We start from the raw sequence: 57671 nt of genomic DNA, 5'->3' as shown, positions 1-57671 counted from the left end.
GATTTTAATGGATATTATCATGAATGATATGAATGGTTATGAGCTTTGTCAAAAGCTGAAAGCTAATGAAAGCACTCATGATATCCCCATTATTTTTATTAGTGCATTAGATGAGTCTTTTGATAAAGTAAAAGCATTTAATGTTGGTGGTGCTGATTATATTACTAAACCATTTCAAGCGGAGGAAGTAATTGCCAGAATCGAAAATCAACTGAGATTTCGACGCTTACAACATAGGTTAGTTGAGCAGAACCAAGAATTACTACAAAAAACTCAAGCTTTAGCAAATTTCAGTTCCAGTCTTAAGCAATTACATCGCATCAATATCGCTGACTTTAATAATGTTGAAGAACTATTTACCGACTATTTAGATACAGGTTGTCAAGTCCTAGAATTTTCAGCAGGAGCAGTTGGTCAAATTAATAATCAAATTTATTCATTTCTGGCTGTTAAATCTGACTTTGATTCCTTAGTTACTGGGTTACAAATCAATCTATCAGATGCTTATTGTGGAAAAGTAGTTGATCAACAAAAAACAGTTGCATTTCATCATGTACAACAAATAGAAGAAATGCGTTGTCATTCACTCTACCAAAGCCTAAAAATAGAATCTTATATTGGTACGCCCATTTGGGTAAATGGAAAAATTTATGGTACACTTTGTTTTTTTTCTACTCATGCCAGACCTGAAAAATTTGAAAGTCATGAACAACAAATTATTGAATTAATGGCTCAAAGTATTGGTAAATTTATCAGTGCCTACCAAACAGAGATTAAACGTCAACAGGCAGAAGAAGAATTAAGAAAAAGTGAAAAAGAAATTAGAGAAACTCAGGTATTTCTAGATTCTATTATTGAAAATATTCCTGATATGATATTTGTTAAAAATGCAGATGATTTAAAATTTATTCGTCTTAACAAAGCAGGTGCAGAGCTACTAGGCTATTCCCAAGAAGAATTAATCGGTAAGACAGATAATGAATTTTTTCCATCAGAGCAAGCAGATTTTTTTAATGATAAAGATCGGGAAGTATTAGCCAAGAAAAACATTGTAGATATTCCCGAAGAAGTGATTCATACCAGATATCAAGGAATCAGAACTCTACATACTAAGAAATTACCAATTTTTGACGAAGCTGGAAATCTTAAATACCTACTAGGTATAGCTGAAGATATCACTGATCGCAAACGTCAACAAACTGCTTTACAAGAAAGTTTACAACAGCAACGAGCAACCCTGCGAGTGGTGGAAAGAATGCGGCAGACGTTGGATATTGAACAAATATTCCGGGCTACGACAGAAGAAGTTAGAGAATTATTAAAATGTGATCGCGTTGCTATTTACTACTTCCATTCTGACTGGAGTGGTGAATTTGTCTCTGAAGCAGTTGGTTCTGATTGGAAATCCTTATTATGCCATGATGTTGTTGTGCAACAAAATATTTATAATGATGATTGGAATAAGTTAAAAAATAACTGGTTTACGGATGCTCATCTCCAACAAACTCAGGTAAGTGAAATATCTTATCAATCTAAATTTGTCGTTGAAAATATTTACAAATCTGGTTTTCCTAATTGCTATATAGATATATTCGAGAAATTTGCAGCTCAGGCATATATTGTTGTGCCAATTTTTAAGGCTGACAAATTGTGGGGACTGTTGGCAGTTTATCAAAACTCTGCTCCTCGTTCTTGGAAACAAAATGAAATTAATCTTGTTGCACAAATTAGTAACCAATTGGGAATAGCACTTCATCAAGCAAAGTTATTTAATCAAATTCAACAACAATCAATAGAATTACAAAAAGCCAAAGATGCTGCGGAATCAGCTAACCAAGCTAAGAGTGAGTTTCTGGCTAATATGAGCCACGAACTGCGGACTCCACTCAATGCCATTATGGGCTTTACTCAATTAATGAGTCGTGATTCACTCTTAAATCCAAAAAATCAGGCCCATCTGGAAATCATCAACCAGAGTGGACAACACCTATTAAAACTTATTAATGACGTATTGGAAATGTCAAAGATTGAAATAGGTAAAATTAAACTCAATCCGGCAAGTTTTGATTTATGTTATTTACTGAAAAACTTGGAAGATTTATTAAGTTTAAAAGCTGCATCAAAACAATTAAACCTCATTTTTGATTATGATCTAAATCTTCCCAAATATATCATCGCAGATGAAGTCAAACTTCGCCAAATTTTACTAAATTTGCTAGGAAATGCCATTAAATTTACTGAACAAGGACAAGTAACACTCCGTGTCAGAACAGCAGGAAATCAAGATCAAAAAGATATGCTTTCTACTTCCTTATCATTTGAAGTAGAAGATACAGGTCCTGGTATTTTCCCAGAAGATATTCCACAATTATTTAATGCTTTTGTGCAAACTAAAATAGCTCAGTCCCACCAAGGAACGGGACTAGGATTAACTATTAGTCAAAAATTTGTCAAGTTGATGGGCGGTGAGATCACAATTGAGAGTATTATTGATCAAGGAAGTATATTTCGATTTAATATCAAGGTGGATTGTACTGAAAAAGTAAATATTCCTGCCCAATTGCCTCAGAATCGTATTATTAGCCTAGCACCTGAACAACCAAATTACCGATTATTAATTGTAGAAAATCATGGTGATAGTAGACAACTTTTAGTGGAGTTACTTGTACCATTAGGATTTGATGTTGATCACGCTGAAAATGGACAAGAAGGAATTGCTTTATGGATGAGTTACCAACCCCATCTAATTTTGATGGATATGCAGATGCCTGTTATGGATGGTTACGAAGCAACGAAGCAAATTCGCACTTTAGAAAAGCAAAATATTTCATCTTCACAGTTACCAACTAAAATAATTGCTTTGACTGCTAGTGCCTTTGAGGAACAGCGAAATGAGATATTATCTATAGGCTGCGACGATTTTATTCATAAGCCTTTTCAAGAAGAATTTTTATTAAATAAACTGGCTGAACATTTGAACCTTAGTTATATTTACGAAGAAAAGACAAAAGATATGAAGAAAAAAGAAGAACAATCTTTATCTTTAGAGATGATGTCTAATGAATGGATTCTCCAATTATATAAGTCTGCTAATAGATGTAGCAAAAGTCAAACTATGGAATTAATATCTCAAATTCCTGAACTACAAAAAAACCAGGCCAAGGCTTTAACAGATTTAGTTCATAATTTTCACTTTGATAAAATTGTCCAGTTATGTGTTGAGTATTCCCTAATACCATTAGAATAGTCACATATCCTAGTTAGGGTTTGCGGAACAAATTTTTTAGTCAAAAGTAAGAGTGAGGAAAAGACCTGACTAGGAAATCAGAATTATTTGTTATTTAAAAATGCTTGAATTTGCTTTACGAATTCAACTAATTCTGTTAATAACTCAGATGCACCTTGACAATTCTGTTCTTGACTAAGTTTTTCTAGTTTTTCTGCTACTTGCTGCATAGTTGTAGCACCAATATTAGCACTAGCACCTTTGATATAATGGGTTTCCCAAGCAATTTTTTGGAAGTCATTAGTAGCAATCGCGGCTTTAATTGCTTCTAGATGAGATTGGCTAGTATCTGCAAACATTTCTAATAGCTCAAATTCAAATTCTGTATTGTTGTCTGAGATATTATGTAGGTAATTCCAGTCAATGGGGAGATTAAAGTTACTGCTATCTGTGATCAAATCTGTTTCTTCAGCCATAATTATTTCCTGTGATTTCAATATGATCTGACTCCAGCGTTCTAATATAGCAGCTAATTTATCTTTAGCTACTGGTTTACTTAAATAATCGTCCATACCTGCATCTAAACAAATTTTTTGGTCTTCTTTCATGGCATTAGCAGTAATAGCAATTACTACAGGTTGCTGATGTTTAGCAAATGAATTTAGAGGCAGACGACGAATTTCTCTTGTAGTTTCCAATCCATCGAGAATTGGCATTTGGCAATCCATAAAAATTAAGTCGTAGGGAATTTTATCTAATAATTCTAATACTTCTTGACCATTGGCTACGGCATCAGCTTGATATCCTAAATTTTGCAGTTGTTTAAGGAAGACTTTTTGATTAACTAGATTATCTTCTGCCAATAGTAATTTTAATTTAGATTTATTTTGATTGTTTATTAGTGGTTGTGATTCATTTAGAGGAATCTGAGAATTATTAATTTTTGATTGATTACCTAGGATACTCATGATAGTGTCAAGCAGTCGAGAAGGCTTAACAGGTTTGACTAAATAACTGATAAATCCTATATCTAATGACCTTTTTATTTCATCTCTTTGATTGGTAGAAGTTAGCATAATTAAAGGGACATTAGCAATAGCTGGATTTTCCTTAATTTGTATTCCTAAAGTCAATCCATCTACATCGGGCATTTGCATATCAATCACGGCAATGTCATAGGGAATTTGCTGTTGGGCGGCTGTTTGTAAAGCTGCCAGTCCTGCCATTGCGGAATCAACCTCATCTACTTCCATTCCCCAACGGGTAGCTTGGTGGTGGAGAATTTTCCGATTGGTAGCATTGTCATCTACTACTAACAAGCGGCGTTGATGGAGAATATGATAATCTTGATTTTCGGAAATAGCTTTAGACTGTTTAGTAAAAGGTAGCTCAAACCAAAATTTAGATCCTTTGCCGATCTCACTTGTGATGCCAATTTCTCCACCCATCAAATTTACTAATTCTTGACAAATTGCTAATCCTAAACCTGTGCCACCATATTTGCGAGTAATAGAAGCATCAACTTGGGTAAAGGGTTGAAAAAGTTTATTTTGATCTTCACGAGTAATCCCAATTCCTGTATCTGTAACGGCAAATTGGATTGTCGCTGTATCATGGGTTTCTGAGATTAATTTGACGCGGACAACTACTTCTCCTGTGCTGGTGAACTTGATAGCGTTGCTCATCAAATTCATGATAATTTGGCGAAGACGACTAGCATCTCCTTGAATGTGAATGGGGATATTCCGAGGAATAAAAGCAGCTATTTCTAATCCCTTATTATGGGCTTGGGGTGCTAACAATTCTAAAATTTCTTCAATGCAAGTAGATAGGTCAAAATCTAGGGTTTCTAGCATCATTTCCCCGGCTTCTAGCTTGGATAAATCCAAAATCTCGTTAATCAGGGACAAAAGAGCATCACCACTAATCCGTACTGTTTCCAGAAAATCTTGTTGTTCTGGATTAAGGGGAGTTTCTAATAGTAAGCCAGTCATGCCCAAAACAGCATTCATTGGGGTACGGATTTCATGACTCATATTTGCTAAAAAACTACTTTTAGCTTGAGATGCTAATTCAGCTTGGTGTCGAGCTATTTCTAGTTCTTGACGTTGAATAATTTCTGCTTCTAGTAGTTTAGCTTGGGCTAAGGCAATACCTATTTGATCAGCAAGAGATCGCAATAATTCTCTTTCCCAGCTATTCCAATTACGGCTTTGAGTGCATTGATGAGCAACCAACAATCCCCAAAATTCATCTTTGAGAAAAATAGGAATCACAAGGTTAGCTTTGATTTGAAATCTTTCTAATAATTCTCGGTAACAAGGTTCGATGTTGGCTTTTTCAATATCATTAATACTAGTTATCCATCCTTGCCGATATTTTTGAGCATGATCTTCTGCAAAACAAGTATCAACAATATTTTCTCCCATGACAACAGGGATACCGGGAACCAATGCTTCTTTTAATGCAGTTAAAGAGCCATTAGCTTCAAACTCTAAGATGAGGACACGATCAGATTTTAGCAGCCTTTGAACTTCGGTAACGCTAGTTTGGAGAATATCGTCAATTTGTAAAGAGTCGCGGATTTTGAGGGTGATATCGGATAATAATTGCGATTGTAAGTTTTGCAGGTTTAGTTCTTCTTCTGCCTGCTTCCGCTTAATGAATTGGCCTATTTGGTTGCCAATAGACATCATTCCCGTCAGCAAATCTACATTTTCTTTCTGAATATTTTTGCTAAAGAAAACCATGACACCAATGTTTGTATTACCACCACGAATAGGAAAACCAAAAGCTGTTTGTAATCCTATTTGAGTAGCAATTTCCCTTCGCAGAAAATTCTCCTCATTACAAATATTGGTAATCCACACTGGCTTAAATTTAGATAAAATATTTCCAGGTAGTCCAATCCCTGGGGTAAAAGTGGTTTGTCTGGTGATATCTTCAAACTGGTTAAATTCTGAAGATGATTCATACCAGATATCTAGACATCGCAGAATATTTTCTGACTTGTCTATAACCCAAATTTCCCCCCAATCCCAATCCAAAGTTTGACAAATTGCTTTTAAGGTGCGATGACTGGCATTCTGAATATTTTTAGATCCTGCTAAAGCACTAGTCACAGCATATTGAAAACTGAGATATTGTTCAGCTTGTTTGCGTTCGCTAATATCACGACAGACACAAATCATGCCCCCAGATTTGAGCCGTGTTAAAGAAATTTCTTGGGTAAATATACTGCCATCTTTTCTTTTAGCTGTTGTTTCACCATGCCAATAACCATTTTCTATTAGTAGGGGAAGTACATGAGTATCAAACCATGTAATCTGTGCTTGATTTTTCCAATGTTCCCATATTTTCCCCATAAGTTCGGAGTTATGACTATATCCAAATATCTTTAGATAAGAGCTATTTAAATAAATATATTTACCATCATTATCAATGATACTGATACCATCGCTTGCTGCTTCTATGGCTGTTAGTTGTTGTTGTAGAGAATCTTCAGCCTGCCTGCTCTCAGTAATATCTATCCCTGTACTCACAATGTATTCTATTTGCTTTTCATTATCAAGGAGAATGGTATTTGACCAAACAATTAGTCTCGGTTTTCCATCTCTTGTAATCCAGCAAGTTTCATATTCTTTTGGTCTTTTATCTAATTTTATCTGCTCAAAAATAGCTTGAATTGATGGCTTATCTTGATCGGTTAAAAATAGATTCCAAAAACATCGTCCTAGAACTTCATCTAGGGTGTAACCAGTAGTTTGTTCACAGGCTCGATTAAAGCGGACAATTTGCCCTTGGGAATCAAGAACCATAACTAAAACATTGGCTGTATCGAGAACACTAGAAATAAAGTTCCGCTCTTTTTTCAGAGATGCTTCTATAAATTTGCGAGTAGTGATTTCACGATATATTAGGTAGTAAATTATGATGAGAATCATCACACACAAACTGATAGCTATCGCTAATGCAAGGATCATGTTGTGTGTATGAGTAGTTAATTCTATAGACTGTTGTTGAAGTAGTTTTTTGTCATTTTTATTAAGATCATTGATTTGATTATATATATAATTAGTGCTATTTTTTTTCTGATTAGTAAGGAAAATTTGCAAGGCTATTTCTGGAGTATTCTTCTGGCGTAAATCAATATTTTCCTTGATTTTATAGATTTTTATTGCTATCTGTGATTCTATGATGGCAATTTGTTTTTTTGCTTTTGGTTCGGTTACTTTTAACTTTTTCAGATTTTCAATTTCTTGATTAATTTTAATAACTGCTTGGTTATAAGTCTGTAAATGAACTTGTTCTCCACTCAGCATATAATTCTTTTGTTCATTTTCAGCTTGCTTAATATAGAATGATAAATCTGATTGAGTATTAATTCGTTCTAATGTTTGTTTTTGCTGATTGCTAATATTAATAAATCCTTTAATATTTTGATAAGAAAATATACCAATCATTGCTAAAATTGATGATGCCAAACCAAAGCAGCAGGTAATTTTAATAAAAAATTGTTTATGGGATTTTTGTTGTTGTTGACGTTCCTTGTTTGCCAGGAGTAAGCTGTTTAAATTGCGTCGCAGTTCTAGCTGCTTAATGACTTGGCGACCTAATATCTTTAAAGCTTCCAGTTGTTCAGCCGTGAGTTCCCTGGGGGCATCATCAATTACACACAATGTTCCTAATCCATAACCCTCAGCATCAATTAAAGGTACACCTGCATAAAACCGGATATTAGGCGCGGATGTCACCAAAGGGTTAGTTGCAAATCTTTCGTCAATACTAGCATCGGGAACAATAAAAACATCTTTTTGGCAAATAGCGTGGGTACAAAAGGCAATATCACGAGGTGTTTCTAGTGCCTCTAAACCGACTTTAGATTTAAACCATTGGCGGTTTGTATCAATTAAACTTACTAAGGCTATAGGAGTTCCACAAATATAGGCAGCTAAACGAGTTAAATCATCAAAGGCGGCTTCTGGTGCAGTATCAAGAATTTTGTACTGTAAAAGTGCTTCTATTCTTGCAGCTTCATCATTATGCAATGGTTCTTTCATGTTGCAATTTTGTTACTTAATTAATCAAGACGGTTTTCTAGCTTTAATCAGCTTTTTGAAAAAAATTAAAAATATGGAAATGTATTATTTTTTTTCTTCTTTCAGGTAAAGGTAAGTAGGGATTGGGTAGTTAATAACCGAGCAATTCCTAATCACCAATACTCTATCTAATCTTGAATGTACTCTTTACCTGAGACTAAAGCCATTTCAGCGCGAACAAATTCTCTACCTAAGTAGGCTGCATGATCTAAGAAAGTTACAGGACAATCTGGAGTTTCTTCAAAAATCTTAATACACAGTTCTTTGGCTGTACGGCCACTAAATACTGTTGTGTAGGTTCTTTCTACCTTACCACGGACAGGAATCACCTGACCTGTTTCAGGATCTACTGCTAAACCACGTTCATTAATGACATTAGTGAAGTGCTTTGCATAAATTAATCTTTCATTGTGGTCTATGTAAATGATGAAATAGCCTTTGGGGTCAAGATCAATATGACGGTGAGAAAGTTTATCATCAATTGCTGTCAAATCTTCAAGCAGTAAATCCATACGCGTTGTCAAAAGTAAATTTATGGAGACGGTATTTTTAAATTACATCTCTAGTGTAATTGTTGTATCGCATTTTTCTCAAATATTGCTTGCCTAATATTTTTAGTCAGACGATATTCTTTCTTTTTGGTGGCAGGAGATTATTTATAATATCTAGATTCCCGACTTCTTGAAGAAGCCGGGGATCTATTTCCTCACTACTTAAAAGGTAACTCTGCATTAATGGTATTTATTTCTTGTTGTTCCATTTGATTTACTTCCCGAATCCAAGGCAGAATAATTTGTCCTAAACGGTTGTTGTAAAAGCGGTGGAGGCTGTGATTAGGGGTCGCAGGAAAACCCCGGCGTTTTTTATGTCTACCACCAGCACCAGGATCAAAATTTTGGATACCGTGAGCGATCGCCCATTCAATTGGTGCATAATAACAAGCATCAAAATGCAAGCAATCTATTTCTTGAAAACTCCCCCAATAACGGCCATATAGTTGATCTTCTTTAAATAAACAAAAGGACATTCCCACAGGTTGACGTTGATCTTGTTCGTTGTAAGCGGCAAAAAACACGACCCGATGACGATAATTATGGTGTAACTGTTCAAAAAAATTCTTTGTTAAATACTTACTACCCCACCAACCAAACTTATCGCAGGTATCAGCATAGAAATCATACATTAATGGAAACATAGAGTTAGGAATTTCCTCCCCTGTTAATGCTTGTATTTTTAAACCTGCTTTTTCTACAGCTTTGCGTTCCCGTTTAATATTGCGTCTTTGATTGGCATTAAATCCAGTTAAGTAATTATCAAAAGTTTGAAAATTAGCGTTTTCCCAAATATAACTATGATGTAACCAAGTTGTAAAACCCTGTCGTTCTAAAATCGGTCGCCATTGCGGATCAGTATAGAGAAAATGACAGCCAGAAATGCGATTTTTCACACAAAAACTATCAATTTCATGGAGCATCAAGGCTGTAATTTCTTCTTCATCTTCTCCGGGAGCAATTAAAAACCGATAGCCCTCCACAGGGGTAAATGGTGTCATTCCTAAGAGTTTTGGATAATACTCTATTCCTAAGCGAGATGCTAATTCTGCCCACTGCTGATCAAAGACAAATTCTCCCTGGCTATGTCCTTTTAAATATAATGGAGCGGCGGCAATTAAAGTTTTATCTCGCCACATAATCAAGTGATTTGGCAACCAACCTGCATTGGCGGTAACACTGTGAGATATTTCCAAATTGTGCAACCAATCCCATTCTAAAAAAGGGGTTTTTAATGGCATCGCTAAAGCATCCCAAGCTGATTGGGGAATATCGGCGATTGTGTGTGTCCAAACAAGAGAATAGTGAGGTTTGTGTTCTTTTATCATTGTGTGGTTGTCAATATCTAAAAATGAGCAAAAGCTTTAACTAGGTTAATCTATCTCAGCATCTTTTTGCAGGCGATAGTGCAAAAAAACTTCTTGCTCTACCATAGATACTTCTAATAATTGTAACTTAGGCGCAAGATTAGATAAAAATCCTGTCCCGGCTACAGGTGAGGGAGCGGTATTACCTCCTAAAATTAGTGGACAAATAGTTAGCCAGATTTCATCAATTAAATCAGATTCTAGGAAAGATGCCACTAATTGTCCTCCTCCCAAAATAGCTAGACGGTGAATTTGTAAACTTGTTAAATATTTTAAAGCTGCCAGAATGTCAATTTCTCCTGTAGGAGTTTCAAATACTAAAACTTGCTCAAACTCTGATCTTTTTTGCCAAAAATCAGATCCTAAAGAGGTTGTCAAGAGCCAACGTCTCACTGGTTGTTGAAAAAATTTAATGTCCGGATTCAGGTTGGCAGAATGGGAAATCACTATATGAACTGGCTGGGGATGCTTATTTACTATTGTTCTTTGTTGCAAGAGTATTGGCTTTGATATGGTCATTGTTGTACCGTAAGCACGAAGAGTACCAGCACCAAATAAAACGGCATCAGAGGCAGCAATTTGTTTCTCCAGGTGGGCTTTATCAGCCACTGAGCCAAACCGAGCCGGTGATCGGCTGACATCTGCTATTTTGCCATCAGCACTCATGGCTAAAACTACTGTGGTATGAGGACGATGTTCCATGATTGGGTTGTTTTGTTAGTGTGTGAATTTACCAAGAATCTCTAGCTGCAAGACAATGTTGATAAATTTTACACCATCAATATTGATATGCAACAACAGTCATTATTTAATCTACATTTTATGAATTTTGGTATATCATGTTTATTCTTACGAAAGACTAATAACTCCATGAACTGATAATTGGTAGAAACTTTTTTAAAATTTTTAATTCTTACCTGTTTCCTCGTTTCTTCCTTAGCAAATTACTTTAATAGTAAATTTATCATCAGAGTTATAAAATGTCTCCTTTGGCTAGTGTAATTGCATATCTTGGTTATTGTGGTTTGAAGATGCGAAGTGAGACAAACAATGGCTAAATCTCGTCAATCGTCATTTAGAAGAATTTTAGTAACAAGAATACTGCTAGTATTTGTCCCAGTTTTATTGACAGGGGAAATAGTCGCCCTGAATAAAGCCCGTTCTAGTTTGTTAAATACGGCTCGACAAAATTTAACAGAAAGTGCGGTTAATAAAGGAGAAAAAATTAGTGATGATATTGCAGCTTTACGTTCTAATTTAATTACAGCCAGTCAGACAAAAGTAATTCAGTCTGGTTCATCTATTCAAATTCAACAATTTCTTAACCAACTAAAAAAACAACTACCAACTCAAATTGATTGTCTACAAGTTACCCGGATTAAAAAAGGTGACATAATTGCTAGTAGTTGTGGTGATCAAGAAATTACCCCATCAGGATTATCTCCTACCAATGACAACGTTGATATTCAATTTATATTACCATCCCAACCTGGAAAAACTGGCAAAAAAGACAAACAAAGTCAACTCCAGTTGTTTTTATCAATTCCGGTTTCTAATCAACGTGGTAATTTAGCTTACCGATTAAGTATTAAAACTACATTGTATCAACAAAATCCCAATCATCCAGGATCACTGACTGGTTTTTTGGTAGTCATTGCTGAAGATGGTAGAGTTTTAGCTCACCCATCACCAGAAAGAATCGGGACTAATATCAAAAACTATTCCGATGTAGAAAGACTACAAGCCATAGTTAAAAGTGCTATGGAGGGACATAATAATTCTAGTGATTTGTCCTTTTCAAAAGGTCAAGAACTGGTTGCAGGTTATACAGCTACTGTTAAACCTATAACTACAAAACCATCACAAAGATGGATTGTACTAGCAGTTACAACTGTAGAAAATGCCCTATTTGGTTTAGAAGAAATTAAACTAATTCTCATTGTCTTAACAGTTGGTTTAATTGGTGCAAGTTTATTAGCATCATTGTATTTAGTTCCTTATTTAGCAGGTCCTGTGGAAGAACTCCGCGACTATGCTATTAATCTTCATAGTCACCACGCAGCCCAACCCATTCCGCGCAACTTCAAAATTCGGGAATTTAACCAACTAGCACAAGCATTAGATCAAATGGTAGAAAGACTGAAAGATTGGGCTGAAGAATTAGAAATGGCCTGGAAAGAAGCTAAATCAGCTAATCAAGTAAAAAGTCAATTTTTAGCCACAACTTCTCATGAATTAAGAAACCCACTAAATATCATTATTAACTGTGTGCGCTTGGTGCGGGATGGTTTATGTGATGACAGAGAAGAAGAATTAGAATTTCTGAAAAAAGCCGATGATACAGCAATTCATTTATTAGGTATTATTAATGATTTACTGGATATTTCTAAAATAGAAGCTGGTAAACTTTCTGTAATTACAGTCCCTTTAGATTTACGGCAATTATTGTTAGAAGTAATTAACTTACAATCAGTTAATGTTCAACATCAAGGACTGCAATTAATTTGTGACATAGGTGATAAACCTATTCCCATTAAAGCTGATACTGGAAAACTAAAGCAAGTGCTAATTAATATTATTGGTAACGCCACTAAATTCACCGATGAAGGTAGTATTCAAGTCACCACAAGTATTAATCAAAATGATTACCAACCTCATGTTTTAGTGTCTATTAAAGATACAGGAATTGGTATTGATCCTGGAGAACAGGGTAAACTATTTCGTCCCTTTGTCATGGTTGATGGCACAACTACCCGCAAGTTTGAAGGAACTGGATTGGGTTTAGCAATTTCTCGAAATTTAATTGAACTCATGGGTGGTAAAATTACCTTAGAGAGTTTGGGTTTAAATCAAGGAACAACAGTAATTATCAAATTACCTTTAATTGATATTGCTTTATTACCTAATACAGAAAAAAAAGATGTTGTCACTAATGGAGTTAGAAGTCAATTACTCCGGTAAATTACAAGTTGAAAATTACAATCTGCGGAAATTTCATCTTGATTTCATTTTTGTATGTAAAGCTGGTTAAGATTTCATTCTCAGAAGAAAGCTACAACCCCTCCATTTCTTTATGGGTGGGAAGAAGAAGTTCTTTATCGAACCGCAGAGACGCAGAGGACGCAGAGAAGAGGTTGGAGGGTGTGAGGTGATAAATTTTAAGTGTTTTAATTAAGTGGGCGATTTCTCGGCGTTGGTTGGTTATGATGGGGGCAATGGTTGTAACTATTGGGATTTTTCAATCTATAGGACTAATATTTGATTTTTGAAATATACGTAGGGTGGGCAATGCCCACCGTAGGGGGTTTTGGTGGGCATTGCCCACCCTACACTACTTAAAATTTTTCAAATATCATTTATGATTCCTATATTATCTAAATGCTTGGTGAAAAGATAAACGGTATATTTTCATTTAAACGCTAGATTTTTATTAGAGGATAAGATAAATGAAAAGGATTTTGACAGGAATTTTTGTAGCCACAACATTATTAGTTGCTCCTGGTTGTTCATCAACTACTAAATCTACTGAAACACAGGTTTCACCTAGTATGATGAATCATGATGGAGATTCTATGAATGGACATGAGGGACATTCAATGGGAAATATGAATCATGGAAATAATTCACAAATAACTACTAAAGTTAAATTAACTGCTCCTAAGGACTTAGCTCCAAATCAACCGATTAACTTAGTAATAGATATTCAAGACTCTACTGGAAAACCTGTGAATAAATTTGACATTTTCCAGGAAAAAATCATGCACTTAATTGTTGTTAGTGATGATTTGCGATCTTTCGAGCATATTCACCCAGAATACAAAGAAAATGGCCGCTTTCAAGTAACTGCAAATTTTCCAGAATCAGGAGGATATACACTTTTTAGCGATTATAAACCTGCGGGAAATCAGGAAAATATTTCATTAATGAATATCACAATTCCCGGTTCAGTTCCCCTACCCAAAAATTTAGAAAAGTTCACCAAAACTAAAACCATCTCAGATACTCAAGTAAATCTCAATATATCTGAACCAAAAATCAAAGCCGGTCAAGATATTAACTTATCTTTTGATGTCAAAAATAATCAAAATCAACCAATTAAAGATTTACAACCATATTTAGGAGAAAAAGGTCATTTAGTAATTATTAAAAGTTCATCTCCGCTGACAACAGCCGACTATATCCACGCACACGCAATGAAAAATACTCCTGATGGAAAAATAGAATTTCATACCAAATTCCCCAAATCAGGAACATATAAAATGTGGATGCAATTTAACCGCAATGGTAAAATAAAAACCGCAGATTTTTGGGTAAATGTAGAATAAAAACCTCAAACTCCTTCCCTCCTTCTAATTCTTCCTCCTGACTCCTAGCCCTAACAAAAAGATTTTTACAGTGTTTTTACCAGCTAAAATCTAATAGCTATTGCTAATTTTTATAGGTTTTCCACCTTGATTCAAAGATGCTGTTAAAGCAGCGAGAATTTCTACTAATTCTCTACCTACCCAACCGGAGGAAATCAAAGAAGGGGTATTAGTTAAAATGCAGTTTATAAAGCCATCACATACTTGTTTTAATGGTTCTGCTTTTTCAATTTCTAATACTTCCTGTTTTTGATTAATAGGAATAAATAAATTACCCTGTTTTTCAAATTCACCATGTATTAAAGTTAAAGGTGATGATGAAGACATTTCATCAAAAATTAAAGTCCCTTTACTACCCACTACTCCCAATCTTCTTTGTTTATCAGGATTTAGCCAACACAGATGAATATAGGCTTGAAAATTATCTGGATATGTCAATGTTATCCAAACTAAATCAGCCAAACCAGGAGATGAAGGTATTAATTCTTTCTCTCCTCCCTGTAACCACACCGTACCTGTGGCTTGAACTTGTACGGGTAATTTACCTAACCAGTTATTAAAAATGGCAATGTCGTGAATTGCTAAATCCCAAAGAGCATCAACATCTTGACGCACAGGACCTAAGTGAGTACGGGTAGCATAACCATAACGTAAATCACCTAATTTACTTGATTGCACTACAGATTCACCTCGGACTACTGCGGGGTGAAATAAGTAAGTTTGGTCAACCATGAGTATTAAATTCTCATGTTCTGCTAAGTGACAAAGTTCCCGACATTCTTCTGATTCAAGAGTTAAGGGTTTTTCTGCTAAGACGTGATAACCCTGTTGGAGAGCATCTTTAATCAAGCTATAATGAGTTATGGCAGGTGTAGCAATTACTACTGCTGTTACTTCTGGAATTTGCTTAACAGCTTGCCAATCAGTTGTTAATAATACATTTTCGTCTAAGTTAAATTGCTGTTTAACTGCTGCCAATCTTTCTAAATGATGATCTAATACCGCAATTACAGTTACATCAGGATGTGCTAAAAAATTGCGTAGCAAATGCACTCCCCAACGTCCCACACCAATAATTACAATTTTAATATTTGTCATTTGTTTAGTTGTCAGTGGAGGTAGAATTTTTTTAGATTTTGTAGACGTATATTTTGAATTAATTACCCATCTGTTACTTGGGCGTTAATTGCTGAATAAGCAACTTTTGCAGCAGCTTGTTCAGCGGCTTTAATTGAGCGTCCTTTTCCTTGTCCTAACATTTTTTCATGTAGCCAAACTTCAGCAAAAAAGCGTTCATGAGTGCGGTGGGGTTGACTCACTTCCAAAACTCGATATTCTGGTAGAACTTTGAATTGTGCTTGAGTCCACTCTTGCAAAGCCGCTTTATAATTGAGTCTGGCAGGATCAAGGCGAATTTCTGTGGTTAGCTGTTGAAAATGAGGATCTAACCAAGGACGAATGAGGTTGAGGTTGTTGGTGCTAAGGTAAAGCGCCCCTAGAACTGCTTCAAAAGAATCTGCTAATCGTGATTCTTGGCCAACATGATCAGCCGTGGCACTACCAGCCACCAATAAGTATAATTCTAAACCATATTCTCTTGCTAGTTGGGCGAGAATGCGATCGCTCACCAAGACTGAACGAATAGCCGCAAAATCACCGACTGAGCAATCAGCGTAATGTTCCCATAATACCACAGCCGCCACGAGACGTACCACCGCATCGCCCACAAACTCTAGTTGTTCATAATTGGCGGTATCAGAGACGGTAGGATGAGTTAGAGCCAAGTCCAATAATTGCCACTTTATCGGTGAATCTAGTGACAAGCCAAACTTTTGGACTAAACTTTCAAGCTGCCGTTGACGACGAGGATAAACGCTGGACATTAGGTAAGTGTGGAAAAAAGGGCTAATAACTCTTAACTTAGCATTAAATTATCAAGTATAAATGCAAGTTGTTTTTTGTTCAAAAACTTACTGTGTGAGTATTTTCACAACTTCAACTATGCAAAATTGGATCAAACAGATGTTAGCTTCAATCCCTAACCAAGAGCCTTAAATTCAAAAAACGAACTATGGAAAATAAAATATCCATAATTCGTTTTAGAAGAGAGTCGGTAGTAAGCCGGGTTCTGTTCTCTTGCGAGGGCAGTTATCTATCTGGGATGCTTGTTACCAAACACCTCTAGCGGCTCTTTTTCAGCGGAACTGGTAAAAGACCAACCGTAGTTCCTTGTGGCCTTGCTCCCAACCGGGGTTTACCGAGCCAACGCCTCTCGACGCTGCTGGTGCGCTCTTACCGCACCTTTGCACCCTTACCAACCAATAAATTGACTGGCGGTATCTTTCTGTGGCACTATCCTCACGATCACTCGCACTGGACGTTATCCAGCAAGTCTGGTCTTTCGGGGGCCCGGACTTTCCTCAAACCAGTCTTAATGACTAATCTGCAACTGCCTACGCCTACTCTCTTCTTGTCCTATTTTACCTTTGATTGCATTCTCTGTAATGATTTTGCAAATTACTTTTTTTTGTTCCACGGTAAAGCATAAGTCCAAGGGAGCTTTTTAATAGTAAAAGGACAATTAATAATTGATACTGGAGGAACATTTATTCCTGGAGCAATCCCGACTCTCATTTCGGAAATTCGCAGTACCAGTTGTAATGAAAATTCTAAGTCTTTTTTGCCATCTATAAAGTCTTTGTATAACTTCTTTTTCTTATCATCCTTTTTGATGGCAGCAATATTAATTAAAGGTGAAGCTGGTTGATAAATGCCTGAATCTTTATCTCTTTGAAAAACATCTTCTGCGGTGACATTTTCAGAAATTGTCTTTTTAGGAGCAATAATTGTGGGAACTTGGGGTATGGCTAAATCGCGGGTCAAATCTGGAGATTTGCGAATCACTCTCCGGGATTGTTGGGTATGTTCAACGACGAAAGAACTATTATCCCAGTCAACATATATGGCAATACTATCTGATTTATTTTCAACACTCATTGATAATTCTTTCAGATCAGTTTCCACTTTATCTAAGCCATAAGTACCTGTTTTGAAAGAAATACCCACGGTGTCTTGGAGATTTTGTTCTTTCAATTGATCATCAACAGCACCTTTTTGGAAATCAACTTTTACTATATCGTCTATAGATTCAATCATGCGATTGATTGTCCAATAGACGGTAAGTATATAAATCATTAAAATAATCAGATTTTGGTCACCATTTTGCATTTTTATAACCCTGATTTTCTACCAATCCTAAAATTGTAGCATAGTCTAAACTATGATTTTTTTGATTTATGTGATTTATGTGATGAAGTTGTATGATGTAATTGAATGTGATTTTTATAGGTGTGACTCTAAATCATAAGAATCATCCAAATCAGAAGAATCATAGTTCAGACGTTTTATATTTCTTATTAGTAAGTCTTTTAAAGTTCAAACTGGTTTCACCGAAATTGATTAGCAACCCAATCTCAAGGTTATATGCTTCTAAATAGTTAATGGCTTGTGCAAAATGAACGTCTTCTAATTTAGTTACTGCTTTTATTTCCACTGAAATAACACCTTCAACTAAAAAATCTACTCGTCGTGTTCCTATTTGTTCTTTTCTGTAAAAAATCGGCATTTCAAATTCTCTAGCAAAAGAAATACCTGCTAATTGCATTTCAATTACCAATGCTCTTTGATAAATAACTTCTTGAAAACCATTACCCAATGTTTTATGCACAGTCATAGAACATCCAATGATTTTGGATGTCAGTTCTGAGTATTTGTACTTTTCATTGATCATCTTTATCTTTGCCCTATTCTACCCTACCTTATTGGATTATCGTCTGAACCGTGATTATTTCGATGATTTTTATTCAATGATTACTATATTAAATCATCATAATCGCAAAAATCAGTGTAAATCATAGTTCAGACAGTTGATAGGGAAAGCATCTCATAAATTAACTAGCGTGTTCCCAGTCGCTGAGTGATTCAGACTGTTTATTTTTAGCTTGGGTTTTACGAACTGGTACTTTAGGAGTCCCAATATCAACAGGAGGAAACGACTGTTTCTTTTTAGTAGACTTGCGTTCTTGTGTATTCTTCATGACTATTTTCACTTCCTTAAAACTTTCAATCCTATTTACATTATCAATCTTTATTTATTAAATCCCGGACAAAAGATTGAGGTTATTATTAAAAATTTATCAATCTATAAAATTCTATAATTTAGTGGGATTTGCTACAGAAAAACCTTGTTTTCTAGGTTGGATATTTCCTAACTTTACTTGGAAGTTAATTTGGTCGTGTAGCTTACCAGTTCTGGCTTCTAGCTGCCAATTACCAGGGCGTAAATGCCAAAATATCCCATTAGTTGATTGTGTAGATAAATGCTGACCATTTAGCCACCAGTCTACAGACTGATTTAATGTTTTACTAGCTTTAAATTCTAATTTTTGCTGTCCGTCTTTAGATGGATACAGGAGAAATAAATCCCCATTACGAGGAGATATAATTCGGAAATTATCAGGATTAGAATGCAATTGTGGCTGTTTTGCTAACCATTCATCATACACAGGTGATAAATGGAAATCCGTAGATTTTTCATAGGCAATTTTATCTCGTAAAGAGAAGTATTCCTGGACTACGGAAGTACAGCCAGGTGTAGGTTTTAACCCTGTAGTGGCACAGATGGGTAGTTTTACCATGCCCTCTGGAGGTGGAAAATCAGCCGGTGTTTGATGTTCATGCAGATGTAACATAATTCTGTTCCACAAGGGTGCAGCCCCTGTGACACCGGAAACCTGACGCATGGGTTCACCGTTGAAATTACCTACCCACGTAGCCACAGTATAATCACGGCTAAAGCCTACTGTCCAGGTATCACGATAATTGGAAGAAGTACCAGTTTTGACAGCGATGGGAAAGGGCAAATTTAACACCGAGTCTACACCAAAAGCGGTTGATCTGGCATAGCGATCGCTTAACATATCAATAATTAATCGCCAATTTGTGGGATTGGGGACTGGGTATTGGGGACTGGGTATTGGGGAATTATTTAATATTGTCACTAATGGGGTGATTTTACCCATGTTAGCCATAGTTAAATAAGCCTTAGCCAGTTCCCATAAGTTCACTTCACCACTACCCAAAGTCAAACCTAAACCGTAATATTCTGCATCTTGATTTAGATGTGCAAATCCCAATTTATGCAAGCGATTTAAAAAAGTTTCTACACCCACTTTTTCTAATACTTTTACCGCAGGTATATTTAAAGAATTTGCCAAAGCAATTCTTACCCGCACTGGACCAAGAAAGCTGTTGGTGTAGTCTGTAGGACTATATAATTTTGCTCCCGGAATTGCATAATGAGTTGGTACATCTGGCAAAATAGTATGGGGACTAATTACTCCTTTTTCTAAAGCTAATTCATAGACAAACGGTTTTAAAGTAGAACCTGGTTGACGCAAAGCTTGAACTCCATCATTTCGCCCGAATTGCACATCATTAAAATAATCAGGCGAACCGACATAACTTAAAACCTCCCCAGAGTAGTTGTCAATTATCACCGCTGCTGCATCATGAACATTATTAGCCTTTAAAGAAGAAATTACTTGTTGGACTTGTGCTTCCACGAATTGCTGTAAAGGGCGATTTATCGTCGTGCGAATAGGTGATGATTCTGGGTTAGATGGATTGTTTTTCGTTGCTAACCAAAATAAAAAATGTGGTGCAGCAATAATTCCCTGTTGACGGGGGTTAAATATTATTTTCTCTTTATATATAAGTTGCGCTTCTACTTCAGAAATATATTTTTCCTGCACCATTCTGTTTAAAACATATTTCTGTCGTTGCTGTAATCTTTCTCGATGTTGATAAGGATTAAAATAAGTAGGATTATTAGGAATTGCTGCTAAAATAGAAGCTTGGGCTAAATTTAAATCACTTGCAGGAATAGAAAAGTAAATTCGCGCCGCAGCTTCTACACCATAAATATTTCCCCCCATAGGTAGACGATTAATATAAGCAGCGAGAATTTCATCTTTGGTCATTCCCGCAGCTAATCGCCACGATAACCAAACCTCTTTTAATTTTGCAGTCATTGTTCGCGGTGAATTATCCAACATTCTCGCCAATTGCATGGTAATTGTGGAAGCACCGGAAACAATTTTTTTATTTTCAATGGCTATTTTTATGGCGCGAAAAATTGCTTTTAAGTCTAACGCCCCATGTTGATAAAAACTCCCATCTTCGGCGGCTAATATTGCTTTGATAAATTGGGGTGAAACTTGATTTAATTTGATAACTGATGTATTTTCTTGATCACTGGTTAATACAGTTCCTAATGGTAAATTATTACGATCTGTAAACTCTATTGCTAATTGATGTTGGGCAATATCTATACTATGAATAGGGACAAAGTAAGGGCATAATCTGATTAATAAACAGATTAATATGCAGGAGAAAATGATTTTCTTCAGTTTGTGGTTGCGGTTTATCTGCAATTTATATGATTTTATCTCACGCAGAGTCGCAGAGTCGCGGAGAGTAAGAGTTTTGAGGAAGTGAGTTAGTAAATTCATAACAATGTTAAGAATTGTATGGTTTATTGGGAATTGTCAGGCTAGATTAGTTATCTATATATCAATCCTAGTGTAATGATATTTTTTTTAATCGAACCGCAGAGGCGCAGAGAACGCAGAGGAAGAGGGAAATGAGATGTTTACATTTTATTTAATATGAAGATCAGAAAAATTTTTAAGTTCCTGGTTATTGTTATTCTCGTATTCGGAATGACAAGCTGTAATTTTATCGGTATTAAATCAGGTAAGGAACAATTACCAATTGTTGAGTCAATAATAACGCCAAAGTTACCAGATTGGATAGAACAAATTAGTCCTTTGGGAGATGCAAAACCTCTCAATCAAATTCGTATTCGTTTTAAAGAAGCTTTAATTCCTGTTGAAAGTCTTGATAGTCCTCAACAGCAAAGTTTATTAACTAAATTTGCTATTTGGCCTCCTTTATCGGGACAGTTTCGCTTTTTAACTCCGCGTATGGTGGGTTTTCAAGCTGATAAAGCTATACCGAAAGCGACGCGAGTTAAGGTTACTCTCAAAGCTGGTTTAGCAGATTTAAAAAATCATCGCTTAAGTCAAGATTTGGCTTGGACTTTTAATACTGAACCGCTGCAAATTACTAATTTACCAGGGGTTAATCCCATTGAAAAAGCCGCAGTTGAACCAATTGATTTACAACCAAAGTTACAATTTACCTCTAATTTAGAATTGGATCTAGATTCTGTACAAAAGCATTTACAGTTAATTCCTGAAGGTAAAACTCAAGGTGTAGGGTTTAAGGTGGAATTAGCGAAGGAAGAAACACCAGAAAATTTAGATCCTTTAGACAAATTTGATCCTTCAGCTAGAAATTGGGTTTATAATCTTACTCCTGGGCAAAATTTAGAAAAAGCCACATCTTACCGGTTGACATTTTCTCCGGGTATTCTTCCTGCTAATGGTAATTTACCCAGTCAAAAGGAATTTGTTAGTAAGTTAGCGACTTATTCACCTTTAGGATTTGTGAAAATTAAACCCTATGGAGAACCAGATTCAGGGGGAACTTATGGCAGATTTATTAAAGGTAGTCCCCAACTAGAATTTAATAATATCTTATTAGCAGATTCTGCTCAGGAAAATATTAAAATTCAGCCAACACCAAAAAATATTGATGGTGTACTGCAAGTTTCTGGAGAAGATAGAATTGTCAGCATTAATCCTTATGCTTTAGAACCAGCTACTACTTATACAATTAATATTGAGAGAAATCTTAAAGATAAATTTGGACAAAGTTTAGGAAAACCAGTAACTATTAAATATGATACTGGTGACATTGCTGGCAATATTGCTGTACCATCAGATTTGAATATTTTTCCTACAGATAAAGATCTACAAATTAATATTGATACAATTAATTTACCAGAGTCAAAATATCAAGCTGCTTATCGCATTGTTAAGCCGACAGATTTAGTTTATACAAATATTGCTAATGATTTATTACCCGAACCTTCTAAATGGCAAGATTTTAAAATTAGGGGTAAGCAAAATCAGTCAATAAATATCAATGTTCCTCTCAAAGAAAAGTTAGGTAATAGTCAGGGAATGTTGGCTTATGGAGTGCAAGCACGAACTCATAAATATCAAGAAGACGGTAAACAATTGTGGAGAGAACCAACAACCTATGGAATGGTACAATTAACCAATTTAGGTGTCTTTTCTCAATGGTTTCCAGAATCGGGTTTAATTCGGGTTCATCATCTTAGTAATGGTTCCCCAGTTAAAGCCGCAAATATTGAAATTTATCAATCAAAATTAGCTGATAAATCTAGTCCTCAACCTGTACCCTGTGCAACTGGTAAAACTGATGAAAAGGGAATTTTGATAATTCAGAATAATGAATTAACACAATGTTATCCCAAATTGAAATCTAGTTTACCACAATTATTAGTAATAGCTAGTGAAAATCAAGATTGGGCATTTGCGAGAACTGAAGAATATAGTGGTGCTTATGGTTATGGAATTGATGCCGGTTGGGTAACTGATAAACCAGAATCACGAGGGATAATATTTTCTGATAGACAGTTATATCAACCCGGAGAAAAGGCTGCTTTTACTGCTTTTGCAGATTATTTAGAAAAGGGTAAAGTTCAGGAAGATAAAAATACAGTCTATCAATTAACTTTAGTAAATACTACTGGAAAAAATACAGATTTAGGAACAAAGACGACTAATAAATTTAGTACATTTTCTTTAGAATTACCAATTCCTAAAAATCAGCCTTTAGGTTTTTATACTATCAAAGCTAAAGGTAACAAGGGACAAGAGATTTCAGGAGAATTTCAAGTAGCAGAATTTAAACCACCAAATTTCAAAGTTGATTTACAGCTAAATAAAGAATTTGCCGTAATTAATGACAAAATTGATGTGCAAGTAGGAAGTAATTATTTATTTGGTTCCCCAGTGGAAGGAGGAGAAGCTAAATATTTTGTCACTCGTCAACAGGCTAATTTTATTCCTAAAGGGTGGGAAGAATTTAGTTTTGGGAGACAATGGTTTTGGCCAGAAGAAAGTCCCAATGTTCCTAATGATGTCTTACAAACTAACACCAAATTAGATCCGAATGGGAAAAGTAATCAAACTGTAACTGTAGCTAAAGATTTACCCTACCCCATGACTTACCGGGTAGACGTGCAAATTAGTGATGTTTCTAATTTATCAGTTGCTAATTCCCAAACTTTTACCGCTTTACCCAGTAATCGAATCATTGGTTTAAAAAGTAATTTTGTCGCTGACGCTGGTAAGGATTTTCCTGTAGAATTTATTGTCACTGACGCAACCGGAAAAGCATTAGAAAATCAAAGAATACATCTGGAATTACAACAGATGAAATATAGCAGCGTTACTAAAATCGTTGAAGGTAGTAAAACTCCACAAAATCAAGTTGAATATCAGACAGTTGGAAAAACAGATATTACATCTGGGAATACTTCTCAAATAGTGAATTTCAAACCTAATGTATCAGGTTCATATCGAATTCGGGCTAATTTTAGTGATAATAGAGATGAGATTACAGCCACAGATTTACAAATTTGGGTAACAGGAGAAAATCAGGTATTTTGGGGTGGAGAAGAAAAAGATAAATTATCAGTTAAATTAAATAAAAAAGAGTTTAAACCTGGAGATACAGCGACAGCTTTAATTCAATCTCCCTACCCAGAAGGAGAATTATATTTTGCAGTCATTAAAGATAAACCTCTCTATCAACAAGTTATCAAAATTAAAGGAGGTGCGCCTCAAATTCAGTTTACAATTACGCCAGAAATGTTACCTAATGCAGCAGTACAAGCGGTGTTAGTTAGACAAGGTAAACCACTGAATCAAATAGAACCAGGAAGTTTAGAAAATTTAGCCCGAATTGGTTTTGCAGATTTTAAAGTTAACCTAGCAGATAAATATTTAAAGTTGCAAGTTAACCCAGTTGAAAAATCTTTAGAACCAGGAAAAGAAGCAACTGTAGAACTGGAATTAAAAGATCATCAAGGAAATCCCACCAAAGGACAATTTACTGTCATGGTGGTCAATGAAGCAGTGTTACAATTAACTGGTTATCGTCCGCCAAATTTGGTAGATACTGTTTATGCAGAACAATCAATTTCTACCCGATTTAGTGATAATCGTCGTGATGTTAAATTAGCACCATTACCGACAAGTTTACCCAAAGGTTGGGGTTATGGTGGTGGCTTATCAAATGGTTTAGCAAATACTCGGATTCGTGAAGATTTTCAAGCTTTAGCTTATTACAATGGTTCGGTAATTAGTGATGAAAATGGTAAGGCGAAAATCACCTTTAAATTACCCGATAACTTAACAACTTGGCGGATAATGGTGGTGGGTACAGATGGAAATTTGCGGTTTGGGAATGGTGAAGCAACATTTATCACCACAAAGCCATTAATAACTAATGCTATTTTGCCACAATTTGCCCGCACAGGCGATCGCATTTTGGCAGGTTTATCTGTCACCAACACCACTACAAACACCGGAAATCTGACTATTAACGGTGAAGTTAGCGGTTCTCTCAACTTCGCGGAAAATAACCCCAAAACCACCACATTACAACCAAAAGCCGAGTCAGCAACCCAAGCTTATCGTTTCCCCATGATAGCGGGTAATGTGGGCGAAGGTAAAGTTACATTTACCACCCAATTAAATAATATTGCTGATGCTTTTACTGTCCCTTTGGAAATTAGATCTTTAGAAATTACCGAACAAGTTGTAGAAACTGGTGTGAGTGAAAAACAGGTAAAAATTCCTGTGAATATTGCTAACAATACTTTCCGTGAAGCCGGAGGTTTAGATATTCAATTAGCTAGTACCTTAATTCCAGCAATTAAAGCACCTGCAAAACAAGTTTTAGAAAATAATGATTTACCATTTGCAGAACCAGCCACAAGTCAATTATTAATTGCTGCAAATCTGCAAACTCTCACGCAAAAATATAATCAAACCTTTGCCGAATTTAATCCTCAAGCACAAGCAAAATTAGCAATTGCACAATTACAAACTCTGCAAATAGCAGATGGTGGTTTTGCAGCATTTCCAGGACAAGAAAAATCTGACCCTTGGGTTTCTGCTGATGCTGTAGAATCTTTAGTTAAAGCTAATCAAAGTTTTCCTGATTTAGTTGATAGTAAAATCATTTCTAGTCTGAAAACTTATCTTCAAAATGTTCTCGCTAACCCAGGACAATACGACTTTTGTAAACAGAAACTTTGTAAATCTCAACTGCAACTAAATTCTTTACTTGCCTTAGCACAATTAGGAGATAAACGCAATAGTTTTCTATCAGATATTTATCAACAACGTAATGATTTTGATCTAGTTACTCAAATCAAATTAGCAAGATATCTCTATCAATTTCCTGAATGGCAAAATCAAGCCCAAATTATGCGGGTACAATTCCAAAAAAATATCTATGAAACTGGACGTACCGCAGTTGTAAATTTACCTCAAAGTTGGAGTTGGATGAGTTCAAATACTGTCACCCAAGCCCAAGCTTTACGGTTATTTATTGACCAAAAAACCAACCCCGAAATCATTGATAAATTACTGCAAAGTCTTCTTAACTTACGCAGAGATGGCACATGGGAATCTAGTTATAATAACGCCCAAGCCCTCACAGCTTTAGTTGCATATAGCCAAATCCAACCCACACCACCTAATTTTATGACTACAGTAAAATTAGCAAATCAGAAATTAGGAGAAACACGATTTAATGGTTATCAAAATCCCAGCTTGCAAATAAATGTCCCCATGAATCAATTACCTCAAGGTAAGCATGATTTATGGTTACAAAAATCTGGAAGAGGTAAATTACATTATTTAGTGGCTTACAAATATCGTTTGCAAGGAAATCAACCAGGAAGATTCAACGGTTTACGAGTAACGCGAGAAATTAGTAAAGTCAATGAAGAGAAAATTATCCAAAAAGTCGGTATGTATGCCCTTGATAAACCATTAACATTACAACCTGGACAAGTCTTTGATATTGGATTAGAATTAATTACAGATCATCCTGTAGATCATGTAGTCATTAAAGACCCATTACCCGCAGGATTTGAAGCTGTAGATGATAGTTTTCAAACTGCGACACCAGCATTACAAGCAAAAGCCGATAATTGGCAATTAGGATATAAAACAATCTATAAAGATCGGATTATTTCCTATGCAAATCATCTCGACCCAGGAGTTTATAGTTTACATTATTTAGTCCGTTCTGTGACTCCAGGAACATTCCTTTGGCCAGGTGCAGAAATACATCTTCAATATGCACCAGAAGAGTTTGGACGCAGTGCAGACTCCACATTAGATATCTTAGAAAAGTGAGTTTTTTTATGATGAACTAATTCTCTTTTCTCCGTGTCCTCTGTGGTTCGATAAATTTCCTCCAAACCACAGAGTGCAAAAATCCTACTGTACAATCTGATTCCGACAGTATTCCTGCGTTGGTGTCACAGAAGCAACTTCCACCTCTACAGGTTTTTCCGGAGTGGGGTTAATAATAAACTCACTTGCCCCTTCATGGGGTCTTTGAGGATTTCCCCAGTCATAGGTATAACCTAAACCAGACCAAGGATAATATTCTTGTTTGGCATTGGCGTAGGAATTGGTGTATATTGCCTTGACAACAGGACTACTATCAGGAACAGGAACAGGTAAAAGATCACAGCTAGAATCGTTAATTTCTCCATCAATACATGGTCTAGTTATATCTTCGGCTTTTACCCACATTTCTACAAAATGGGTTTTGGTGGAATATTTATTTAAGATTAACCCCAAATACTGTTGTAACCGCAATGAAAGTTCAACATTATCAGGAATATTGCTATCAATGGCTTGATACTTTTGACAAAATTCTTTCACTTGTGGTACTGCGGTAAACCAAGTTTGATAAGGTAGCAGTTTCTTTGTACCTATTGGCCAATCTGCATTTGGGTTATTTGTATATTTCCAAGTTGACATCAAATATTCTATTTTCCCATTATTTGATCTCGATTTAACTTGTGGATTAATTCTAGATAAAGCCAAGAGATTATTAACTACTTCATCTGCTAATGGTTGTTTCGCATCTTCAATACCTTCTGCCAATCTTTTTGTCAGCAGATTATAAGTTTCCGGTTGATATTGCAATAGATAATCATAGACATTTTGAGTTACTTCTAATTGCGCTAATTGGGTTTTTACTGCGGCTGTACTAGTCATTTCCTCAGCTAATACCCTATTTTGCCATCCGAAAACTAAAAATGCACAACAAAGTAAGCCGACAAATAATTTATGCTGCCAATTTTTCATGATTAATCACTGGGTACTTTGAATTTTATATCAAAGCTAATTCTACATGAAAATACCATCAGTTCCGTAGCAAGAATTATTAATAAATCATTAAAAATACTTAAATATATATTTAAACTATTCAGGATTTTTACTAGTGCAGGAATATACAGGAAAGACAACAGATCAAGAAATTATTTATGAAAACTGGAAAATGTATTCCGAGGTATAAATAAAGCGTAACTCAACCTTTAAGATACTGATAATTTTGCAGTTATTGATACTAAAATAGGCTGAAAAAGGGTTCATACTGAAGTTGTCTTATTCTCTAGTTCATTGACGAGAATCAAGATGTTACTTTTATATCTAAAACTGACAAACTTAATGTATCTATGTGATAAACTGCACAATTGGTAGTCTTAAATTGCCGACTATACCTTATAATTGAACTGACTTGTTTAACTTTCCTATCTCCAAACCTAGGATGTGAAGATATCCAAATCATCTGCTAATGTTACTGTGGGCATATCATCCAATTCATAACTATATTTGAAGATGTGGCGACAATTGCATTATTCCCGATTGGTAAATCTTCCTACTGTTGGATCTGATCTGGGGAGCTATCACAGTAATCAGAAGTAATCAATTGGTTAAAAACAATTGCACAGTAGACATAAATACTGTTAAATAAGTATGGATACCAAAAAGATTTAAAATAAATCTTAAATATTATCATTGACCATTTCTCGGTTCTAAATCATACCATATTGGAAGATAGTTATGTCAGTGCATGAACAGAATGCTGAAGTAAACACAGATGTGATTATTGATGTGAATCCTCAACCAAATAATAGGGGACAAAGAAATTCTCCGAATGTAGTTTCTTTAACCACACAAAAAGGAACTATTTCGCAGTTTCTTGCTCCCTTGAATAAGGATACTTTCAAAGGGGTAGTTCAAGAGGTTGAGCAGAAATTACAGGTTGTTAATCAAACCTTATCCATGTTGGATTATCAAGGTTTTGAAACAATCCTTCAGGAAATGCTGCATTCAATTACTCTCAAAACTGGGGAATTATTGGGAGCAGATCGGACAACGATATTTTTATTAGATGAAGAGCAACAAGAACTTTGGTCAATTTTAGCGGAAGGGAAAAGTAAACGCCCTTTAGAAATTCGGATTCCAGCCAATAAAGGGATTGCAGGTGAAGTTGCTACTTTCAAACGGGTTGTCAATATTCCCTTTGATTTTTATGATGATCCCCGCTCAACATTTGCCCAAGAACAAGATAAAAGAAATGGCTACCGCACTTATACAATGTTGGCATTGCCACTGTTAAATACAGAAGATAATAAATTAGTTGCGGTAGTCCAATTACTAAATAAATTAAAACCTGTTCATGATCTCAAAGATCCCCTTGCAGATCGGGTTGATACGAAAGGGTTTTCTGAAGTTGATGAAAATGTATTTCTAGAATTTGCTCCCTCTATTCGCCTGATTTTAGAATCATCTCGCTCCTTCTATATTGCTACTCAAAAACAAAGAGCCGCCGCCGCATTAATGAAGGCGATTAAATCCCTCAGTCAAAGTGGACTCGATTTAGAAGAAACCCTCAAACGGGTGATGAATGAGGCGAAAGAATTGATGAATGCTGACCGCAGTACACTGTGGTTAATAGATAGAGATCGTCATGATTTATGGACAAAAATTTATCAACCTAATGGTATCGCTAAAGAGTTACGTGTACCCATGGGTCAAGGCTTTGTCGGTATAGTGGCTGCATCTGGTAAAAAACTCAATATTCCCTTTGATTTATATGAGCATTCTGACTCCGGAACGGCTCAAAAAATGGATCAAAGTAATGGCTATCGCACCTGTAGTTTGCTGTGTATGCCAATATTTAATAGTGATCAAGTATTGATTGGTGTTACCCAATTAGTCAATAAAAAGAAAGTTGGGGAGTTTTCCGCTTATGATCCAGCTTCTTGGCCTAATGCTCCTGAATGCTTCCAAGCTAGTTTTGATAAAAATGATGAAGAATTCATGGAAGCATTTAATATTCAAGCCGGGGTGGCTTTGCAAAATGCTCAGTTGTTTGCCAAAGTTAAACAACAAGAAAAAATGCAGCGGGATATTTTGCGAAGTCTTTCCAATGGGGTGATTTCTACAGATCAAAATGGCGTAATTATTACAGCTAATGAACGTGCTAAACTATTGCTAGGCTTTCAGACTGAAGAAGCTTTAGAAGGCAAAATGGTGAATGATATTGTCACTATTAAAGAGGGAGACTTTAGTACATGGTTTCAGATTACTCTAGAGTCTAATAATTCTAAAGAGAGCCAGCAATATTATCCTGATCGCACTTTATTAACTACAGGAACAGAACAACACAGCGTTAACTTATCACTAAACAGCATTTCCGATGTTGAAGACGAAAAAAAAGTCTGTGGCGCATTGGTGGTCATGGAAGATATTAGTGATGAAAAGCGTCTGAAGAGTACAATGTACCGTTACATGACCCAGGAATTAGCGGAAGAATTGCTAAAATTAGATGATGCTAAATTAGGAGGCGATCGCAAAGAAGTTACTATCTTATTCTCTGATATTCGTGGCTACACCACCCTCACAGAAAATATGCAAGCTGAAGAAGTGGTCAGAATGCTGAACGAATATTTTGAATCAATGGTAGAAGCAGTCTTTAAACATAAAGGCACTCTTGATAAATATATCGGTGATGCCATTATGGCTGTGTTTGGTTCTCCCCTACCTTTAGCAGAACACGCAGTTATGGCAGTCCAAACAGCACTAGAAATGCGCGGTCGTTTGCAAGAATTAAATGAACTGCGTCAATTAACTAATCAATGTGCCATTAAAATTGGGATTGGCATTAATTCTGATACCGTAATTAGTGGCAATATCGGCTCTAGTAAACGGATGGAATTTACCGCTATTGGTGATGGTGTCAATCTTGGTTCTCGATTGGAAAGTGTTAGCAAACAATATGGTTGCGATATTATTATCAGCGACAATACATATAAAATCTGCCAAGATAGTGTTTGGGCAAGAGAACTAGATTACATCCGTGTGAAAGGACGCAATGAACCAGTCGCTATTTACGAGTTAATAGGCTCGCGCACTGATAATATTAATAGCTCCAAACTAGAACTAATTGAGCATTACCACAAAGGGCGTGAATACTATCTAAAACGTCAATTTACCTCAGCCCTCCCAGAGTTTGTTAAAGCCTTGTCCGCTGACAATCAGGATAAAGCCTCGATGTTATACATGAGTCGTTGTCAGCACTGGATACAATCACCCCCATCTGATGCTGATTGGGATGAAGGTGTGTGGACATTTAAAGAAAAATAACCATTTTTGGGTAATTTTTCTATTTACGCCGTGCTGTACTAGAAAGTTTCTGGATATTATTCTCTATAGGGAAAATATACAGGAACTTTCAGCTTTTTGTCCCATAGAGGTTTGAAAATAATTGATTTAAATCAGAGACATAAAATGCAAAAGATCCGATTTACTTTTATTGACCTTTTTGCTGGAATTGGTGGATTTAAAATGGCACTAAGCAATAATGGTGGTCATTGTTTAGGTTTTAGTGAAATAAATAAAGATGCAATAAATACATATTGCGAGAACTTTCAAATTGAACCTAGTTCTAACTTAGGAGATATTACCAAAATCAAAGAATTACCACCTCACGATTTATTAACTGCTGGAGTTCCTTGTCAAAGCTGGTCAATTGCAGGTAAAAATCTGGGTTTTGATGATGATAGAGGGCAACTATGGAACGATACAATTTATTTGCTTCAACAATCTCAACCAAAGGTATTTATTTTTGAGAATGTAAAAGGATTGGTTGACCCTCGAAATAAAAAGGCTTTATCATATATCTTAGAAAGAATTGAACAAGCAGGATATCATGCAAACTATTTTGTAATTAACTCGTTTGATTATGGTGTGCCACAAAATAGAATTCGTATATATATAATTGGATTTAAGAATCAGGAATACTTCCAAAATTTCACATTACCAAAGCCCATTGAAAACAAACTAAAACTTGGTGATATATTAGGTATTGAGTCACAGAAACGAATAGATAATAAGATTGTTCAGAGAGACTTATTTGGTAATATTCTTGAATCTAAAAATATGAGTCTTTCAAATACAAATGGATTCAACGATTACTTTTTATTTAACGACCTAAGAAATGGTCATACAACAATACATTCGTGGGACATTATTGACACTACTCAACGGCAGAAAGATATTTGCTTATTATTACTTAAAAACAGACGCAAAAGCAATTATGGTGAATTAGACGGAAATCCATTATCATTAGCACATTTTCAAAGTCTAGACTCGTCAATCAAACAAGAAGAAATTGATGAACTGATTCAATTAGACATCTTAAAATCTGAAGAGTATCGTTTTGTTATTAAAGAGTATAATATTAACGACTTGACAAAGGATGAAGCACTTCTACTTTCATTTACAAATAATGCAGAAATCATTGTTGATAGTTTAAGAATCCAAAAAGTGTTTAAATTAGAAAAGAGGTCAATTACAAAAATAATTCAATCTCTTAAAGAAAAAGATATTATTGAGTGTGACGAAATTCGCTATGATTTTAAAAATACTAAAATCAGCACAGGATTATTTGGTGTAAATCGCATCTTTTTGCCAAGTTCTGATATTTTCCCAACTTTAGTCGCAAGCGATACAAATGACTTTATAACTTTAAAGACAATCGCAGCAATAAATCATCATGATTTTAAAAACAAATTCATAAAGGAAGTTTATAACTCAAGAGAATTTAGAAAAATCACTAAAAGTGAGGCTTGTTTAATACAGGGATTTCCTCATGATTTTAAATTACCAGAGTCAAGAGCAAGATGGATGAAACTAATTGGCAATAGTGTTTCCGTCCCCGTAATTGATAAATTGTGTAAAGCCATTGTTGAAACTGGTGTCTTTGAAAATGAAGAGAAAGACCAAAATAATCAATCTATTGAATTGGATTTTCCAGACACAGAGACATTAAGCTTTGCAGAAGCGTTTTAAATTATTTCTTAATTAAACTTAAATTTTGTTAACAAACCTACCTAAAATTCCTTTAATAAGTTTATTTTTTTATTTCTTTGTAACAGTTAATTGATATTTGCTGTCAAAGTTATTCTTTTAGTTAGACTCTAAGAATACAACAAAGCAATTATTTTTATGAACGCTATTTCTAACCTTGAATTTAAACGGTCAAATTGGCAAACTGCCATGATATTGACGTTAGGCTTTTGGCTCAGTGCTAGTCTGGTTTTAGATTGGGTAATTATGCCTAGTCTTTATTTTGCTGGCATGATGAATGAAGCAAATTTTTCCACAGCAGGTTATGTGATTTTTGGGAATTTTAATCGCTTAGAATTATTGTCTGCTGCTGTGGTTTTAACGGCTGTATTAGCTATTAGCAAAACTAAATCTCATTGGGGTTTAGGTAGTATTGTTTTATCTGGACTTCTCTTGACAGTAGCATTACTAGATACTTATTTCCTAACTCCCCAAATGTGCGCTCTAGGAACTAATTTCAGCTTACTTGCTAGTAATCCACTTCCAGCTACAATGAACCTATTGCACAGTGGTTATTTCCTGTTAGAAGCCTTGAAGGTACTAGCAGGGGGTATTCTTTTGAACTGGTATTGGCGCGAAGCTTAATTTTTAGAAGGTAAGAAAATACACAGTATAAAGTATAAACACTGGTATTGTCCGGGATTTTGGCGATTGCTATCTAGCTAAACATTAACCCAATATTTGTCATACTAGATATAGTATAAAATAGTGTGCGAAATGTGGGTTAATAAATCGCCAAAAACCTCAATTTTTGGTTAGCTTATTATAAAGTAATTCCCAACAAACATCACCAGACTGTTGGCAAAGATAGTAGTAAAACTAATCATAATGATTAAAAAGTCAGATTTTGTCTTAGCTCCTCACATGAAGAGCAACGACTTACGCGCAACTTATCAAATCCTGAATACAGTCGTTCCCTATATTCTCTTATGGATTTTAGCAGTAAAAGCAGCAGAATTTTCTCTGTGGTTGCTGCCACCAATCATGATTTTGATCACACTATTTTCACTCCGTTCTTTTTCTCTAATGCACGATTGTGGACATTATTCACTCTTTAGATCGAAACGGGTAAATAGAGTAGTAGGATTTATGTTGGGAGTAATTAATGCCATTCCTCAATATCCTTGGTCAAGAGGTCATGCTTATCATCATAAAACAAATGGTGATTGGGAAAAATATCGCGGACCTTCTGCATTAATCTCCACAGAGGAGTTTAGTAAACTTAGTCCTTTTGGACAAAAGTGGTATGAATTTCTGAGGCATCCATTTATGCTGTTTCCGGGCGGTTTTTTCTACCTAGCAATTAAGCCCAGATTAGCACTAATCGCCGGATTATATGGATTTATCGGTCATTTACTGACTTGCATCCAAGCAAATCCGAGTATGGATATCAAGAAAATCATTTACTCTTATAAATCCCGAAATTGGTACACAACGGGAGAGTTTTTTGATCTCCTTTTTAACAATATTTGTGTAGTTAGTAGTTGGATTTATTTGGGTCATTTAATAGGGTTTGGATTTTTCTTGAGCGTTTACTCAATTACCCTCACCTTTGCAGCAGCGATTTTCATCTGCGTCTTCTTTGTCCAGCACAATTTTGATGGTTCTTACGCTCATAAAACCGAAGGTTGGGATTATACCCTAGGAGCATTAGAAGGCAGTAGTTACTTAGAATTACCCACAGTTCTCAAATGGTTTGCAGCGGACATAGGCTACCACAATATTCACCATCTTTCTGAAAGAATTCCTAATTACAATTTGGAAGCTTGCCACAATCAAAATAGTCATTTACTGACCCATGTAAAAAAGCTAAAAATAGCAGATATTCCTGATTGTTTCCAATTTATTTTGTGGGATGCGTCCGCGAATCGTCTTGTATCCATCGCTTCATTTCATCAATTAACCTCTGGCAGCATCAGTTTTATGTTAGAGTAGGCGATCGCTTTTGTAATCAGCATAAAGGCGGATCATTTATTTATTTGCTGTCTCTTATTCCTCGTCACTATTGGGTAATAAGAGACGGATAGCGAGGATAGCAAACCCCACAGCAGCGATCGCTTTTAAAATCCGTGTAGGCAAAAATTGGGACACTGCACCACCCGCTAATGCTCCCAGGAGACTGGTTAATACTAAAGCGCCTGCTGTACCAAAAAATATAGCTTTGCGAGATTGTCCTTGTCCAGAAAGAGCGATCGCTGCTAACTGACTTTTATCACCCAATTCTGATAAAAACACCGTTACAAAGCTTATTCCTAAAAGATGCCAGTTCATAATTCCCTAGTTCACAATATTTACAAGTATTAACCCTGAATTACATCCCAAACCAACATAACGGAAATCAGTAGTAACATCACCCCGGCTGATTTCTCGACGGTTTTAGGACTAAGTTTTGTGGATATCCAACCACCTAACAATACTCCCAGCAAGCTAGTAGTAATTAATGCTACTGCCGAACCCAGAAAAACCACCCAAGGAGCATGAGATTCTGCACTCATTAACAGGGTAGAAAGTTGGGTTTTATCACCAATTTCCGCGAGAAAAATGGTGATAAAGGTTGTCCCAAAGACCATAAATACAGATTCTTTAGGTTTGGGATGATCCTTAACTATAGGTTGATGTAACTGGCTTTCAGTTTCCGATAAGTTAGCAACGCTGACAGGTGCAGTATCAAGTTTCACAGGCGTTAGTTTTGTTTCTAAGTTATTTTCATATTCTTTTCATTTTCTCATATTGTTGTCATAAATTGCAACTTAACTGAATCAAAAACCCACAGCTTGATCAAAGCGGATTTGTTCTAAACTGCGATCGCCATAAACCCCGTCAATTTGCTGACGACAGCAATCAATAGCAAAATCGTTCACATCCTCCGCTTCAATCCCATACATTTCCTCAAAAGTCCCTGCTTCCACACGACAGAACCAAGGACGGGTGGAATAGATTTTACATTCTCGCGTACCATGATCATAATTTACGCACCATCCTCCCTCACCGACCATACTGAGATAAAGTTCTAAATCAGGTGGTGAAAGATACTCTTCTATATCTGGACGATCCGCTGGTGTCAGGTTACAACAAGCCCCACACTGAGATATACATTGCCAAGTAGCCATATTTTTAACCTTCTAGTATTCCTGCTATTCTACTTTTCTATGACTTTTCTTATAATTTTGTGAAGTAAATTAAATTTTAGATCCCCTAAACAGATATGATAAGTTGCGGGTTTTGTCATTGAATTATTAAATCTTTTTAAACCATTAAAACAATTGGGAGGAAAAAATGGACATTTTAGCTAACATCAATTGGGAAGTCGTCTTGCAGTTAACTTGCGTGGGACTAATTGTGGTTTCCGGTCCTATAGTAATCTTCGTTCTAGCATTTCGCAACGGCGACCTGTAAATTAGTTAATGGGTAATGGTTTATCTAATCACAAATTACCCATTTGCAATCATCGGGGTTTAAATCCCCGCTTAAAAAAGTTTTCAATCTTTAATTCTGCACAGAGGTTGACAAAGCCTGAATTGCAGTTTGCACAATCCCCTCATATATGGGTTGAGATAAATTTATCTGTTCAGCATTTTCGCGGTTGAAACCTAACAGACCAAATTTATCTTCTGGACGCATGACTAAAACTTTACCTTCAGAATTTTTGACTCTTAATTCCCTACTCACCCCATTTTCATAGATTCCACAGGTGTATTGACGCTGTTTATATTCAAAACTAGCCCGTGATGGATTTAGTGAATTCGTGAAAAGTTCCACAACGTGATTTGGCAATTTTGCACCAATTAACTCCATTTCAATGGTATTTTTGCCATTAAAGTTATTTTCCCGCAGTTTATAAGCAATATCCAATCTTGATGGTAAGGGAAAATAATCACCCCAACGCCATGCTATGCCTTTAATTTCCTGACGCTGATTGTCAATAGTTTGGGCTACAGTCAATTTAATGTGACCTTTACCAACAATTTTCTGTTCAATCACTTGGACATTCGCAGTCCAAAAAATTGGATCTGAGTTATCAATACCGCAAGGGTGGAGAATATTTAACTGCTGGAAAAGATCCTGATTAATTTCGTGAATATTAACTTGAGTATCTATTTTCAACAGCGGTTTAAGGTGTTGAAGTTCTAAACACTGATTTGCAAATGCAGATAACCGCAACCGGAACGCTGGTAAATTCTCCGCTGGTAAAGAAAATCCCCCCGCAGCTTTGTGTCCTCCAAATTTACCCAATAAATCCCGACAAACATCTAAAGCTGCAAATACATGAAATTCAGGAATTCCCCGCGCTGAACCCCGAATTATGCCTTCATTTTCATAAGTACCAATAAAAACAGGAACACCATAACGTTCTAGCAAGCGGGAAGCAACAATCCCAATTACACCATGATGCCAATTATCTTTGATAACAACTAATACGCGGTCTTTTTGTAAAGAGTTTACATATAAATCTTCAACAATGGCAATGGCTTCTTTTTCAATTTCTTCACACATTTGTTGACGTTGAGTATTAGTTTGTTCACACTGGATAGCTTTAGCTAGTGCAATACTAAAATCATCAGTTGTCAGCAAATCAATCACAATTTGTGGATCACCAATTCTGCCGATAGCATTAATTCGCGGTCCCAATCGAAAACCAATATCTTCCGGTTTTAAAGATTTGGCATTTTGGTTTTTTTCCCCTTCACTAGCTTGAACTCCAGCAATTTGAATTAAGGCTTGTATCCCTGGTAAATTAGATTTTGGCAATAGCTTTAAACCCCGTTTTACCCAGCGACGATTCACACCTGTTAAAGGGGCTAAATCGGCAATAGTTCCTAAAGTAAATAAAGCTAACAGCGGCTGCACTAAACCTTTCAGTTCCCCTAATTGTTGGGCTAAACAAACCGCTAAAATATAAGCCACACCCACACCAGCTACACCCCGATAAGGAGAAGATTCAGCTATCAGCTTCGGGTTGAGAATCGCGTTAGCTGGGGGTAATATTTTGGGAACATCATGATGATCTGTTATAATAACTTTTAAGCCCAGTTCTCTGGCTCTGGTAATTGGTTCAACCGCAGAAATTCCATTATCTACCGTGAGAATTAGTTTCACCCCTTCATCATAAAACTCTTCGACAATCCGGTTATTAATCCCATAACCATCGTGCATTCGACTAGGAATAGCATAATCAACATCAGCACCCAAAGCCCGAAGAGTTCTCAGCAGTACTGCAGTACTAGTCATACCATCGGCATCATAGTCTCCACAGATTGCTATCTTCTCTTTATTGGCGATTCCTCCGGAGCGCTTCGCTATCGCTAATTCCAATAATTCCACACTCGCAGCCAAATCAGGGAATTCTTCCAGGGGAGAAGGTAAAATTAGAGATTCTGGTTCTAAAAATATCTTGGCATCTTCTGGGGTTTCCATACCCCGATTGATTAATAATTGGCTGATAACGGGGGAAATATTGGTTAAATTTGCTAATCTTAAACTAGCTTCGGGATTTGTTGCTGCAATTTGCCAGCGTTGATTCGGTAAGCGTCTGGGGGATTGGTCATTGGTCATTAGTTATTGGTCATTACACTAGCTACAGATCATAAGTTTATAATATACTTACCTGTCCATCATTGCGAATATAGAGAGAGCGATCGCCTGGATAATCCCGACTATTTGGCCGAATTTCCAAAACCAAAGTCCCAAAATTCGGTTTGGAAACAACTCCTTTGACATATCTTCCCCCATCATCCCAAAACATCAGCGAAAATTGCTCTAATGTTCCCGGTTGTAAGTCAAATTGTAATTTTTCTCCCGGTTTTAAAGTCGTTTTTCTCAATTCTGGTAACTGTTCTAATTTCACATCACCATAACTGCGGTTCACAACTTGCACCCGGATATATTGCCCTGGGGTAAAATGAAGTGGAGCAGTACCACAACGGGAAGCACAAGTTCCCGCTAATGTCGTTTTAGAGTTAATTGCTGTTAACAGTAAGGTTGTCGTTAACAATGTGGCAGAAATCGCAAATTTCATCTTCATATTTTTACACCCTGATTATATTTTAACAGTTTTGCGTAATTCCTCACCCTATGAGTACATTGAGGGTGGGGATGTCAGCAAGTTAAAAACGAAACGTTCTTAAAATGTTTTTACTGCAAGTGAAAGAATTTTGAGGACAATTGAGTTTTTGACAAAATATTAGTTTTTCTGCATTTCCTGAGATTTTATGTATTCTTTTAGTGTTTCTAACGGCGCTCCACTAGCGGAAATAATGCAATAGGCATCTGTCCAAAAACTAGGATCTTCTTTCTTCAAGGTGATAGTATAGCATAAGTTAAGAAAGTGAATAGAGAGTCAATACTGCTCGGTTAAGCCTAAAAATTTATTGTATGGTAGGTTGGGTTGTGGAACGTAAACGTTCGCGGAGCAATCGGAACAAAACCCAACATTATCAAGGATTTTGTTGGGTTTCGCTGTCGCTCAACCCAACCTACATTTCCTTAACCGACAAGTATTGAATTCTTGTTCATTCTGACTCGGTGACTCCTGCTTCAAAACTAAAGAAATATACCTTAAAGAAAATGTCAATTAGATAAAGTCATAATTAGAATATTGTGGGGTAGGCAAGATGCCCACCCATTTTATTTTCAACTCAAATTAATTACCCAATCACGTAAATGTGAATTCACTTGTTCGGGAATTTCATCATGGGGACAATGACCGGCTGTGAGAAAATATTCGGTTAATTGGGGATAATATTCATGAAACTTTTGAGAACGTTCTCTAGCTTTCATCCAAGGATCTGCTTCTCCCCATAATAACAATAACGGACAAGTTAATTGTTTAAGTAAAATGTCAACTTTCGCTCCTTGAGGACTACTAAAAACAGAAACAAATACATCTAACGCCCCTTTGTCAAAAGCCGGACGCTGGATTTCTGCTACTAATTGATCTGTAATTGCATTTTTATCAAGATAAACTTTTTCTAAAGTTCGACGAATTACCCACTTTTGGCGTGTATATTGAAATAATAAAGACTGGGATAAACGTTGTTTAAAAGCCCACTTTACTGTTTTACCCAAAAGTTTTTGTAAAGGATTTATGGCAGGTTGAATCTGATTTTCTGGTTGAGAAAATGGTCCAGCACTATTAAGTAATACCACACCAGCCGCACTATCAGGACGTTGGGAAGCAACGCACAAACAAGCGTAACCACCCAAGGAGTTACCAGCTAAAATTGTTTTTTTACCAATGACTTCACTGATAAAATCATGGAGTTGGTCGCGCCACAAGTCGCCGCTATACTGTAAATTAGGTTTGGCTGAACGCCCAAATCCTAACAAGTCAATGGCAAATACTTGGAAATCTGCACTCAAGTCTGTGATATTCTTGCGCCAATGGTCTGTGGAAGCACCAAAACCATGTACTAATAGCAAAGGTGGACGCTGAAGGTGTGGTTCTCCTGCTTGTACATAATACACATTGTGTCCGCGCCATTGCCAATATTGACCAGGAATCGGATTTGTGGAGGGAGCGATACTTGTTTGCATATTACAAAGAAATATTAAGTTACTGTGAATAATTGTAAATTAAATTATTTAACAACGGACAACTGACCACTAACAACTGACAAATAATAAAAATGATTACTGGAAAAACGCAACTTTTGGGAGTTATTGGACATCCTGTGTCACATTCCCTTTCACCACTGATGCACAATGCGGCTTTGGCTAAACTGGGATTAGATTATGTATATTTGCCTTTTCCCATTGCACCAGAAAATTTGGAGAAAGCGATCGCCGGGTTTGCTAGTATTGGTGTAGTCGGGTTTAGTATCACAATTCCCCATAAACAAGCAATATTACCGTTATTATCCGAAATTTCCCCTATCGCTCAAGCTATCGGTGCAGTGAATACTGTAACTCGTCAAGGTGATAAATGGGTGGGGACAAACACAGATGTCGAAGGATTTATTGCCCCTTTACAAACCACATATCATCAAGATTGGAGTCAGAAAAAAGCGGTAATTTTAGGGAATGGTGGTGCAGCTAGGGCTGTTGTTGCTGGTTGTATTCAACTTGGGTTGGCAGAAATTCACGTTGTCGGGCGGAATTTACAGAAATTACAAGCATTTCATCAAAGTTGGCAAAATTCACCCTTTGCAGAAAAATTCCAGGTGCATGAATGGCAAGAATTACCGAACCTACTCCACCAAGCTAACCTCCTGGTAAATACAACCCCCATTGGAATGTATCCCCATGTGGAAGAATCACCATTAAGTAGCCAAGAAATTAGTTATTTGCCTGGTGATGCGATCGCCTACGATTTAATTTATATCCCTAAACCGACAAAATTTCTGCACCTAGCCGAAAAACAAGGAGCAATTATTATTGATGGTTTAGAAATGCTCGTCCAACAAGGTGCAGCAGCCTTAAAAATCTGGTTACAACAAGATACTGTTCCCGTCACCGAAATGCGTCAAGCATTGCAAAATCACCTGGGAATTTGAGGATTCAAGGAGTCAGGAGTCAGGAGTCAGGAGTCAGAAGTCAGAAGAAAGAAAGAAAGAAAGAAAGAAGAAATTTCCCCCTGCCCCCTGCCCCCTGCCCCCTACTGCGGCTGCCGCATATACCGTTCCTGTCCTTGGGAATTATAGATAAATACGGGAAGTTGAGAATTTTGACTAATGACTTTGAGAGCTTCTTGCAAGCTTTGGAAGTGACTTTGTATTTCTGGATTATTAGCTTGAAATAATCGGTCATACTCAGGAGTTAAGCGAACATTAATTTTCTGGTTCTCGATGGTAAAAGTACAAATCCTAATGGTACTACTACAAGTGGTGTTGAGTTCAGCGCGAGTTTGGGTTAAATCACCATAGAGTTGGAATTGTTCTTGTGCCTGTTTAAGAGATGCTGTATAGGTTTCAATCAGGGGTTTAGCTTGATTGAAATAGAAAGTATCTTGACTCACTTGTTTAGCACTTTGTACAGCCTGCTCCCAAGCCTTAACTGCACCTTGCCATTGATTTTGATTACCATAGATTTTGGCTTGACTGGCGGCTTTAATAGCTTGTTGATAGGATGTGGCTGATGATTGTTCTTTTTTAGCGCGATCGCGTGCCACAGTGATTTTTGGTTGGTAATCTGCTAATAATTTGCGTGCATCCTCAATTCCTAAACTATCTACAGGAATAATTTTTAAGATACTAATTGCTGTCTGGAAGTCAGATTCCACCTTTTGCCATTCAGCCAGAGATTTAGCAATAGCTTGGAATTTAGTAGCGTCTTCCCCTAAAGTTTTGGCATTGGTAATTTTTTGTAGCCATGTTTCTTCTTTAATTAACTGCTGATTAATACTCTTTAAACTATTTTGATAGCTTGGTAAATTTGCTTTTACCAATCCATAGAATTCATTCCCAGGTTTAATAATCTCTAGTGCGGTGATTGCCTGTCCCCATAACTTTTGTCTACTGCGTAACTCATCCAAGCTCTTCGCGGGTGCTTGAGTTGTTTTCTGGACTGAGGATGCCATTTGTAAAGCTTTTAGCACCTGGTTGATTTTTGTGGACTGTTCAGAAAAACTATTAATTAATAACTGAGATTCTTGAGAACGGGGAGACCACTGAGGAATTTTTTGCAAATCGGCAACTACCGCATCTAGTTGTTGTTGCAATGCTAATAAGTCTTGTTCCGATTTAGTCCGCTTGATCTGTTGCGGATACCCACTCTTAAATTGCTGGGCTATTTGCAATTCTTTACATTCAGAAATTACACAACCACGATGGAGAACGAAAGCACCACCACCAGAAAGGAGAGCAATAACTACAGCCACACCAACAATAATTGGTAAAGGCGGAAATGATAGGGATAACTGTCTTTTTTTGGGTTTATCTGGGGCATTGGCAAAAGGATCAAACTTTTCCTCAAGTTCCTCAACTGCCTCAAGTTCCTCAGATTCATCCTCATCTAGAGATAGATTGTATAAAGTTGAGTCTGGTGATGAATAATCTGAGAAAGGTTTTTCAGAATCGGAGAGAAATGAATCAACAATAGGTTCGTCTTCTGTTTGTGTAAATGAAGATGATGATTTTTGCAGATCAAAAGGGACAAAGAGAGTGTCTCTCTCATTTCCGCTTTCCATCTCATCTTCTCTCTCTAATGTGGGAATCTGAAATCCATGGTCAGTTTGATCTACACTGGGAATCTGAAAATCTAGGAAATGTTTAGCATAGGGAAGCTTTTCTCCAGAAATTCTCAAGAAAAATTGTACCCGTTGAGTTTGGTAGTTAAATTGCCATTGTAGTGCTTGTTCTAATACCTCAAAAACGTGCTGTGTCTCAACTGTCACCCCAGGAGGGTGTTGAGTTAAAATCATCAATTCATCATTTTTAACAGCGCATTTCACCTGGAAACCCTGACTATCAGCCACTTCCGCCACTAATCTTTCCTGCAAAATATCGCCTAAAAGTTGTAAGTCTTCTTGTTGAACTGTTGCTTTCATAAAGCGTTACCGCCACTCTTTCTATATAGTTTTGATTATCAAAGGTCATGGGAATTGGGGACTGGAGACTAGGAATTAGGAAAATTGGGAGCAAGATTCAAACCCTAGTTTTACATCCAATAGAATCAGTTTCTAGCAGAAGGTTAAATTTGTCACGAAAAACACACACAAGGGGTGATGATTCACACTCCTATTTTTTATACAGCTAGATTATAAATTAGACAATCCAATGGCAAAATAAATTTTTCAGTTAGCCAAAGCCAAATTTTATAATTTTCGGTATTGTGCAGAATATCAGATAGCATCAGAAAAAGAGCGTTGGACTTGTCAATACAAGGTGTGTTTCAATGGATTTATTGGAGTATCAAGTTAAAGAATGGTTTGGTCAAATCGGGATTCCTGTCTTACCATCTCAAAGAATAGACCATCCTACAGATTTAAAACGGTTAAAAATTCGTTACCCGATTGTGCTGAAATCCCAGGTACAAGCTGGGGAAAGGGAAAAAGCTGGTGGAGTCAGGATTGTAGAAACTACGATTGATGCGATCGCCGCCGCCCAAAATATATTTAATCTGCCAATTTGGGGACAATTGCCAGAAGTGTTACTGGCAGAATCAAAGTATGATGCCCAAGAGGAGTTTTATCTAGCTGTAGTTTTAGATACTGCGCTATGTCGTCCCGTTTTGTTGGGTTCTCAAGAAGCAAATATCGAATGGGAAACCGCAGGGGAAAAAATTCAGCACGTAGTTGTAGAACAGGAATTTTCTCCATTTTATGCCAGACGACTGGCTTTAAAAATGGGTTTACAGGGGGCATTAATGCAGTCTGTGAGCGATATTGTCGAGAAACTATACCAGTTATTTATCCAAAAAGATTTGGACTTAGTAGAGATTCATCCTCTGGGTGTGAACTCCGCTGGCCAAGTGATGGCTCTCAATGGTAAAGTCAGGGTGAATGAACGAGCCATTAACCGTCATCCCGAAATAGCCGACATGGCCGCAAAAATGATCGTCCGTCGTGATGGTGATAAAAAAAGGAATGGTTTGTTGGGTAACTGGGATAGCTTGGAAATGGGCGGTAAAATTGGAATCTTAGGTAATGGTAAAGGTTCTGTATTAACAACATTGGATGCAATTGTTAATGCCAGTGGTAAACCTGGTAAATGTATCAATTTGCGCCATTTGTTTATGAGTGATACCACACCGACAACTTTTAGCGATCGCCTAGTAAGCAGTTTGAAAACTTTGGCTGAGGATCGGAGTATTCAAGTTATTCTCATCAACTTTTTGGGAACTATTCCTCAAGTTAACCAATTTCCAGAAATTATTACCAAATTTCTCGAATCAGACAGAAGTGAAATTATATCTCCGGTGTCAGGATCTAATGGTAACAAGAGTCAGCAACAGTTAAATTTACCCCGGTTAGTCTTACGTTTAGCGGGTTCTGAATTTAATCAGGTCAAAGAATATTTAGCCACACTTAAAATCTCTAATCAAACAATCATAGTTGTAGAAAATTTAGATGAAGCAGTCAAGGAAGCAGTTCGTTTAGCGAAGATACCTGTGGTTAAAAAAGGGAATAGGTAATCAATTAAAAATTAAAAATTAAAAATTAAAAATTGAACTACTCAATAACACCTAACAACTGACAACTGACAACTAACAAATTATGAACTTAACACCAGAAAGTAAAGTTTTAATCCAGGGCTTTTGTGAATTTATCTCAGCAACTCATATTGCTCAAATGCAAGCTTATGGCACAAATTTAGTAGCTGGTGTTGATCCTGGGCGTGGTGGACAGCAAATGTATAATTTGCCAGTATTTGATTTAGTGGAGGAGGTTGTGGAGAAATTTGGACAGATTGACACCACAATTATTTGTGTTCAACCTTATCAAGTTTTGGATGCAGCATTAGAAGCGATCGCCTCTAATATTCCCCAAATTATCATTACTACGGCTGGTGTCCCCCCCTTGGATATGGTGGAACTCCTTCGCAAAACAGAAGCTTGTGAAACTTTAATTATTGGACCCAATAGTCCAGGAATTATTGTTCCTGGCAAAATTCTCCTAGGTACTCATGAACGCGAATTTTACATCCCTGGTTCTGTGGGAATTGTCAGCCGTAGCAGTACCCTGACTTATGAAGTAGCTTGGGAATTAACAAAAGCAGGTTTGGGACAGTCAATTAGTGTCAGTATTGGTAGTGATGCTATTGTTGGTTCTTCATTCCTCCAATGGTTACAAATTCTCGATGAAGATGACACCACAGAAGCAATTGTATTAATTGGCCAACCGGGAGGGGGAAGTGAAGAAGCAGCAGCGCAATATATTACGGAAGCCATTGATAAACCTGTAATTGCCTATATTGCTGGTAGACACGCACCACCGGCACAAAACTGGCAACAAACAGGGACTTTGGCAACTGTAATTGGCCGTTCTGCTAATTTTGGCACAGCAGAAAGTAAATTAGCTGCTTTTGAATCTGCAAAAATTCCCGTTGCTGATAGTCCCTCTCAAATTCCTAAATTGCTGAAAAATATCCTCATTCCACAGAGTGTCAAGACCAAATAACAGCGAAACACAAAAATTAGTATGTATTTATACGATTTTAAAATTTTTTAGGTGATGAGATGAATACGCGTAAGTGACGAATTACGGAATGAACACTTTCTTGATTTTTTTTCAAATATTTGAGATAATTTTCAACAGTAGGTGTAACTCAATTAAATGCTGAAAAGCAGCCTATCAAAAAAGTTAAAAATTATCTCAAAAAGTCCCTAGGGCATAGGGCTTTAAAGCTCGGTTAATGTCTTCATAGAAGAGTCGCCGAGAAGCCCACATTCACCTGTTCGCGCAAGCGTGCCGCAAGGCATAAGGGAGTGTGTGGAGTATGTCACGTTCTACCTGGGAATTGATGAAGTGGCGAGTCCACTTCATTTTTATTGTCAAAATCTAGATTTTCTAGTCATTAACTAATTCATCTCGCCATTTTTCGCGTTTCTCTCTCTCTTCACGCACTTCTTCTTCCCGTTCCCGTGACCGTACTAATAGCCAAGTTTGCCATGTGAGGGGTTTTTGTCGTTCTAAATGGTTGATAAATTGCATAATTGATAAATCATCTTTGAGGGGAGTTTTTAAATCAAACTGCATGGTTTGTAAAATTCTATCATTGGTTTTAAGTAAGCGATCGCTAATTCTTCTCCCTAGCTTTAACATCAATTTATTAGTTAATTTTCCTAAAATACCTTTACGTTTTTTGGACATCAATAGGGTTTGTCCTTCCGTTTTCCCCCCTGGTAATATCCGAGTTGTAAATATTATATGTAAATGGGTAGACTCATTAGTAAAAGAAACTATACAGGTTGTTCCATACCAATAACAAACACTGTAAATCAGAGAATTATTAAAAAATCGCCGGTAGAGATTTAGCCAAAATGACTTAGCATTAATATTAGTAATAGTGCTAAAAATAATTGCATTTTGATTTAGTTCTTGTTTCTCCAAAACCATCTTTAATGGTAATTTATGAACTAGATTAATTTGTTGAGTATCAATACCTTGAAGAAGTAAGATATTGGGATGACAATCAATACTAAATTGCGAACCGAGAGAAAAATCAAATTCTTGATTTTCCCAATCTAAAACAAAAGGTAAAGGTTGTTGAGGAGTTTCCCCAGTCCAAACCCAAATCATCCCATATTGTTCGGCTGCTGGCCAAGTTTTGGCTTTCAGGGATACAGGTTCATCTAAGTTAGGAATATCAACACAAATACCTTCAGCATCAAATTTCCACCGATGTAAAACACAGCGTAATTCATTACCCTCAATTTTACCTTCAGCTAAACTCGTACCCATGTGAGGACAGTAAGCATCTAGAATAACTGCACGTCTATCTTTACCACGATATACGACTAAATCTTTGCCAAAAATAGTTACAGCTTTAACCTCACCTACTAGCAAAGATTGAGAAGGTAATACCCAATACCAACCTTCAACAAAACTCGTTGATTTGTTGAAAATTTTAGGTTGACGAACCGAGTTAAGATTATCTATATTTGTGTTCATTTTTAGGGTTTCACTTGCAGTGAAGCGGTTGATCTATTCCTATCATGAACAACTCGAAAAAACAGTTGTTTTCAGTACCGTCTTAACTATGATTTGTGTGATTAGTTTAATTTAGATGATTAATTTATCGAAAAGATTACTTTTACTTTTGCTTTTTACCTAACTCCTGGTTGAAAATTACGCAATCTTAAAGCATTACTGACTACAGAAACAGAAGAAAATGCCATAGCTGCACCGGCAATAATCGGGTTAAGTAACCAACCAAAGAAGGGATAGAGAATACCCGCAGCAATGGGAATACCAATGATATTGTAAATAAAGGCAAAAAATAGATTTTGGCGGATATTATTGATGGTAGCGCGACTGAGTTGAATGGCTGTAACTATGGCTTGTAGATCTCCAGAAATTAAAGTAATATCACTAGCAGCAATTGCCACATCTGTGCCTGTTCCAATGGCAATTCCTACATCTGCTTGTGCTAATGCTGGTGCATCATTAATTCCATCTCCCACCATAGCAACAATTTGAGATTTATTTCCTAATTTTCTTTGTTGCAATGATTTAATCATTGCTGCTTTTTGGTCTGGACGTACTTGGGCAAAAACTTGAGTAATCCCAACTTGATTTGCAATAGTTTGGGCAGTTTGTTGATTATCTCCCGTTAACATTACCACTTCTAACCCTAGTTTTTGCAGGGCTTTGACTGCCGTTAATGATGAGGGTTTGAGGGCATCAGCAATAGCCATAATTGCTTCTAAATTACCATCTACTGCTAACCAAATTACTGTTTTTCCTTCACTTTCCCAAATTGTTTGCTGTGGTTCGAAAGCATCAGTATTAATTCCTAATTCTGTAAACCAGCGTTGTGTACCAACTTGGACTAATTGATCATATACAACTCCTCGAACACCACTACCAACAATAGCTGCAAAATTCTTGACATCAGCTAAACTCACAGCTTGATTAATAGTGTATTTTACCACTGCTGCTGCTAAAGGATGTTCAGATTTGTGTTCTACACTGGCAGCTAATTTTAATAATTGAAGTTCATTACCATTGGCTGTACCCTTAATAGTAATAAAGTCTGTCACCGTGGGTTTACCTTGAGTTAGAGTTCCAGTTTTATCGAGAACAATAGTATTTATTTTGTGCGCTAATTCTAAACTTTCAGCACTTTTAATTAAAATGCCATTTTCTGCACCTTTACCAGTTCCTACCATTACAGAAGTAGGAGTAGCCAAACCCAAAGCACAGGGACAAGCGATAATTAAAACCCCTACCATTGTCATCATTGCTAACGTGAAATTAGCTGTAACACTAAACCAGATGATAAAAGTAAGAATTGCTATGGCAATTACAGCCGGCACAAACCAGCCAGTTACCTGATCTGCTAATCTTTGAATGGGTGCTTTTGAACCTTGGGCTTCTTGAACTAACTTGACAATTTGCGCCAAAAAAGTATCCTTACCAACTCGCGTGGCTTTAAACTTAAAACTACCAGTTTTATTAATTGTTGCCCCAATTACTTGATCTCCTGGTTGTTTTTTCACGGCTACACTTTCACCCGTTACCATTGCCTCATCTACGGTAGAATAACCATCAATTACTTCCCCATCAACAGGAATCTTTTCACCAGGACGAACTAAAATGAGATCATTAACTATTACTTGATTAATAGGAACATCTATTTCTAAACCATCTCGCATTACCCTAGCTGTTTTCGCTTGCATTCCCATTAATTTATGAATAGCTGCCGAAGTTTGTCCTTTAGCCCGATGTTCAAAAAATCTCCCTAATAAAATTAAAGTGACAACCATCGCTGCAACTTCATAATAAACATGAATTTCTAAGCCTTGGGAAAGAAATAAACTGGGAAAAAGCGTCACAAATAAAGAATAGAAATAAGCCGTACCTGTTCCCAAAGCAATCAAAGTATCCATCGTTGCAGTGCGGCGTTTTAAAGATTTCCAAGCATTGCGGAAAAAAGATCCCCCACACCAAAACTCCACAGGTGTTGTCAATACTAATTGTAACCAAGGATGATGAAGGAATTCGGGAACAAAAGGCAAATGCAATCCCGTCATCATTGGTAAAGAACCAAAAAACAGAATCACGCTAATGACACCCCCAATTCTTAACTTGAGAATCAGTTCCCGTTCTGCTGCTAATTTACTCGCTGCTTCGGCTGTATCTTCACCTTCTGTTTCTAATTGAAAAGATGAATAACCAGCATCTACAATTGCATCTTGAATTTTAGCTAAATTTGTTTGTTTAGGTTCATAATTAATAGTTACCTGTTCTGCACCGAAATTAACATGACAATCAATAACTCCAGAAACAGCTAAAATTGCCTGTTCAATATTATTAGCGCAAGAAGCGCAACTCATCCCTTTAAGTTTAAGACTAAGATTATTCATATTACCTCTTCTAATTATTGTCCAAATCCCCGACTTATTTGAGAACTTGGGTATCTATACTTCACCTATTGGTGTAATATATCATTTTAATAAGTTTCTTGACTTTCACCTAACTGACATTTCAGATTCTGGATATAGAAATATATGTTACAAGTCATTTATTCTGACGAATTTTTAGATCACAAAACCGGAAGTTACCACCCAGAAAAACCAGCCCGGTTAACAGCCATAGTCAACGCTTTAAAAGCTGCGAGTTTTGCCGAAAAAATTACCTGGAAACTACCCACACCTGTTACATCAAAACCATCTTTAATATCTTGGATAGAAAATGTTCATCCTACAACCTATATTAACAAAGTTAAAAATATCTCCTCCTCTGGTGGTGGTTATTTAGATGGAGATACTCGTATTTCTCCCCGCAGTTATGATGTAGCGTTGTTAGCAGTTAGTGCTTGGCTAGATGGAGTTGATACAGTTATTAATACAACAAATCAATCTTTTGTATTAGCGCGTCCACCAGGACATCATGCGGTAAGTGATACAGGCATGGGGTTTTGTTTATTTTCTAATGCTGCAATTGCAGCTTTATACGCTTTACAACAACCGGGAATTCAGCGCGTTGCTATCCTAGATTGGGACGTACATCATGGAAATGGTACGGAAGCAATAGTAGAAACTCACTCAGAAATTGCTTATATTTCTCTTCACCAGTATCCAGCTTATCCCGGTACTGGGAAAGCTTCTCAACAAGGTTCACATAATAATGTGTTAAATTTACCCGTTCCCCCTGGTAGTGATATTACTGTTTATCAACCGTTGTGGGAAAGCAAGATATTACCCTTTTTAAGTAATTTTGCGCCAGATTTACTGATTATTAGTGCTGGTTATGATGCTAATGCTAATGATCCTTTAGCTGGTATGAATTTGCAACCAGAAGATTTTGGGTTGTTTACAGAATACTGTTTAGGTATAACCAGAAAAATTATGTTTGGTTTAGAAGGTGGTTATGATTTACCAAGTCTTGCTGAATCAGTAATTGCTACTATTAAACCTTGTATATGTTAGTATTTTTTAATTAGTAAAATTCAGAATTTTGTTTTTTACTAATGTTATATTCTACTACATTTAAGACTTTACCACTCATGTTAATTACATCATATTCCCTACCAATCTTACCTCCCATTTTTTCCGCAATCCTACGGCTGGCTTTATTTGCTTTATCTGAACCATATCTTAGATATTCATAATCTAAGTTTTCTTCAGCCCATAAATTCAGGGCTGCAATTGTTTCTGTAGCGTAACCTTGTTTATGTGCTGATTTCTTCAACCAAATTCCATATCTTGGATATTTACTATTAATTTTATGTATCCCACTACATCCTAAAAACTCTTGAGAATCTTTCTTTAAAATCACAATTACTAACTCTTCTCCTTTTTCCATATTTAGTAAAGATTGATTAATAAAATTTTCAGTATCCTGAATTTTTTTTGATGGTTCTGAATATAAATAAGTCGTGACTTCCTGGGTAAATTCTCTAAAAATATCTGCCTTATATGCCATGGATATGGGCTGTAATAACAGACGGTGTGTAGATATCTCGAACCGCAGAAGTTCCATAGCTAGACCAAGAATTAAGTAACTATTACGACAATTAAAACTACAACAATACTGTACTGAAAGTAGATAAAATTTTTACTTTCGGTGTTTTTCAGTATTGTACTTAACTGAATATAGTTAAAATTTATCAAATATTTAGTAATAAAACTTTGTCATCGGGTCATGAAAGAGCTAAAGTTTTGTTAAGATACGATTACAAGGAATTCAGTCACCAGACTGTGAACAAGAATTAGATAGTACCAGTAGCTGTATAAAGTTCAGAAGGTGAACAAATGACCACCTATATCTTTTTTGACCAAGCTCTCCAGATGCTTATCAGTGCTTTTCTCGCGTCAGCAATCATGCTAATCGCCGCCTCTAGTATAGGTTTAGCTGTGATTGAAACCATTGAAAAAACAGGAGACAGTTAAAACTACGCTTCAAAGTAGGGACAGGACTGAAAAAGTCTGACAGTACAGCCGAAATTTTATCTACAACCTGTCTCTACCATAGACATATTCACGAATGAATATCCAACCTTGATAAAAGGCTGAAACTTTTATCTAGGATTGCTATATATCTTGCATTACCTGTATCTGGTAGGTAATGAGAATTTACTCACCCAAATTAATCGCGGGATTCCTATTAAAAAATCCCCTTGGCATTAACTTAAAACCAACGCGGTGAGTTGGCATTACAGGCCAATCTTCTGGACGAGGAATATGAGTCATTCCCATTGTGTACCACACAACTAAATCTTCACCATTCACAGATTCATTATCAGCAATATATTTGGGTAAACCTTCCCCCAATTGTGTTTGGTTGGGATAATCTCCACCTGCATACATTTCACTGGGTTTATATTTTGTTACCCAAAAATGATGAGTGGCAAAACCTGCTTTTTTCCTAATATTTGCACCTTCCACAGCATATAAATTTGTATTTCCTCCCGGCATTAACATATATGCAGGAGGAACACCTAAATTATTCTGTTTATCTGTACTAGCAATCATCCATTCTCGACTGTGTTTAATATCCAAATCACGCACAGCAGATTTTTCGGTTTTTAGTGCTGTATCTTCTACATTTATGGCATTTCCTAACGGGTTTTTGTCACCCATTGGCAACGCTTCTACATTCATTTCCATGATATAATTAGCTTGTCCATCTATGTCTAAATCTAAGCGATAATTGAAAAAATGCTGATGATTTACGCCAAAAATATTTTTAGCTAATAATCTGCCAAAAGACTTATTTTCAGTTTGTTTTATGCTGGCTGTTCCCTGGACTAAATCAATCCCCGTTAACTCATTTTCTACTTCTAAAGTACCGTCTTGCCTAAATATCCAGTTGAGACTGTAATCATAGTTATCAACTGTCGTCATCATTTTTAGGACTAATTCACGATTACGACGGACATGATTTTTTTGAGTTTTGTAATCAAAATGTTTCCAAAGGATACCGTTATCTCTTTCATAGATACCAATTAATCCAGGTATGGTGAAAGGTTCTCCTTCAGGATTAGCAAAGACTGTATTTAGTAAAACTCCATTTTCAGGAATTTCTTTACCTAATTCTATTTTGTTTGCTAATAATCCTAAATTATATTCTCCCACATCAAAGGCATTCCTAAACGACCAATTTGGCTGAGTATCACCATAAGGAACTGCCATTTCTGAGAGACTACCACGATATAAAATTGATCTATCTTTTTCACCATCATGGTATTTAACAAGATACAGAACTAAACCTTCACGGGGGTGCATTAAATAACGAAATTTCCAACCTTGCCAAGTAATTTCATTACCTTGAATTTTAAAACTTGTTCCTTCTGGTTGATTAATGTTTAATGGTTTTGGTGGTGCAATTATTTGACTAAAAGCATTAATGTCATAATCCCAATTTTCTTGGGAAATGGGAACTGTACCGTTATCAACAAAACTATCAACTTCACCTTTATTCAAATTGACTGTAACTAAAACACCTTCTATGGGACGAGCATAAAAATTCCAATGTTTACCTTGATAATAAGATAATGCTCGACAAATTCGATTACCAGATTTGGCTTCTGCTTGATTGAGTATTCCTGCTCCCCAACAACTTATTTCTACATGATCAAAATCTTTAATTCCGCGTTTTTGCATGGCTATTTGCCAACGCAAATCTGATTTTACTACTTCCCGCGCTATTGCATAATCTGGTGATAAAATAGCAGGTTGTCCGTGAGATATTTCTTGCCAGGAAGTGAGATTTTTCGTGTTTAAATTAACTGTTCCAGTAAAGGTTTTATTCAGTTCGATTTCATAAACTTGCAAAAAAATCTGGCGTAGAAATGATTTGCCAGGTATAAAATTTAAGACTGCTTTTTTATCGGGTTCTTGTAAGGCAATTATGGGAAAAATTGCGGTTTCACTGAGTTTTTTTTGCTCTTTAACTATGGTAACTGCTGTATTAATCTCTTGTTCTGTTAAGGGGTTGAGAGGGTGTGGAATTATCGCTTCTTCCGCTAATACAATATTAGGAAATCCCCAGCAGATATTAATGAAAATAATAATGCTAATAGTTAGCTGGTAAAAAAGATTTAGCCTCTTAATCATCTTGCACATTTTTCAAAAAAGTACATTTATTGATTCCTCAACTAGAGATGAGAAACCGTAAGATTAAGAGGCTAATATCAAGAATATGACTACAGAATTGATGTCCAGCGCACTATATAGAAACTAAGCGACGTAAAGATTCAGCGCGACGTTTAGCAACGGCGTTATTTGGTGCTAATTTGAGTGTTGCTTCATACATTTCCAACGCTTGAGCATTCAATTTTTTCTTCTCATAAGCGTGTCCGAGATTATTTAGAGCCGATACATAATCTGGGTTTAATTTGATGGCTTCTTTGTACTGACGAATTGCTAAGTCGTATTGCTCTTGAGCAAAATAAACATATCCCAAGCCGTTGTAAATGGGAGCAATAGATTCTTCTCCCTCTTCTTCTGCTGCTTTGAGAGATTTTTGAAATAGGGGTATAGCTTGGCTAAATACTTTTTTTTCTGAATAGATACTAGCTAATTCATAATATTCTTGAGCCGTACCTTTTTCTTTAGTTAATTTGGTTTTTAACTTACCTAGAGAGTTTTCAAGTTTACGGGTTTTGAATACTTGACGGAAAACACTCACACCTGCAAATGCAAGTAAACCAACAAAAATTGACAGATAAATGACGACTAAATTGCTATCCATTTTCTACAAATACAAATTATTAAAATACTCTATCTATTATCAGTTATTAGGTTGTATATTTCTCACTAAATTACTACAATCCCCAATATTCTATCCGTTCTTTCAGCCAACCTGTGACTGTATAACGAGCGATCGCTTCATTCACTTTGCGTCTTAATTCATCATATTGCAATCCTTTAGGCATCACTACAGATAAAGGTTCTGCTGATAATTTAGTTGGCAATATGCGATACCGAGGATGTGCTTGCACCCAACCACTAAGAACGCTGACATCCGCAGCAAAACCATCTACTTGATTACTTGCTATTTTTTCCCAGCCTTGGCCATAAGAACTTACACCGACCAATTCAGCAGATGGTGTAAAATATTTTAAGTATCCGACAGTGCTAGAGTTGTTGAGAACAGCTATTTTCCGTTTGCCTACATCTTTTAATGATTGAATAGATGTATTTTTTGTAACTATTGCCGCCCCATCATAATAATAAGGAACACTAAAACTCACAATGCGAGAACGTGATTCTGTGGCTGTGACTCCAGCAATAGCCAAATCAACTTGCTGATTAAAGACTACAGGTAAGCGATCGCTATTGGCTACAGGTTGCAATTTCACAGCATCAGCTTTACCCAACAAATCACTGGCCAACCGTTTGGCTAAATCAATCTCTAACCCTTGTAAATTGCCCTTGTCATCCCTAAATCCCAAAGGACGAAGATTATCCTTAACTGCCATATTTAAATAGCCTCGCTGCTGAATTTCCGCCATTGTTGCCGCAGATGCAGTTAAGTTCCCGCTTAGAAAAGACAGCCAAAAAATCAAAGATAGGGTAGCGGATAATACCAGATGTAACTTATTCATAATCGCTCTGCGTTTTACTCCAATTAAAAATGCCAAAAAGTTTCGTTATTTTTAATTTTCAATTTTCCGAAGTGCCATCTGTTACATCCGTTATTCATCCGTTGCCACCTTTATCCGTTAACCGAGTTAGCGAGTTCCGCAATTTTAGCGAAGCTTGCAGGATCAAGAATTGCCAATTGTGCCAACATTTTGCGGTTTAGTTCCACATTGGCCTTTTTCAAATTACCAATTAAGCGGCTGTAGCTTAAGCCGTGTTGTCTAGAAGCCGCGTTAATCCGCGCTATCCAGAGACGACGGAAATCACGCTTCTTCTTTTTGCGATCGCGGTAAGCACTGCGAAGCGCCTTCATTACCTGTTGGTTAGCGGTTCTAAACAAAGTTGAGTGAGAACCACGGAAACCTTTAGCTAATTTGAGAATTTTATTGCGGCGTTTACGAGCTACATTACCGCGTTTTACCCGAGTCATATCTTATTACCTGTGATCTTTTACAAATATGGAAGCATTAAACGCACGTTAGGTTCGTCCCGTTCATGAACAACTGCCATTTTGGACATATTGCTCTTTTTGCTAGAGGATTTATGCTCTAATAAGTGGTTTTTGAACGGTTTCCGGCGGACGATTTTACCGCTACCGGTGGCGCGGAATCTCTTCGCCGCAGCCTTGCGAGTCTTTAGTTTAGGCATGGGATGGCTTTAATTCAACACAATCTATTATTATATATGAGAAAAGGCAAATTGTATGCACCATTTTCCGTGATTCACTTTCATAAACACCAGGATAACAATGGAACCCATTCGTGTCTTTTACTTTTCTGATCTTCTCTGCATTTGGGCTTATATTGCTCAGATCCGTTTGGACGAGTTGAAAACAACCTTTGAAAACAAAATCGTGATTGAAGACCACTTTGTTCCTGTTTTTGGTAACGCCCAGGAAAAACTCAAGAAAGGATGGCAAGATCGGGGGGGATTATCAGGATATAGTCATCATGTGCAGGAAGTGGCAAAAAAGTTCAATCATATTACCATTCATCCTGATATTTGGACTCACAATCCACCATCTTCATCTACATCCTGTCATTTATTTCTGCATGGGGTTCAACTATTAGAAATAAAGGGTTTGGTAGACCCAGAACAACAGGCATTTAAAAAAGCAATTTGGGCATTTCGGCAGGCGTTTTTCACCAAAATGGCAAATATTTCTGACCGCAAGGTACAATTTGAAATTGCCGAAGAGTTAAGCCTACCGATTGCTGCTATTCAAGCTCAAATTGATAGTGGTGAGGCCTACGCCCAGTTATCCAAAGATTTTGACTTAGTCAAAGAGCATACGGTAACAGTTAGCCCTACAATCATTTTTAATGAAGGAAGGCAGAGACTCAACGGAAATGTAGGCTATCGAGTTATAGAAGCAAATATTCGTGAGTTACTGCACAATCCTGCCGGAGAACAATCTTGGTGTTAGATTTTGGTAACTTGAGGATCTAAAACCAGGCGTGTACCAGTTATATCTACATGATAAGTCCAAAACTGGCTTTTAACTTTGACAATTATTTCCCAACCTTGAATGGGATCAAAATTTTGGGTGCAGACTTCACCAAAATTAAACACGCAGGAATTACTAAAAGTTTTTTGAATTGACTGGGTAATTTTTAGAGAACTTACTGCTAAACCAGAACGTTTAGAAGCATTACTCAAAACCGCATTAGCAATTTTTTTCGGTAATTGATTACTGCTAATTTTCGGATCTAAAAGAATTTGTGAACCGGATTTATTGACATGATAAGTCCAAGATTGTTCTTTGACTTGCACAATTACAATCCAACCGGAAATAGGATTATATTCCTTCGTACAAACTTCTCTAAATTTGAAAATACAGGGATTACTAAAATTGGTAGATGT

General features: G+C 36.5%; 43 protein-coding genes and 1 other RNA gene (2 of these 44 only partly in view). 15 read left to right on the top strand and 29 right to left on the bottom strand.

Features of this window, described 5'->3' with window-relative positions:
- A protein-coding gene (locus tag FJR11_RS12470) for a response regulator (protein WP_168504040.1) crosses the window boundary here: on the top strand, positions 1-3247 show its 3' portion. The gene continues 170 nt to the left of window position 1, outside the view; 3247 of the gene's 3417 nt are visible here — the last part of the coding sequence; its start codon lies beyond the left edge, outside the window; it ends in the stop codon at positions 3245-3247.
- Positions 3248-3330: 83 nt separating this feature from the next.
- Here FJR11_RS12470 and FJR11_RS12465 read toward each other — a convergent pair whose 3' ends face one another.
- The 4 genes from FJR11_RS12465 to FJR11_RS12450 all read right to left on the bottom strand — a co-directional run bounded on the left by FJR11_RS12465 (position 3331) and on the right by FJR11_RS12450 (position 10948).
- Positions 3331-8286: a GAF domain-containing protein gene (locus tag FJR11_RS12465; RefSeq protein WP_168504038.1), complete on the bottom strand. Its 4956-nt coding sequence runs from the start codon at positions 8284-8286 to the stop codon at positions 3331-3333.
- Between the two features lie 167 nt (positions 8287-8453).
- A complete protein-coding gene (locus FJR11_RS12460; RefSeq protein ID WP_168504036.1) occupies positions 8454-8837 on the bottom strand; it encodes a DUF4346 domain-containing protein in 384 nt (127 codons plus the stop codon).
- Positions 8838-9034: 197 nt separating this feature from the next.
- Positions 9035-10204, bottom strand: a complete 1170-nt coding sequence (locus FJR11_RS12455) for a GNAT family N-acetyltransferase (protein ID WP_168504034.1) — start codon at positions 10202-10204, stop codon at positions 9035-9037.
- Between the two features lie 45 nt (positions 10205-10249).
- A complete protein-coding gene (locus tag FJR11_RS12450; protein ID WP_168504221.1) occupies positions 10250-10948 on the bottom strand; it encodes a RibD family protein in 699 nt (232 codons plus the stop codon).
- A 345-nt stretch (positions 10949-11293) separates the two neighbouring features.
- On the opposite strand from FJR11_RS12450, the gene FJR11_RS12445 reads away from it, so the two are divergent.
- A complete protein-coding gene (locus FJR11_RS12445; protein ID WP_168504032.1) occupies positions 11294-13204 on the top strand; it encodes an ATP-binding protein in 1911 nt (636 codons plus the stop codon).
- Between the two features lie 485 nt (positions 13205-13689).
- Positions 13690-14568: a hypothetical protein gene (locus tag FJR11_RS12440; protein WP_168504030.1), complete on the top strand. Its 879-nt coding sequence runs from the start codon at positions 13690-13692 to the stop codon at positions 14566-14568.
- A gap of 90 nt (positions 14569-14658) precedes the next feature.
- On the opposite strand, the gene FJR11_RS12435 is transcribed toward FJR11_RS12440, so the two are convergent.
- The 7 genes from FJR11_RS12435 to pbpC all read right to left on the bottom strand — a co-directional run bounded on the left by FJR11_RS12435 (position 14659) and on the right by pbpC (position 21179).
- On the bottom strand, positions 14659-15705 hold the full coding sequence (locus FJR11_RS12435) for a Gfo/Idh/MocA family protein (protein WP_174763009.1): 1047 nt from the start codon (positions 15703-15705) through the stop codon (positions 14659-14661).
- A 62-nt stretch (positions 15706-15767) separates the two neighbouring features.
- The gene (gene rnc, locus FJR11_RS12430) at positions 15768-16490 is read right to left on the bottom strand and encodes a ribonuclease III (protein WP_168504028.1); all 723 of its coding nucleotides are present in this window, start codon (positions 16488-16490) and stop codon (positions 15768-15770) included.
- Between the two features lie 218 nt (positions 16491-16708).
- Positions 16709-17074, bottom strand: an RNA gene (rnpB, locus tag FJR11_RS12425) — RNase P RNA component class A.
- A gap of 50 nt (positions 17075-17124) precedes the next feature.
- Positions 17125-17835: a hypothetical protein gene (locus FJR11_RS12420; RefSeq protein WP_168504026.1), complete on the bottom strand. Its 711-nt coding sequence runs from the start codon at positions 17833-17835 to the stop codon at positions 17125-17127.
- Between the two features lie 160 nt (positions 17836-17995).
- Entirely contained in the window at positions 17996-18397 is a 402-nt protein-coding gene (locus FJR11_RS12415) for a GxxExxY protein (RefSeq protein ID WP_168504024.1), read from the bottom strand.
- Positions 18398-18557: 160 nt separating this feature from the next.
- Complete coding sequence (locus FJR11_RS12410; RefSeq protein ID WP_168504022.1) at positions 18558-18704, bottom strand: hypothetical protein; 147 nt, start codon at positions 18702-18704, stop codon at positions 18558-18560.
- Between the two features lie 114 nt (positions 18705-18818).
- Positions 18819-21179 (bottom strand): penicillin-binding protein 1C, encoded by a 2361-nt coding sequence (pbpC, locus tag FJR11_RS12405; protein ID WP_168504020.1) that lies wholly within the window; start codon positions 21177-21179, stop codon positions 18819-18821.
- Between the two features lie 210 nt (positions 21180-21389).
- Here pbpC and FJR11_RS12400 point away from each other — a divergent pair, with 210 nt between their 5' ends.
- Entirely contained in the window at positions 21390-27041 is a 5652-nt protein-coding gene (locus FJR11_RS12400) for an alpha-2-macroglobulin (protein WP_371417515.1), read from the top strand.
- A gap of 84 nt (positions 27042-27125) precedes the next feature.
- Here FJR11_RS12400 and FJR11_RS12395 read toward each other — a convergent pair whose 3' ends face one another.
- Positions 27126-28007, bottom strand: coding sequence for a hypothetical protein (locus FJR11_RS12395; protein WP_168504017.1), 882 nt, complete (start codon positions 28005-28007; stop codon positions 27126-27128).
- A 759-nt stretch (positions 28008-28766) separates the two neighbouring features.
- On the opposite strand from FJR11_RS12395, the gene FJR11_RS12390 reads away from it, so the two are divergent.
- From FJR11_RS12390 to FJR11_RS12375, 4 genes are all read left to right on the top strand, one after another.
- Entirely contained in the window at positions 28767-31355 is a 2589-nt protein-coding gene (locus FJR11_RS12390) for a GAF domain-containing protein (RefSeq protein ID WP_168504015.1), read from the top strand.
- 144 nt (positions 31356-31499) lie between these two features.
- On the top strand, positions 31500-33062 hold the full coding sequence (locus FJR11_RS12385; protein WP_168504013.1) for a DNA cytosine methyltransferase: 1563 nt from the start codon (positions 31500-31502) through the stop codon (positions 33060-33062).
- A 156-nt stretch (positions 33063-33218) separates the two neighbouring features.
- Complete coding sequence (locus FJR11_RS12380; RefSeq protein ID WP_168504010.1) at positions 33219-33704, top strand: DUF4149 domain-containing protein; 486 nt, start codon at positions 33219-33221, stop codon at positions 33702-33704.
- 243 nt (positions 33705-33947) lie between these two features.
- A complete protein-coding gene (locus FJR11_RS12375; protein ID WP_168504008.1) occupies positions 33948-35054 on the top strand; it encodes a fatty acid desaturase in 1107 nt (368 codons plus the stop codon).
- 54 nt (positions 35055-35108) lie between these two features.
- Here FJR11_RS12375 and FJR11_RS12370 read toward each other — a convergent pair whose 3' ends face one another.
- The 3 genes from FJR11_RS12370 to FJR11_RS12360 all read right to left on the bottom strand — a co-directional run bounded on the left by FJR11_RS12370 (position 35109) and on the right by FJR11_RS12360 (position 36229).
- The gene (locus tag FJR11_RS12370) at positions 35109-35390 is read right to left on the bottom strand and encodes a TMEM165/GDT1 family protein (RefSeq protein ID WP_168504006.1); all 282 of its coding nucleotides are present in this window, start codon (positions 35388-35390) and stop codon (positions 35109-35111) included.
- Positions 35391-35419: 29 nt separating this feature from the next.
- Complete coding sequence (locus FJR11_RS12365) at positions 35420-35797, bottom strand: TMEM165/GDT1 family protein (protein WP_168504004.1); 378 nt, start codon at positions 35795-35797, stop codon at positions 35420-35422.
- Between the two features lie 81 nt (positions 35798-35878).
- Positions 35879-36229 carry a YkgJ family cysteine cluster protein gene (locus FJR11_RS12360; protein ID WP_168504002.1) on the bottom strand — a complete coding sequence of 117 codons (351 nt, stop codon included), beginning with the start codon at positions 36227-36229 and terminating at the stop codon, positions 35879-35881.
- A 166-nt stretch (positions 36230-36395) separates the two neighbouring features.
- Here FJR11_RS12360 and psb30 point away from each other — a divergent pair, with 166 nt between their 5' ends.
- Positions 36396-36515, top strand: a complete 120-nt coding sequence (gene psb30, locus FJR11_RS12355; protein WP_168504000.1) for a photosystem II reaction center protein Ycf12/Psb30 — start codon at positions 36396-36398, stop codon at positions 36513-36515.
- A gap of 90 nt (positions 36516-36605) precedes the next feature.
- Here psb30 and recJ read toward each other — a convergent pair whose 3' ends face one another.
- The 4 genes from recJ to FJR11_RS12335 form a co-directional block, all read right to left on the bottom strand.
- A complete protein-coding gene (recJ, locus tag FJR11_RS12350) occupies positions 36606-38672 on the bottom strand; it encodes a single-stranded-DNA-specific exonuclease RecJ (protein ID WP_168503998.1) in 2067 nt (688 codons plus the stop codon).
- A 37-nt stretch (positions 38673-38709) separates the two neighbouring features.
- Entirely contained in the window at positions 38710-39141 is a 432-nt protein-coding gene (locus FJR11_RS12345; RefSeq protein ID WP_371417514.1) for a hypothetical protein, read from the bottom strand.
- Between the two features lie 159 nt (positions 39142-39300).
- Positions 39301-39417 (bottom strand): transposase, encoded by a 117-nt coding sequence (locus FJR11_RS23885; RefSeq protein WP_168503997.1) that lies wholly within the window; start codon positions 39415-39417, stop codon positions 39301-39303.
- A gap of 332 nt (positions 39418-39749) precedes the next feature.
- A complete protein-coding gene (locus tag FJR11_RS12335; RefSeq protein ID WP_168503994.1) occupies positions 39750-40652 on the bottom strand; it encodes an alpha/beta fold hydrolase in 903 nt (300 codons plus the stop codon).
- 92 nt (positions 40653-40744) lie between these two features.
- On the opposite strand from FJR11_RS12335, the gene FJR11_RS12330 reads away from it, so the two are divergent.
- Entirely contained in the window at positions 40745-41611 is an 867-nt protein-coding gene (locus FJR11_RS12330; RefSeq protein WP_168503992.1) for a shikimate dehydrogenase, read from the top strand.
- 101 nt (positions 41612-41712) lie between these two features.
- On the opposite strand, the gene FJR11_RS12325 is transcribed toward FJR11_RS12330, so the two are convergent.
- Positions 41713-43602, bottom strand: coding sequence for a hypothetical protein (locus FJR11_RS12325; RefSeq protein ID WP_168503990.1), 1890 nt, complete (start codon positions 43600-43602; stop codon positions 41713-41715).
- 347 nt (positions 43603-43949) lie between these two features.
- On the opposite strand from FJR11_RS12325, the gene FJR11_RS12320 reads away from it, so the two are divergent.
- Complete coding sequence (locus FJR11_RS12320) at positions 43950-45188, top strand: succinate--CoA ligase subunit beta (RefSeq protein ID WP_168503988.1); 1239 nt, start codon at positions 43950-43952, stop codon at positions 45186-45188.
- A gap of 82 nt (positions 45189-45270) precedes the next feature.
- Positions 45271-46173: a CoA-binding protein gene (locus FJR11_RS12315; RefSeq protein WP_168503986.1), complete on the top strand. Its 903-nt coding sequence runs from the start codon at positions 45271-45273 to the stop codon at positions 46171-46173.
- Between the two features lie 390 nt (positions 46174-46563).
- Here FJR11_RS12315 and FJR11_RS12310 read toward each other — a convergent pair whose 3' ends face one another.
- Positions 46564-47667: an aromatic ring-hydroxylating dioxygenase subunit alpha gene (locus tag FJR11_RS12310; RefSeq protein ID WP_168503984.1), complete on the bottom strand. Its 1104-nt coding sequence runs from the start codon at positions 47665-47667 to the stop codon at positions 46564-46566.
- Positions 47668-47822: 155 nt separating this feature from the next.
- Complete coding sequence (locus FJR11_RS12305; protein ID WP_168503982.1) at positions 47823-50084, bottom strand: heavy metal translocating P-type ATPase; 2262 nt, start codon at positions 50082-50084, stop codon at positions 47823-47825.
- Between the two features lie 144 nt (positions 50085-50228).
- Here FJR11_RS12305 and FJR11_RS12300 point away from each other — a divergent pair, with 144 nt between their 5' ends.
- Positions 50229-51149 (top strand): histone deacetylase, encoded by a 921-nt coding sequence (locus FJR11_RS12300; protein WP_168503980.1) that lies wholly within the window; start codon positions 50229-50231, stop codon positions 51147-51149.
- 10 nt (positions 51150-51159) lie between these two features.
- Here FJR11_RS12300 and FJR11_RS12295 read toward each other — a convergent pair whose 3' ends face one another.
- The gene (locus tag FJR11_RS12295) at positions 51160-51702 is read right to left on the bottom strand and encodes a GNAT family N-acetyltransferase (protein ID WP_168503978.1); all 543 of its coding nucleotides are present in this window, start codon (positions 51700-51702) and stop codon (positions 51160-51162) included.
- Between the two features lie 272 nt (positions 51703-51974).
- Between FJR11_RS12295 and FJR11_RS12290 the strand changes: the two genes are divergently transcribed.
- Entirely contained in the window at positions 51975-52112 is a 138-nt protein-coding gene (locus tag FJR11_RS12290; protein ID WP_168503976.1) for a hypothetical protein, read from the top strand.
- A 183-nt stretch (positions 52113-52295) separates the two neighbouring features.
- Here FJR11_RS12290 and FJR11_RS12285 read toward each other — a convergent pair whose 3' ends face one another.
- The 5 genes from FJR11_RS12285 to rpmI all read right to left on the bottom strand — a co-directional run bounded on the left by FJR11_RS12285 (position 52296) and on the right by rpmI (position 56456).
- Positions 52296-54278: a primary-amine oxidase gene (locus tag FJR11_RS12285; RefSeq protein WP_168503974.1), complete on the bottom strand. Its 1983-nt coding sequence runs from the start codon at positions 54276-54278 to the stop codon at positions 52296-52298.
- A 112-nt stretch (positions 54279-54390) separates the two neighbouring features.
- Positions 54391-54915, bottom strand: a complete 525-nt coding sequence (locus tag FJR11_RS12280; RefSeq protein ID WP_168503972.1) for a tetratricopeptide repeat protein — start codon at positions 54913-54915, stop codon at positions 54391-54393.
- A 73-nt stretch (positions 54916-54988) separates the two neighbouring features.
- Entirely contained in the window at positions 54989-55771 is a 783-nt protein-coding gene (locus FJR11_RS12275; RefSeq protein WP_168503970.1) for a transporter substrate-binding domain-containing protein, read from the bottom strand.
- A 110-nt stretch (positions 55772-55881) separates the two neighbouring features.
- Complete coding sequence (gene rplT / locus FJR11_RS12270; protein ID WP_015079973.1) at positions 55882-56238, bottom strand: 50S ribosomal protein L20; 357 nt, start codon at positions 56236-56238, stop codon at positions 55882-55884.
- A gap of 20 nt (positions 56239-56258) precedes the next feature.
- Positions 56259-56456, bottom strand: a complete 198-nt coding sequence (gene rpmI / locus FJR11_RS12265; protein WP_071992743.1) for a 50S ribosomal protein L35 — start codon at positions 56454-56456, stop codon at positions 56259-56261.
- 100 nt (positions 56457-56556) lie between these two features.
- Between rpmI and FJR11_RS12260 the strand changes: the two genes are divergently transcribed.
- The gene (locus FJR11_RS12260; protein ID WP_168503968.1) at positions 56557-57234 is read left to right on the top strand and encodes a DsbA family protein; all 678 of its coding nucleotides are present in this window, start codon (positions 56557-56559) and stop codon (positions 57232-57234) included.
- On the opposite strand, the gene FJR11_RS12255 is transcribed toward FJR11_RS12260, so the two are convergent.
- Positions 57231-57671, bottom strand: partial view of a hypothetical protein gene (locus tag FJR11_RS12255; protein WP_254444740.1) — the 3' portion only. The gene runs 231 nt beyond the window's last position; only the last 441 of its 672 coding nucleotides appear in the window; its start codon lies beyond the right edge, outside the window; the stop codon is at positions 57231-57233. The genes FJR11_RS12260 and FJR11_RS12255 overlap by 4 nt on opposite strands.

Origin of the sequence: Anabaena sp. UHCC 0187 (assembly GCF_009712035.1) — a bacterium.
Taxonomy (GTDB): Bacteria; Cyanobacteriota; Cyanobacteriia; order Cyanobacteriales; family Nostocaceae; genus Dolichospermum.
Note: the sequence above shows the minus strand (reverse complement) of the source record. Positions and strands in the feature narration are given on the sequence as shown.

What these genes read in the sequence shown, in the direction of transcription:
- FJR11_RS12300 (WP_168503980.1), top strand. Translation starts at nt 50,229, where the DNA reads ATGTTACAAGTCATTTATTCTGACGAATTTTTAGATCACAAAACCGGA.
- FJR11_RS12385 (WP_168504013.1), top strand. Translation starts at nt 31,500, where the DNA reads ATGCAAAAGATCCGATTTACTTTTATTGACCTTTTTGCTGGAATTGGT.
- FJR11_RS12330 (WP_168503992.1), top strand. Translation starts at nt 40,745, where the DNA reads ATGATTACTGGAAAAACGCAACTTTTGGGAGTTATTGGACATCCTGTG.
- FJR11_RS12390 (WP_168504015.1), top strand. Translation starts at nt 28,767, where the DNA reads ATGTCAGTGCATGAACAGAATGCTGAAGTAAACACAGATGTGATTATT.
- FJR11_RS12465 (WP_168504038.1), bottom strand. Translation starts at nt 8,286, where the DNA reads ATGAAAGAACCATTGCATAATGATGAAGCTGCAAGAATAGAAGCACTT.
- FJR11_RS12360 (WP_168504002.1), bottom strand. Translation starts at nt 36,229, where the DNA reads ATGGCTACTTGGCAATGTATATCTCAGTGTGGGGCTTGTTGTAACCTG.
- FJR11_RS12375 (WP_168504008.1), top strand. Translation starts at nt 33,948, where the DNA reads ATGATTAAAAAGTCAGATTTTGTCTTAGCTCCTCACATGAAGAGCAAC.
- FJR11_RS12290 (WP_168503976.1), top strand. Translation starts at nt 51,975, where the DNA reads ATGACCACCTATATCTTTTTTGACCAAGCTCTCCAGATGCTTATCAGT.
- FJR11_RS12445 (WP_168504032.1), top strand. Translation starts at nt 11,294, where the DNA reads ATGGCTAAATCTCGTCAATCGTCATTTAGAAGAATTTTAGTAACAAGA.
- rplT (WP_015079973.1), bottom strand. Translation starts at nt 56,238, where the DNA reads ATGACTCGGGTAAAACGCGGTAATGTAGCTCGTAAACGCCGCAATAAA.
- psb30 (WP_168504000.1), top strand. Translation starts at nt 36,396, where the DNA reads ATGGACATTTTAGCTAACATCAATTGGGAAGTCGTCTTGCAGTTAACT.
- FJR11_RS12380 (WP_168504010.1), top strand. Translation starts at nt 33,219, where the DNA reads ATGAACGCTATTTCTAACCTTGAATTTAAACGGTCAAATTGGCAAACT.
- FJR11_RS12395 (WP_168504017.1), bottom strand. Translation starts at nt 28,007, where the DNA reads ATGAAAAATTGGCAGCATAAATTATTTGTCGGCTTACTTTGTTGTGCA.
- FJR11_RS12325 (WP_168503990.1), bottom strand. Translation starts at nt 43,602, where the DNA reads ATGAAAGCAACAGTTCAACAAGAAGACTTACAACTTTTAGGCGATATT.
- FJR11_RS12415 (WP_168504024.1), bottom strand. Translation starts at nt 18,397, where the DNA reads ATGATCAATGAAAAGTACAAATACTCAGAACTGACATCCAAAATCATT.
- FJR11_RS12295 (WP_168503978.1), bottom strand. Translation starts at nt 51,702, where the DNA reads ATGGAACTTCTGCGGTTCGAGATATCTACACACCGTCTGTTATTACAG.
- FJR11_RS12320 (WP_168503988.1), top strand. Translation starts at nt 43,950, where the DNA reads ATGGATTTATTGGAGTATCAAGTTAAAGAATGGTTTGGTCAAATCGGG.
- FJR11_RS12400 (WP_371417515.1), top strand. Translation starts at nt 21,390, where the DNA reads ATGACAAGCTGTAATTTTATCGGTATTAAATCAGGTAAGGAACAATTA.
- FJR11_RS12410 (WP_168504022.1), bottom strand. Translation starts at nt 18,704, where the DNA reads ATGAAGAATACACAAGAACGCAAGTCTACTAAAAAGAAACAGTCGTTT.
- rpmI (WP_071992743.1), bottom strand. Translation starts at nt 56,456, where the DNA reads ATGCCTAAACTAAAGACTCGCAAGGCTGCGGCGAAGAGATTCCGCGCC.
- pbpC (WP_168504020.1), bottom strand. Translation starts at nt 21,179, where the DNA reads ATGAATTTACTAACTCACTTCCTCAAAACTCTTACTCTCCGCGACTCT.
- FJR11_RS12460 (WP_168504036.1), bottom strand. Translation starts at nt 8,837, where the DNA reads ATGGATTTACTGCTTGAAGATTTGACAGCAATTGATGATAAACTTTCT.
- FJR11_RS12305 (WP_168503982.1), bottom strand. Translation starts at nt 50,084, where the DNA reads ATGAATAATCTTAGTCTTAAACTTAAAGGGATGAGTTGCGCTTCTTGC.
- FJR11_RS12310 (WP_168503984.1), bottom strand. Translation starts at nt 47,667, where the DNA reads ATGAACACAAATATAGATAATCTTAACTCGGTTCGTCAACCTAAAATT.
- FJR11_RS12285 (WP_168503974.1), bottom strand. Translation starts at nt 54,278, where the DNA reads ATGATTAAGAGGCTAAATCTTTTTTACCAGCTAACTATTAGCATTATT.
- FJR11_RS12455 (WP_168504034.1), bottom strand. Translation starts at nt 10,204, where the DNA reads ATGATAAAAGAACACAAACCTCACTATTCTCTTGTTTGGACACACACA.
- FJR11_RS12275 (WP_168503970.1), bottom strand. Translation starts at nt 55,771, where the DNA reads ATGAATAAGTTACATCTGGTATTATCCGCTACCCTATCTTTGATTTTT.
- FJR11_RS12280 (WP_168503972.1), bottom strand. Translation starts at nt 54,915, where the DNA reads ATGGATAGCAATTTAGTCGTCATTTATCTGTCAATTTTTGTTGGTTTA.
- recJ (WP_168503998.1), bottom strand. Translation starts at nt 38,672, where the DNA reads ATGACCAATGACCAATCCCCCAGACGCTTACCGAATCAACGCTGGCAA.
- FJR11_RS12435 (WP_174763009.1), bottom strand. Translation starts at nt 15,705, where the DNA reads ATGACAAATATTAAAATTGTAATTATTGGTGTGGGACGTTGGGGAGTG.
- FJR11_RS12440 (WP_168504030.1), top strand. Translation starts at nt 13,690, where the DNA reads ATGAAAAGGATTTTGACAGGAATTTTTGTAGCCACAACATTATTAGTT.
- FJR11_RS12335 (WP_168503994.1), bottom strand. Translation starts at nt 40,652, where the DNA reads ATGCAAACAAGTATCGCTCCCTCCACAAATCCGATTCCTGGTCAATAT.
- FJR11_RS12345 (WP_371417514.1), bottom strand. Translation starts at nt 39,141, where the DNA reads ATGAAGATGAAATTTGCGATTTCTGCCACATTGTTAACGACAACCTTA.
- FJR11_RS12260 (WP_168503968.1), top strand. Translation starts at nt 56,557, where the DNA reads ATGGAACCCATTCGTGTCTTTTACTTTTCTGATCTTCTCTGCATTTGG.
- rnc (WP_168504028.1), bottom strand. Translation starts at nt 16,490, where the DNA reads ATGTCCAGCGTTTATCCTCGTCGTCAACGGCAGCTTGAAAGTTTAGTC.
- FJR11_RS12370 (WP_168504006.1), bottom strand. Translation starts at nt 35,390, where the DNA reads ATGAACTGGCATCTTTTAGGAATAAGCTTTGTAACGGTGTTTTTATCA.
- FJR11_RS12420 (WP_168504026.1), bottom strand. Translation starts at nt 17,835, where the DNA reads ATGCAAAATGGTGACCAAAATCTGATTATTTTAATGATTTATATACTT.
- FJR11_RS12315 (WP_168503986.1), top strand. Translation starts at nt 45,271, where the DNA reads ATGAACTTAACACCAGAAAGTAAAGTTTTAATCCAGGGCTTTTGTGAA.